Consider the following 55,221-nt stretch of genomic DNA (forward strand, 5'->3'; position numbering starts at 1 on the left):
TGCACAACCTCGCCCTCGCCGGATAGGCGAGCGGACCGCCACACGGCCAACCACGCCCGAGGCGACTCGTAGATCATTTACGGGACAAGCCTTAGTTCTGAGGAGCCGAATGACCCTGGGGCCTTCACGTTCCGAGGACGAGCGCATGTCCCGCTCAAACCGTATCAGTCGCACCCGCCGCAGCTCGGTTCAGAGGATGCAAGGCGGGCGACGTCATCCCGCGCGTCGAGGCCCCGGTGGTCGAACTGCGCACGGGCGCGGAGCGGGCGATCGAGCCGCCGGACGTGTGCCCGGGATGCCAGGGGGAGATCGACCGGTTGCAGGAGCGGTGGCGCTGCGTCCAGCCCGCCGACGACTGCGGGCGGATCGCCGCGATCCTGTACGCCGCCAGACGCGACCGGCTCCACATCGACGGCCTGGGCGAGCGGTACGTACGGGCCCTCGTCGAGGCCGGCGACGTACGCGACGTCGCGGACCTGTTCGCCCTGGACCTCGCGCGGCTCGCGCGGGCGGCGGGCAGCGAGAAGCGGGGCGCGAATCTGACCCCGCCGCCCCTTTTCCCCTGACCGCACCGGCCAGGGGCTCCGGAGGAGCGGGCCCGGCCCCCGCCGCGCGGGCTCAGCCCCTGCCGCGCCGGGGACCCGGTGCGGGTGGGGTGACCGCCAGCACCGGAGGGGCCGGCGAGGACCAGCGGTGGCCGCAGGGGTCGAAGACCAACGCCACCGGCCGGCCCGGGCGCTGGCGCCAGGAGATGCGCTCCGGCGCGCTCTCGCACACCGGACAGCGGGGCAACGGTCCCGGCTCCGGCAGGCACTCGGGTGCGGCCGCGAGCGGCGTGGAGTGCGTGTCACGCATGGAGGCTCCCTGGTCGTGCGGTTGGGCTGATCGCACTGTGCCATGGACGGGCCCTTGTCCGCACGGGCGAATCATCCAGTGTTTTCGCTGGTCAGAGGTGTGGTCACCAGGAGTATTCCGGTCGTCTTACGGGCACTTGGTGATCAACTGCTCACGCCTCCGGCCGCCACCAGGCCGGATGCGTACGCCGCGATCACCGCCTGGGAGGCGGACCGCCTCCTGACGCTCGGAGCGGACGCCGCCCGTACGCACGAAAACGCCGGCGGGCGCGGGACCCCGCAGGGTCCCGCGCCCGCCGGCGCTCGTACTGTTCTCGGCTCAGGCGAGCTTGTCGATCTCCGGGTGGTCGGCCAGCCAGGCGCGGACCGCCTCCTGCTCCTTGCCCTTGCCGGTCTCCTGGATCTTCGCCTCCAGGCCCGTGAGCTGCTCCTCGGTGAGCTTGAAGGAGCGCAGCCACTCGGCCACCTCGGGCTCGTCGGCGGCGAAGCCCTTGCGGGCGAGGGTGTGGATGCCGTCGCCCTTGCCCCAGGCGCCCTTCGGGTCCTCGAGCTTGGTCAGCTCGTAGGAGGAGTACGCCCAGTGCGGCGACCAGAGCACGGCCAGGACCGGCTCCTTCTTGTCGTAGGCCCGCTTGAGCTCGGCGAGCATGCCGGGGGTGGAGCCGTCGACGACCTGGTACTCGCCTTCGAGGCCGTACTCCCCCAGGACCTTGTCCTTCAGGATCGACATGGCGCCGGCGCTCGGCTCGATGCCGATGATCCGGCCCTTGAACTGTGCGGACTTGCCCTTGAGGTCGGCGAGCGAGCGCACGTCCTTCATGTACGAGGGCACGGACAGCTCCAGCGAGGTGGGGCCGTACCAGGACCCGAGGTCCTCCAGCTTGTTCCCGTACTTCTCCCAGTACTGGGCGTGCGTGACGGGCAGCCAGGCGTCGGTCTGGAAGTCGAGCTGGCCGCCGGCCAGGCCGGTGTACAGCGCGCCGGCCTCCAGCTGGCGGGCGTCGACCTTGAAGCCGCGGCGCTCCAGGAGCTCCTTCCACAGGAAGGTGGAGGCGATGCCCTCGTCCCAGGGGATGTAGCCGACGGAGACGGTCCGGCCCCTGCCGATGTCCGCGGCGCCGGCCGGGACGGTCTCGTCGTCCGCGGCGAAGGTGTTGAGGCCGCCCGCGACGAGGGCCAGTACGACGGCCCCGGAGACGGCGTAGGCGGGCTGGGGGCGGTGGTTCCAGACCTTGGCGGCGCCGGTCGCGGCGGACCGGGCCTTGGCGAGGGCGCGCCGGCCCAGCGGGGAGACGTGGCGGCCCAGCGCGCCGGTCATCCGGTCCAGGTACATGGCGAGGATGACGATGGAGATGCCCGCCTCGAAGCCGAGGCCGATGTCGACGTTGCCGATGGCGCGGTAGACGGCCCCGCCGAGTCCGCCGCCGCCGACCATGCCGGCGATGACGACCATGGACAGGCCCAGCATGATGACCTGGTTGATGCCCGCCATGATGGTGGGCAGCGCCAGCGGCAGCTGGACGCGGACCAGGGTGTCGCGCGGGGTGGTGCCGAAGGCGTCGGCGGCCTCGACCAGGTCGGAGTCGACCTGGCGGATGCCCAGCTCGGTCATCCGTACGCCCGGCGGCAGCGAGAAGATGATCGTCGCGATGATGCCGGGTACGACGCCCACCCCGAAGAAGATGATGCCGGGGATGAGGTAGACCATGGCCGGCATGGTCTGCATGAAGTCCAGGACGGGCCGCAGGACGGCGCTCACCCGGTCCGAGCGGGAGGCCCAGATGCCGAGCGGGATCGCGATCACCAGCGTGACGAGCGTGGCCACCAGGACCAGCGACAGCGTGGACATGGCGTCGGACCACAGGTCGACGGAATCGATGAGCGCGAGGCCCGTGAACGCGAGGAGGCCCGCGAGGAGCCCGCGCAGCCACCAGGCGGCGACGGCCAGGATGCCCGCGAACAGCAGCGGGTGGGGAGCGGAGAGCACGGCGTCGATGCCGTCGTAGAGGCCGGTGACGAGCGCGCTGACCGCGTCGAAGAGCCAGGTCAGGTGGCGCTGGAGGAAGTCGACACCGCTGTCGACCCAGGCGCCGAGGTGCAGACGGGGCATCAGGCCGCCACCTCCGCGCAGGCCATCGGCGGCCGTTGTTCGTCACCGATGAAGGCGATGAGCCGGTCCTGCGGTACGGAGCCCACGACGGCGCCGTCCCCGCCGGTGACGGCGACCGGGTGCGGGACCCGGGCACTGACGGCGCACAGGTCGGCGAGCGGGGTGTCGGCCGTGACGGTGGGGCAGCCACAGGCGTCGAGGTCGGCGCCGGCGACGTCCATGACGGCGTCGGCCGTCAGCACGCGCGAGCGGTCGACGTCCTGGATGAAGGAGGCGACGTACTCGTCGGCCGGGCGGATGAGGATGTCCTCCGCGGTGCCCTGCTGGACGATGCGCCCGTCGCGCATGACGGCGATGCCGTCGCCCAGGCGCATGGCCTCGTTGAGGTCGTGGGTGATGAAGACGATGGTCTTCTTCAGGCGTCGCTGGAGCTCCAGCAGCTGGTCCTGCATGTCGCGGCGGATCAGCGGGTCCAGGGCACTGAAGGACTCGTCCATCAGCAGCAGATCGGCGTCGGTCGCCAGGGCGCGGGCGAGGCCGACGCGCTGCTGCATGCCGCCGGAGAGCTCGTCGGGCCAGGACTTCTCCCAGCCTTCGAGCCCGCACAGGGCCAGGGCCTCGGCCGCGCGCCGCTCGCGCTCGGCGCGGTCGACTCCCTGTACTTCCAGCCCGTAGGCGGCGTTCTCCAGGACGTTGCGGTGTGGAAAGAGCGCGAAGTGCTGGAAGACCATGGAGATTTTCGTGGAACGCACGCGGCGCAGCTCGCTCGCGCTGAGCTCCGTGAGGTCCTGACCGTCGAAGAGGATGCGCCCCGCGGTGGGCTCGAGCAGTCCGTTCAGCATGCGCAGCAGCGTGGACTTGCCGGACCCCGACAGACCCATGACGACGAAGATCTGGCCGGGCTCGACGCTGAAGGAAGCGTCGATGACCGCGGCCGTCGTGCCGTCGGCGCGGAGCTCGTCGCGGCCGGAGCCGCTTTCGAGCGCGCGTACGGCGTCGGCGGGTCGTCTTCCGAACACCTTGTAGACGTGTTCGGCCTGGAGCGTGGACACATACACCTCACGGGTCGTACGGGGTACGGCGGGCGCCGGGCAGGCCGGCGGGCCGTGGAGCGGGACGGGATCGACCCGCGTGCGCCGCGCGCCCGGCGCGCTGCGCCAAGGACGTGGTTCCGCTCCGGCGGCCACCCTGCCCGGTATTCACACCGGCAAACGGTGAAGTGATTCACCTCACGTACGGGCGGGCGCGCCCCCGAAATCCGGCCACGGCAGGGGTTGGGCGGCGGTCTTCGGGTAAGCGGGGGCCATGAAACCGTTCAGCAAGGCGATGACGAAGCCCAGTTGGGGAAGCCGACTGCGCGCGGGGCGGACCGCCGGAGCGGGGGCCGCCGGGCCCGGGACGCTCGCACCGGATGTGACGCGGCCGACAGGCATGAAGCGGGTGGCGGACCCCTCGCAGGCCGCACCGCGAGAGGCGGCGGAGCCGCGAGTGGCGCGGGGGCCGGATGATCCGCGGGGCCCGGAGGAGTCGCGGGACGCGGAGGAGTCGCGGCGGGCGGTGAAGGAGCGGCTGGCGGGCGCGCGGGAGGCCGGGACCGCATCCGAGTACAAGGCACCGGCCCACCCGGTGGTGCGGGCGGCGGCGATGCTCGCGGCCCTGGCCGGGACGGTGGCCTTCAGCGTGGTCCTGGCGCGGCTGACCCTGGAGCCGTCACCGGCCTCGGTGGCCCTCACGTACAGCAACGTGCACCCGGGCCAGTCGATCCGCGCCTATCTGGACCACGGCACGGCCCGCGAGGCGGCGCGCCAGCTCGGCGGGAACCTGCTGCTGGGAGTGCCGTTCGGGGTGCTGCTGCCGGTACTGGTGCCGCAGGCCCGCGGACTGGCGCGGGTGGCGGTGTGCACGACGGTCGTGATGGTGCTCGTGGAGCTGGTGCAGGGGGCGCTCGTCACGGGGCGGGCCTTCGACATCGACGACGTGATCCTCAACACGGCGGGCGCGCTGCTCGGGTACCTGTTCCTCGGGCGGCGACTGGGCCGGGCCGTGCATCCGCGGCGGCGGCACTGGTGGCACCGCTTCACCCGGCGGTCTCCCGCCGGGTGAAGGGGCCCGCGGGCGCATCAGACCCGGTCGGCGCAGGCCATGCCTGCCGTCGGCCGGGCGTCCGTGTTCCGGTCCTCCAGCATCGAGGTGCGCAGGTGGGCCAGGAGCCGGGTCAGCAGGCGGGAGACCTGCATCTGGGAGATGCCGAGCGCGGCGCCGATCTGCGCCTGGGTCAGCTCCTCGCCGAAGCGCATCTGCAGCATCCGGCGCTCGCGGTCGGTGAGCTGCTCCAGCAGCGGCGCCAGGCTCTGGATGTCCTCGACCAGTTCCATGGCCGGCTCCTCCTCGCCCATCACGTCGGCGAGGGTGTGGCCCTCGGCGGGGCCGTCGCCGTGTTCGGCGTGCGGCGCGTCGAGCGAGCCGCTGGTGTGGCCGTTGGCGGCGACGAGGCCCTCTATGACCTCCTCGTCCGAGAGGCCGAGGTGACCGGCGAGGTCCGCGACCGTGGGCGCGCGGTCGAGCGTGGTCGTCAGCTCTTCCTTGGCCTTGGCTATGTCGATGCGCAGCTCCTGGAGGCGGCGCGGGACGCGCACGGCCCAGGAGGTGTCGCGGAAGTGCCGCTTGATCTCGCCGGTGATGTACGGCATGGCCAGCGTGGAGAACTCGTTCTCCCGGGCCGGGTCGAACCGGTCGATGGCCTTGATCAGACCGATCGTGCCCACCTGGACGATGTCCTCGATGTCCCCGCCGTCGGCGCGGTTGCGGAAGCGGCGCACGGCGTACTGCACGAGTGAGGCGTTCATCTCGATGAGCGTGTTGCGGACGTACTGGTACTCCGGGGTGCCCTCGGTCAGCTCGCGCAGGCGCAGGAAGAAGACCTTCGACAGTTCCCTCGCGTCACCCGGGGCCACTTCTCGGGGCTCCGCGATACGGGGCAGGCCCGCCGAGCGGGCGGCCTCGGCGCTGGGACGGGGGTGCGGAACGGAGGTCGTGGCGGGGGCTGAAGTACGGGCGGACGGGTAAGGGACCGGCATGGAGTTCGCTCCTTGGGCTGGTCGGCTTGCGGCGCGGGACCTTGACTGCCGTAGATGGTGGACCGCATCTGCTCACACGTCAAGAAATACCGGAAATGCATTTCACGTCTTGCGTCACCTGAATCATTTAACGCATCATGAAGGCATGGGGAGCACGTCTCAGCGACAAAATTGGACATTCCTGACGAATCACGCGCGCGTTCTGGTGGCCATCGCCCGGGACCCGGCGGTTCGGCTCAGGGATGTCGCCGCCATGTGCGGGCTGACCGAGCGCACGGTCCAGACGATCGTCACCGACCTGGAGGCGGACGGGTACCTGCGCCGCGTCCGCGACGGCCGGCGCAACCGGTACGAGATCTCCACCGGCGCCGTCTTCCGCCACCCCGCGGAGGCCGGTGTCCAAGTGGCCGGCCTGCTCGCCCTGCTGACCGGCGCGGCCGCCGACCCCGACGCCCCCGCCCTCGTCGCCGGCCTGGACGTCCGGGACGACGCCCCGGACGAGGACGACGGCACCCCGGAGGACAACGGCGCCCCCACGGCCCTCTCGGACCCCGCCCCGGACCGGGTGTCGCCGGTCGCGTGACCCGTGGGCAGGACCTATGGGCGTGATCTGTGGGAAACCTCACCCCTGGCCGAAGGCTCCCTGGCGTGCTGCGATCCGGCCGGTGCGGGCCGGTCGCCGGGGTACGACCCCCGTCGCGGCCCTACTGGCCGAGGCCGCACCCCGTACGGCCGAACCTACTCCCGCGCCCTGCCGGACGCACCCCGGTTCCACAGCCGACGACGCCCGGCAGCCGTTCGGTGCCCGCGCGCGCCCCGACGCCGAGGACATCGACCTCCCCGAACGCCGCCGGGTCCAGCCCCACCCCCTACGTCCGTTACTGCCGGGCAGCTCCTGGGAAGCTCCCTTCTCGTCCTCTTGACGATATGAGCGGGGCTCGTTATCGTCGCATTGACGAAATGAAGGGGGTCCGCCATGGCCGACATCACCCGGCGCTTCGGCTGGCGTCATCTGCGCTCCGCGCCCACCGTCCACATCCGCCACCACAAGCGCGGCCGGCTCGTCCACGACGGGCGGGGCCTCAGCTTCTGGTACCGGTCGCTGTCGGCGGCGCTCTCCGAAGTGCCGGTCGACGACCGGGAGCTGGCCATGGCGTTCCACGCCCGTACGTCCGACTTCCAGGACGTCGCCGTGCAGGCCACCGTCACCTACCGGATCAGCGACCCCGCCGAGGCCGCGGACCGGCTCGACTTCTCCGTCGACCCGGACACCGGGAGCTGGCGCGGCGCGCCCCTGGAGCAGATCGCCACCCTCCTCACCGAGACCGCGCAGCAGCACACGCTGGACGTACTGGCCCGGACCCCGCTGGCCGTCGCCCTGGTGGACGGCGTCGCCTCCGTGCGGGAGCGGGTCGCCGCCGGTCTCGCCGCCGAGCCCCGGCTCCCGGCCACCGGCATCGACGTGGTGGCCGTGCGGGTCGTGGCGATCCGCCCCGAGGCCGATGTGGAGCGCGCCCTGCGCACCCCGGCCCGCGAGCAGATCCAGCAGGAGGCGGACCGGGCCACCTATCAACGACGGGCCGTCGCCGTCGAGCGCGAGCGTGCCATTGCCGAGAACGAGCTGGCCAGTCAGATCGAACTGGCCCGGCGCGAGGAGCAGTTGGTCGAGCAGCGCGGCATCAACGCCCGCCGCGAGGCCGAGGAGAAGGCGACGGCGGACGGTGTGAGGACGGAGGCCGAGGCGGCCCGCAAGGTCCGCCTGGCCCGTGCGGATGCCGAGGCGGCGCGCGAGGCGGGCGCGGCGCGCGCCGAGGTTCAGGCTGCCTGGCTGCGCGTGCACGACGAGGCCGGCCCGGGCACGCTGCACGCCCTGGCGGCGACCCGGCTGGCGGAGAACCTGCCGCGGATCGAGAGCATCACGCTCTCTCCCGACGTCCTCACCGGGCTCCTCAGCAGGCTCGGACGTCCGGAAGGCGGCGCGGGCGCGTGAGCCTGGCCCCGCGGGCGGTGCTCGTGCACCGCAGGACCGAGTACGAGGAGCTGCTCGCCCGGCACGGGACGCACGGGCAGGCCGCGTTCTTCCTTTCCAGCCGGGGCCGGTCGATCGACGAGGTGGTCCGTCGCCACGACCGCACGCGGCAGGCGCTGCGCGAGGTGGCGGCGGCGGTGCCGCTCACCTGGCGCAGCTCCCGGGTGGAGCGGGCGGACCTGGACCGCTTCCTGTTCGCCCCGGAGGACGTGGTGGTCGTGGTCGGCCAGGACGGCCTGGTCGCCAACACCGCGAAGTACCTGCGCGGACAGCCGGTGGTCGGCATCGACAGCGATCCGGGGCGCAACCCGGGGGTCCTGGTCCGTCACCGCTGTGCCGACACGGCCGCGCTGCTGCGCGCGGCGACCGCCGTCGGGGGCCGGGCGGAGGAGCTGACCATGGTCGAGGCCGTCGCCGACGACACCCAGCGCCTGCTCGCGCTGAACGAGATCTATCTGGGCCCGGCCGGTCACCAGACGGCCCGTTACCGCCTGGGCTCCGACGGCGAGCAGGATCCGGGCGAGGCCCAGGCATCCTCCGGGGTGCTGGTGGGCACCGGCACGGGCGCCACCGGCTGGCTGCGTTCCCTGTGGCTGGAGCGCGGCAGCCCGGCGGGGCTGCCCGCACCCTGCGAGCGGCGGCTCCTGTGGTTCGTGCGCGAGGCCTGGCCCTCCCCCACGACCGGTACGACGAAGGTCGCCGGCGAGCTGGGGCGGGGTCAGGAGCTGCAGCTGACCGTGGAGTCGGACCGGATCGTGGTCTTCGGCGACGGGATGGAGGCCGACTCCCTGGAGCTGACCTGGGGCCAGAGCGTACGACTGGGCATCGCGGAGACGTCGCTGCGCCTGGTGACCTGAGCGCGGCGCCCGACCGGCTGTCACCACTGCGGACCCACCGCAGGACGACGCGCTACGGGTGCCCGCGGGAACGGCGCCCGGTCGACGGAAGGGTGCCCGGTGGGTCGCCGCACCTGCCCGTGCAGGATGGTCCGCAGGCATCACCCTACGGGAATCGCCCTAGGTGACCCGGAAGCCGGTGGCCGCGTGGTCGCGGCGGTCCCGGTGGAAGGTCAGGCGGTCCCAGGTCGGGAAGGACAGGTCGGTGACGGCGAGCAGTCGGCCGTCGGTGTCGTGCAGGGTGCGCCGGACGGTCAGGCCGCACACCGGGGACGCGCTCGGCGGGTGGGTGGAGCGGGTCATGGTGATGGTTTCGGCGACCCGTCCCTCCGCCTGGACCCGGTCGAGCCAGCCGTGCAGCGGTTCGAGGTCCTCGTCGCGGGCGTCGGCGACCCGGTCGCGGTAGCGGGCGAGTTCGGGGCTGGCGGCGGTCACCGCCGGGCTCAGGTACGTCGCCGCGTGCCGCAGGGTCTCCCCCGCCGTGCCGTGGTCGCGCTGGTGGTGGACCAGGGTGCGGGCTCCCCCTCCCATGCCGAGGAGTGCCGCGAGCGAGGGCGGCACGGTGACCAGGGTGAGCCAGCTGTGCGTGAAGGCCACGGCCGTCACGGACGCGGCCCCCGGAGCCGGAGGGCGGACGTCCGGCGGTCCGCCGGCTGCCGCTCCCCGTCCCGGCGCGGACGCGGAGTCCGCCGGCGGCTCCGGTTCCGCCGCGGGTCGGGTGCCGCGGCGCCCGGTGACGATGAGCCCGTCCGCGCGCAGCTGCTGGAGGGCTGCCCTGATGGTCTGCCGGTTGACCTGGTAGCGGGCGGCGAGGCTGCGCTCGGAGGGCAGCCTGCCGCCGGGGGTGTGCGCGGCGCGGTCGAGATCGTCGCGCAGGGCTGCGGCGATCCGCTGGTACTTGGGCATGGCGGCCGGGCCGCCGCCCCGCGAAGGGGAGGGCATGACTTCTCCTCTGACGGGTGGTCAAGGACTGCGCGGTCTGCCCGACCAACGTAGCATTGGTCTATACCTCTGGGTGAGAGGGGACCGGGATCGCGGTCCACGTTGGCCGATTCCGTACCCCCCGCCCCGTACGCCCACGCCCCGGGACCCCGCCGACGCGCGTCCGCCCTCCGCCGCCGCGCGTCCATCCTCCGGGGCCGCGCCCTACCCCCGCAGCGGGTTCGGCAGCGGCAGGTAGCTGGCGTCCGCCCCGTCCGCCCGCGTCCAGCGCAGCAGCAGGTTGGTCTTGGCCGGCAGGGAGGGACCGGCCAGCAGCTCCGCGATCTCGGGGAGCCCGCGCGTGGCGTCGTAGCGCAGGAACTCCTCCCGCACCGCGGGCCACACGTGCGGCGCGGTGGCCGGATGGTGCTCGGCCAGCGCCCCTGCGACCTCCATGAGGTGGTTGACCACCAAGCAGTACACCAGCCGCTGCCAGGCGGCCGCCCGCCCGAGGCCGGAGAGGAGCTTGACGCCCTCCGCGTCGCGGAAGAGGGCCTGCACCGGCATGCCCGACGCGTCCACCGCGACCACGGTGTTCTGCAGGTGGGCCTCCAGGACCACCCCGTGCCGGGCGAACAGCTCCAGCACCGGCGGCACCACCTGCCGCAGGTACGCCCGCCACCAGCCCTCCGGGTCCGCCGAGCCGGCGAGCGGGCTCCCGGGCCAGCCCTCCGCGAGCGCGGCCGCCGCCAGCGGGGTGGCCCCGGGCCGTACGTGCGCGTGCAGGCCGTCGCGGACCAGGACGGCGAGCTCCTCGAAGGCGAACCCGGCGGTCCGGTAGCCGCGGTCGGCCAGCCAGGCCGCCGTGGACCCGGTCCGGCGCAGCGCGGCGAAGCCCGCCTCGACCGCCGCGTCGGTTCCGCGCAACTGGAGCAGGTCGTGGCGCCACAGGCGGCGCACGTCGTTGGTGATGCGGACGTCGAGGCTGAACTTCACGAACAGGTCGGCGGCCGGAGCGGGTGCGTACACGGTGCGGATCGAGGCGGTGGGCCAGACCGGCCGCCGGCCCTCCCCCAGGCGCAGCAGCCGCCCGTCGGCGAAGGCCTCGCGCACCCCGGGCCGGGCGCCGACCAGTTCCAGCTGCCACGGGTGGGCCGGCAGCAGCCGGTAGCCGGCGGGCGGGCGCGGGCCGTCGAGCACGTCCGCGAGCGCGTCGATCGCCCCGGCCGCGGCCGGGCCGCCTTCTTCCACCGCCTGGTCATCGCGCACCCCCAGGAAGACCAGCGGGAAGCGGGCGTGGGCCTCCGGCGCGTACGGCAGCCAGCTCGCCACCGGCGCCCCGCCCCGGGACTTGGGGGCCGGATGGTGGGGGTGGCCCATGATCAGGGACTGCTCGGAGCGGACGAACGGGTCCGCGGAGGGCTCCGCCCGCGCCCGGGCCGCCAGCAGCGCGGCGACCGCGGCGCGGCTGTCGGCGATCTCGACCGGGAGTTCGCCGTTCGCGATCCCCGTGTACCGGCCCAGTTCGTCGGCGGTGAGTTTGACGAGGTCGGTGTGGCTGAGCGGACGCCAGCCGTCCGCCGTGCGCAGTTCGGGGCGTTCCGGCCGGCGGCCGCCCCGCACCCGCAGCAGCCGCCCGCTGCCCCGCAGCCGGTGGACGCCCGCCCCCCGGGGTTCGGCGGCCTCCCTGAGCAGGCAGTTCAGGAGCGGGGTGGTGGCGTACGCGTCGGCGGCGGCGTTGAGGTCCACTGGTTCCATTCGGTCCATCCGGTGCGCCGGAGGTTCGCGGGGCGTACCGGCGGCTGTGATCTTCAGTATCCGCGATGATGACTTGATCATCCTGTAGAGCGCCATTCCGACCCCCGGAGCCCCCTCGTGCACGTACCCGCCTCCCCGGCCGAAGAGGCCGTCGCCGTCGGGCTGGACGCCGTCCGCCCGGCGCTCGGCCCCGCGTACGCCGCCGCCCTCGGCGGAGCCCGGGCGGCCGTACTGACCCGGTTGTGGCGCGCGCTGGCCTTCGAGCCGCTGCCGTGGGTGGCGGCCCGGGAGCCGGGGCCGGGCTCGCTGACCGTCCTGCTCGCCGGGGGCTCCCGGCTGGAGGGACCGGCGCCGGACGCGTACGCGACCGGGTCGTACGTGGAGGAGCTGCTGCTCGACGGGAGGCCCTACCGGCAGGCCGCCCGGCTCGTCGGCGCCCTGGAGGTGCCGCACGGGGAGGGGTTCGCCGCCGAGCTGGACGGCAGTACGGCCTCCCTCGCGCTCTCCCGTGCCGGACAGCCGCCCGCCGGCTCCGACACGGCCGCGCCGACCACCCGGGAGTGGGAGCAGCGGGTGGTCGACGGGCACCCGTACCACCCGAACTGCCGCTCCCGGCCCGGGTTCTCGGTGGCCGAGGAGCTGGCGTACGCGCCGGAGCACCGGCCGGTGGTGGACCTCGGGCTGGTCGCCGTACGGGCCGAGGAGTGCCTGGTGACCGGGGACTGGCCGGACCGGCTGCGGGACGCGGGACGGATCCTGGTCCCGGTGCACCCGTGGCAGGCCGCGCACGTCCTGGGCAAGGAGCGGGTGGGGGCCGGGTTCGCGGCGCACCCTCTGATGGCCCTGCGCACCCTGGCGCCCGAGGCGGGCGGCCCGCACGTCAAGACGGCGCTGAGCACCCGGCTGACCTCCTCGGTGCGCGACATCTCCGGCTACTCCATCGAGACCGCCGCGGCCGTCTCCGCCTTCGCGCAGACCCTGTCCGAACGCCTCGACGGGCGGCTGCACATCACCCGCACCCTGGGCGCGGCGACCGCGCACAGCCCGGACCTGGCGGCCGTGCTCCGCGAGCCCCCGGAGGCGTACGCGGACGCCGCCGCCGGTGAACGGGTGCTTCCGGTCGCGGCCCTGGCGGCGTTCCCACCGGCGCGGTCGGCGGCCTGGCGGGCGGAGTTCGCCCGGCTCGCGCTGTCGGTGTGCCTGCGCGTCCTGGACCTCGGGGTGGCCCTGGAGGCCCACGGGCAGAACCTCCTCGTCGTCCTCTCCCCCACCGGCACCCCGGTGAGGCTGGTCTACCGGGACCTCGCCGACATCCGGATCAGCCCGGCCCGGCTGCGGCGGCACGGCCTTCCGGTGCCGCCGCTGTCCGGGCGGCTGGTCACCGACGACGTCGCCGTACTGCGGCGCAAACTCTTCGGCTCGCTGCTGACGGGGGCGCTCGGCGCCACGGCCGGCTCGGCCGGGGCCTTCGCCGAGGCCTTCGCGGAGGCGGCCGGCCTGCCCGCCACCGCCGACACCGGCGCCCTGCTGACCGGTCCGCTGCCCACCAAGGCGCTCACCTTGATGCGGCTGAGCCCGGGCGTGCCCGGCGACCAGTGGGCGCAGCTGCCCAATCCGCTGGCGGCCCGTCCGGCCGCACCGCGCTGAACGGCGCGGATCGCCCCGACCGGCCCGTCCTGTTCCGGCCCGTTCCGGTGCGCGGGCCCGGCACGATCCGTACGGGACGGGATAGTCTCCAGGGGCATGACAGCGACCTCGTACCTGAACACCGTCCGGGCGTCGTACGACGCCGTCGCCGTGGACTACGCGCGCCTGGTCGGCGCCGATCTCGCCCGTAGGCCGCTGGACCGGGCCGTGCTGGCCGCGTTCGCCGAGTCCGTGCGGGGAGACGGCGGCCGTGCGGTCGCCGATCTGGGGTGCGGTCCCGGCCGGATGACGGCGCATCTGGACGGGCTCGGGATACGGGCCTTCGGCGTCGACCTCTCCCCCGCGATGGTGGCGGTGGCGCGCCGGAGCTATCCGGGGCTGCGCTTCGAGGTGGGCTCGATGGCCGCCCTCGACGTGGCGGACGGCGTCCTCGGCGGGGTACTGGCCTGGTACTCGACGGTGCACACACCACCCTCGGAACTACCGCTGCTCTTCGCGGAGTTCGCCCGCGTGTTGGCTCCGGGCGGCCATGTGCTGGCCGCGTTCCAGGTGGGCGACCAGCGGGTCCGGCTGGACCACGCGTACGGCCATCCGGTCGAGCTCGACGTGTACCGGACCCCGCCGGACCTGATCGCCTCCCTGCTGGCCGGCGCGGGCCTGGCCGAGACCGCCCGCCTGATCCGGGAGCCCGTCGACGGCGAACCGTCACCGCAGGGCTTCCTGCTCGCCCGCAGGGCGGAGGGCGACGCTCCGCCGGAGTAGGCACGCGGGGAGGAGCGGCCGGCGCCCGGAGGAGCAGGCCCCGGTGCGGGTGCGGTGCCGGAGCCGGCGCGGGTGCGGGTGCCGGCGCCGCCGGGGACTCCGGCTCCGCTCCGGATATATGACGAGCCGAATCGTTTCGACTGTGCGCCGTTCGGGGGGCAGCCGGGGCGGCGTGGGCCCGCCTTCGCGCCGATCGGTCCGCGCGGTGGCAGGAAGGGGGCATGAGCCTCCATCGCCGCCGGGTCCTGGGAAGCGCCGCCGCGGCCGTCCTCGCGTCCGTCGGGGCGGCGGCCCGGGGGCCGGACTACGGCGCGCTGGCCCGCGGGCTCGACGGGCGGGTGGTGGTGCCGGGCGACCGGGACTACCCCGAGGCACGCCAGCTCTTCCAGCCCCGCTACGACGTCGTCGCACCCGCCGCGGTCGCGTACCCGGCGCACGCCGGCGACGTGGCCGTCTGCCTGGACTTCGCCCGCCGCTCCGCCGTGCCCGTGGTCCCGCGCGGCGGCGGCCACAGCTACGCCGGCTGGTCCACCCGCGCCGCGGGGCTGGTCGTCGACACCGGGGCCATGGCCGCGGTCTCCGTCGAGGGGAGCGGCGTACGCGTCGGCGCGGGCGCCCGGCTCGGGGACGTGAACGCCGTCCTCTCCGCGCGGGGGCTCGGCATCCCCACCGGGCTGTGCCCCTCGGTCGGCATCGCCGGGCTGACGCTCGGCGGCGGCCTGGGCCTGGCCTCCCGGACCCACGGCACCACGTCCGACCGGCTGACCGGAGCCCGGGTGGTCACCCCCGACGGCACCGTGCGCGAGGTCGGCCCCGGCCGGGACGACGGGCTGTACTGGGCCCTGCGGGGCGGCGGGGGCGGCAACTTCGGGGTGGTCACCGAGTTCCGCTTCGCCGCGCACCCGGTCGGCGACTGCGCCTTCGCCGAACTCCACTGGCCCGACGCGGACTCGGCCGCGCTCCTGCGCGGCTGGCAGCGCTGGCTCGGCGGGCTGCCGGACCCGTTCTGGAGCCAGGTGGAGTTCACGGTCGGCCCGGGGTCCGCGACTCCCCCGGCCGTACGGGTGGTGTGCCTCGACGGGCGCGGGGAGCTGGAGCGGCAGCTGACCCGGCTGTCCGACCTGGTCGGCCGCCCGGCGCGGGACAGCTGGGTCGTCGTCCGCGGCTACGGCGACACCGTACGGGCCATGTCGGGCTGCCTGGACCGGACTCCCGCGCAGTGCCGCCTCCCGGGCACGCTGCCCGGGAGGGACCCGCGGGGGCGGCTCGGCCGGGACTCGTACGCGGCCCGCTCCGACTTCTGGGCGGGCGCCGGGCTGACGGACGCGGCCGTCGCCACGGTCCTCGACGCCGTCCGGCGCCATCCCTCCGAGGTCCCCCCGGGCGGCACGGGGGTCGTGCAGTTCGACGGGGTGTGCGGGGGCGCCGTGAACCGGGTCGGACCCGCCGACACCGCCTTCGTGCACCGCGGGGCCGCCTTCCTCGCCCAGTACCTCGTCTACTGGCCGGACTCCGCCCCGGCCGCCGAGGCCGCCCGCCACCAGGCCTGGCTGGACGGGCTCTGGGAGGGGCTGCGCCCCTGGGCGAGCGGCCGCGCGTACCAGAACTACGCCGATCCGAAGCTCCCCGGCTGGCGCGAGGCCTACTACGGGCCGAACCTCCCCCGCCTGGAAGCCGTTCGCCGCGCCTACGACCCCGAGCGCCTCTTCCGCTTCCCCCAGGCCGTCTAGACGTGCCGTCCCGCCGCCCGGCACCGGGGCGCCCGGCGCGCCGCGCCCGCCCGGCCGCCGGGGACGCCCGAGCGGGTCCGGTGCCCGGTCGGCCCGCCGCCCCCCGGGGGAGCCGGGCCGATCGGGCACCGCGGGGCGTCCCCGGCCGCCGGGGCGGCGGAACGACCTCGACGACGCGGCCCGGCGGCCACCCGCCCGCTCCCTCCGTGCCCCTCCGTGCCCCTCCGTGCCCCTCCGCCTCCCTCCGTCCCGCCGGCGGCCCGGCCGGTGCCCGCCCTCATCGTCCGAGATCCCCTTCCCCCTGGAGCTGCGCATGCGACGTACGTTGATCCTGGCCGCCGCGGCCGCCGCGCTGTTGGTCTCCGCCGGGCCGCTGCCCGCCGCCGAGGCAGGGAGCCCCGGTACGGCGGCCGCCGGGCACTGGTCCGCCCGCGAGGCGTCGGCCTTCTGGACCGCCGAGCGGATGGCCTCGGCGGTGCCGCTGCCGGACCCGGCCCCCGGCACCGGCGCCCCGGTCAGGGAACCCGCCGCCGCGGAGCCGCCCGCGAGCCCGGCGCCGCGCCCGGAACCAGCTGCTCCGCCCGCCGTGGACGGGGACGGCCCGCCGGTCGCCGCCGAGCCATCGGTACCCGGCGCGCCGGCCCCGGCTCCGGTGGCGCCCCCCGCTGAGTCCGGGACCCCGCCGTCGCCCGCCCCGGTACCGGGGACGGCGCCCTCGTCCGCCCCGTCCGAACCGTCCGCCCCCTCCGAACCGCCGCCGCCCGTGGTGCCGAAGTCGCCCCTGAGCCCGGCCGTTCCGGAGCTGCCCGCCGCGGCCGGGCCGGGGGTCGGGCAGAACTTCGGCGGGCTCCCCGTCGTCGGCCGGATGTTCGTCATGAAGGCGGGTGGGGCGTACTTCTGCACCGCCAGCGTCGTCGCCTCCCCCGGCCGCAACCTGGTGCTCAGCGCCGCCCACTGCCTGCTCGGACCGGACTCCCGGCAGGTGGCCTTCGTACCCCGGTACACACGCGCCAAGCCCCGGCCGTACGGCCTGTTCCCCGTCCTGCGGGACGCGGGCAGGCGTCCCAAAATCTGGATCGACCCGCGCTACCGCTCCCAGGGGCCGAACCGCGCCGCCGCCCTCGACGTGGCCTTCGCCCAGGTGGGGCCGGACTCCCGCGGCCGCCGGGTACAGGACGTGGTCGGTGGCAACCGCCTCGTCACCGGCGGCGCCTACGCCCAGAGCCGGGTGTCGCTGATCGGGTACCCGGCCTCCGCCGCCCGACCGCGCCTGTGCGTCAACCGGACGACGAAGTTCACCAGCTCCGACCCGCGGATCCCCGGATCGTTCCTGCGCATCCACTGCACCGGCTACCCCGGCGGGACCAGCGGCGGACCGTTCCTGCTCCGCCTGGACGCCAAGCGCGGGACCGGTGACGTGATCGGGGTGATCGGCGGCTGGAAGACCGGCGGCGACACGGCCGACACGTCCTACAGCTCCTACTTCGGCGCGGACGTCAGGAGGTTGTACGCGAAGGCGGTTGCCGGGGCGAAGGCGGGGTGAGGCCCCGGACCCGGCGGGTCCGCCGCGGGTTGCCGACGGTCCTGGGGGCCACCGGGAGCCCGTCGGCGCTCAGCACGTCGGCCGGTGGCAGCCCGAGCCGGCGCCGCAGGTCGGCGAGGGCCGCGTGGACCGGCGCGAGCACGACCTCGGCGCCCGGACCGATGTGCGCGAGGGCGTGCGCGGTGGTCTCGATCGCCTCGGCGGCGTCCTCGGCGGCGGTCCGGCTCCAGCCCCCGGGCCCGTCGGCGCCCCGGGGTGCGACCGTGTCGTAGAGGTGGCAGGCGGCGTCGGCCGCGGCGTCGGCGCGTTCGCCGACGCCCGGCGCCGCGATGGTCGGCAGTTCCATGCCGGGTCAACGAGCGGGGCCCGCCGGGGGAACGAGCCCGGGCGCCGGGGCCCGCGACGGCCCGCTCCGGTCCCCCGGAAGCCGGCCGTCACGTGACGACGTGCAGCCACAGCGGCAGGAGCAGGAGCGAGGCCAGCGAGGTCTTGATGACGAGGGAGGCGCAGAGGTCGACGCCCACGTGGTAGCGCTGGGCGAAGATGAACAGGTTCTGCGGCGTGGGCATCGCGGCGATCAGGACCAGGTACGCGAGCCACGGCCCCCCGACCCCGAGCAGCGGCCCGCACACGGCCCAGGCCAGCAGGGGGAAGGCCAGACACTTGAAGCCGATGAGGGCCAGCTCCTCGCGCGTGGTGCCCCGCACGTCGAGGCCGAGGCCCCCGAGGTGGAGGCCGAGGGCGAACAGCGCCACCGGGGAGGCACTGTCCCCGACGAAGCCGGCCGCGTCCAAGGCCACCCCGGGCACCTGCACGGAGAGCAGGTTGAGCAGGATCCCCGCGTTGCAGGCCAGGACCAGCGGGGTCGCGAGCGAGGCGCCGACGGCGCGCACGAGGCGGCGTCCGGGGCCGCCGGCGGCGGGGCCGGGGCGGCCCAGTTCCATGAGGGAGATGACCACCAGGGACAGGACGCAGACCTGGAAGAGCAGGACGGGGAAGAGGGGGGCGGCCGTGCCGAACACGGTGATGAAGACGGGGACGGCGAAGTAGGCGGTGTTCACCTGCACCCCGGCCATGACGCGCAGCGCGACGGCGCGGGGCTCCCGTGTGCCGTGGGCGACCGCCGCCAGCGCGACGGCGGTCACCGCGAGCGCGGCCGCGGCCGCGTAGCCGCCGAGCGCCCGCCAGTCGAACAGGGCGGCCAGGTCGCTGCGGTAGATGTTGCCGAAGAGGTAGCAGGGGACGGCGAGGAGGAAGGCGTAGTCGGAGAAGGCCTTCGAGGCCTCGGCGGGCACGGCCTTGCGGCGGGCGAGCAGCACTCCGGCGCCGAAGGCCGCCATCACCGGCACCAGTTTCTCCAGTGCGGCTGCCCCGCCCATGCGTACCGGCTCCCCTTGATCGACCGTCGGCAGCCTACCCGCGCCGCCCGGGGCGCATAGGCTGGGCCGATCATGAGTGACGGAGCCCGCACCCGGCCGCGCGGCCGGCCCGGTGGAAGCACCCCCGCCCCGGTCGCCGACGCCCGTGTGCCCGGCGCACTGGCGCAGCTCGCCGTGGTCCTGCGCACGCCCGCGCGGGCGGCGGAGCCCCTGCTCGCGCGGGCGCCCAGGGCGTGGCAGCGGATGCTGCCCTTCGTCGTCGTCGGCCTGTTCACGCTCACGCTGCTGCCGGTGACGATCGCGGTGCTGACCAACGTGTACAAGGCGGGCGGCGGCTGGTCGGGCGCGCTCGGCGTGGCCCAGACCGTACCGCTGCTCCTCGCCGTGAACCGGCCGGTGCACGCGTGGGCGATGGTGCTGCTCGCGGACGTCTTCGGCGCGGTGCTGCTGATCCAGGCCGACGACCTGGCCGGGCGTGCCTGGCCCTGGACCCCGATGGTGATCGTCGGCTATCTGGCGCTGATGGCCTGCCTGGGGCTGCGCGAGTCCGTCCGGACCCTGGTCGGGGTGTGGCTGGCGACCGGGGCGATGGGCGCGCTGCTCGGCTTCTTCCGGCAGTCGGGGACCATGGACACGGCCGCGCTCCTCTTCGTGCTGAGCGGGGTGGTGCTGGCGCTGACGGGGGCGCTGCGCGGACTCGGGGACGCCCAGCAGCGGATCGCGGAGCAGGAGAGCATCAGCGAGGCGGAGCGGTCCCGGCGGACGCTGCTGGAGGAACGGGCGCGGATCGCCCGGGAGTTGCACGACGTGGTGGCGCACCACATGTCGGTGATCACGGTTCAGGCCGATTCCGCGCCCTACCGGGTGCCGGGCATGCCGGATCCGGTGCGGGAGGAGTTCGCCGCGATCGCGGCGAGCGCCCGCGAGTCACTGGGCGAGATGCGGCGGCTGCTGACGGTGCTGCGCGGGGACGGCGCCGGCGGCGCGGACGGGGAACGGGCCCCGCAGCCGGGCATCGACCGGCTCCAGCAGCTGGTGGAGGCGACCGTACGGGCGGGCCAGCCGGTGGAGTTGTCGCTCGCGGCGGGAGCCGCGGGGGCGGCGCCACCGGCCGTCGACCTCTCGGCGTACCGGATCGTGCAGGAGGCGCTCGCGAACGTGGTGCGGCACGCTCCGGGCGCGCCGACCACCGTGTCGGTGACCGTGGACGCGCAGGAGGTCCTCGTGCTCGTGGTGAACGGCCCGTCCCGCGACGCCGTGGTGGCGCTGGAGGGTTCGGGCACGGGCCACGGTCTGGTCGGGATGCGGGAACGCGTACGGTTGACGGGCGGGACGCTGGACACGGGTCCGCTGCCCGACGGCGGCTTCCGGGTCGCCGCCCGACTGCCGTTGGACCACCCGACCGAGGACACCAGTTGACCATCCGCGTGATCATCGTCGACGACCAGGCCATGGTGCGGGCGGGGTTCGCCGCGCTGCTGTCGGCTCAGGCCGACATCGACGTGGTGGGCGAGGCCCCCGACGGGCGGGAGGGGGTGCGGGTCTCCCGCTCCACCCATCCGGACGTGGTGCTGATGGACGTGCGGATGCCGGAGATGGACGGGCTGACGGCGGCCCGGGAGCTCCTGGATCCGCCGCGCGGCGTGGTGCACCGGCCGAAGGTGCTGATGCTGACCACCTTCGACATCGACGACTACGTGTACGAGGCGCTGCGCGCCGGCGCCTCCGGGTTCCTGTTGAAGGACGCCCCGCCGGCGGACCTGATCGCGGCGGTCCGGGTGGTGGCCTCGGGCGAGGCCCTGCTGGCGCCGTCGGTGACCCGGCGGCTGATCGCCGACTTCGTCCAGCAGCGGCCGGCTCCGCGGAAGGATCCGGCGCTGCGGCTGAACGGCCTGACTCCGCGTGAGACCGAGGTACTGGAACTCATCGCGCGCGGGCTCTCGAACCAGGAGATCGCCGGCCATCTGGTCCTCGCGGAGCAAACGGTCAAGACGCACATCGGCCGGGTGCTGGCCAAACTGGACCTGCGCGACCGGGCCCAGGCGGTGATCTTCGCGTACGAGGCGGGGCTGGTGCGGCCCGGCGACGCCGGCTGACCGACCTCCTTCGCACGCCCTAGCCCCAGTTCGTCCCCCGCCGCTGCCGCGGCCCGGCCGAGCGGGCCTGCCGCGACCGTCCGGGACGGCCGGTTCCGGCGGTCGTCTCCTCCACCCCCTACCGGGGTATGACACGCGGCTTGGCTCCACGGTCCGATGTGCCGCCGGGTACCTCCTTCCTACCTTCCTCCTCGTCACGAGGAGAGGAGAAGGGGCATGCGCCGCTTCGGAAGGACAGTGGTCACGGCCGCGCTGGCGGTGGTCGTTGTCGCGGGGACCGCCGGCTGGGCCTCCGGGGACAGCCAGCGGGCGGTCACGGGGCCGCCGCCCGGCACCGCGGCCTGGCGGGCCGACACGGTCGCCGGCCGTACGCCGCCCGATCCGGCGAGCGCGCCGCCGGCCGAGGTGGCCCGGTTCTTCGCCGGGCTGGACACCGCCGCGCTGCGCTACCTCGTACGAGCCCACCCGCTGGTGGCGGGCAACCTGGAGGGGGCGCCGCTCCCCCTGCGGTACGAGGCCAACCGGATCGCCGTCTCCGCCACGGGTGACGCGCGGTACGCCTCCCTGGCCGCGCCGGACCGGCAGGTCCTGGCCTTCGATCCGCGCGGGCGGGGCCAGGTCGCCGAGGTCTTCGGCGACCTGGAACACGCGGCGCACGTCTCGGTGGTCGTGCCCGGCGCGGACAACGGCGCCTCCACCCACGACGCCCGGCGCGCGCCCCACACCGGACCGGCCGGGATGGCCCGCACCCTGCGCGCGGCGGCCGGCGAGGGCACCGCGGTGATCGCCTGGACCGGGTACACCACGCCGGTCGGAGTGGGCCTGGACACGGCCGTGGGACGGCTGGCGGAGGCCGGGGCGGAGCGCCTGGCGCGGTTCACGGCGGGCCTCGACGCGGTCGGCGCGCCCGATCCGGTGCTGTTCTGCCACAGCTACGGCTCGGTCGTCTGCGGGCTGGCGGCCCGGCACACGGACGCCGCCGACGTCGTGGCCCTCGGGTCCCCCGGCATGCGCGCCGACACCTCGGCCGCGCTGCGCACCGGGGCCCGCGTCTGGGCGGCCCGGAGCCCCTCCGACTGGATCGCCGACATCCCGAACGTCGAGTTCGCCGGTCTCGGCCACGGCGCCGACCCGACGTCCGCGGCCTTCGGCGCCCGCCGCGTACCCGCCGCCGACGTGCGGGGCCACACCGGCTACTTCGCCCCCGGCACCCAGTCCCTGGCGGCGTTCGCCGCGATCGCGAACGGAGAGGTCCGATGAGTACGAGCACGCTCACGACGCTGCGGAAGGCCGCCGTCCGGATCGACGCGCGGACTCCCGCCCACCGCGACCGGGCGGTGGACGGGCTGCGCGCCCTGGCCCTGCTCGCCGTGCCGACCGGGCACTGGCTGCTCGGCGGGTTCACGCTCGACGCGGACGGCGGGCTGCACAACGCCAGCCCGCTCACCGCCTTCGGGGGCCTCGCCCCGGCGAGCTGGGTGCTCCAGATGCTCGGCATCTTCTTCCTCGTCGGGGGCTACGCCTCGGCCCTGTCGTACGGGCGCCGCCGGGGCTCGACCGGGGCATGGCTCAAGGGCCGGATGGTACGTCTGGGGCGGCCGGTGCTCGGGGTCACGGCGGTGTGGGCGCTGGCGGCGCCCGTGCTGTACGCGGCGGGGGTGCCGGAGGAGACCCTGCGGACCGGGGCCACGCTGGTGGTCCAGCCGCTGTGGTTCGTCGGCGTGTACGCGGTGGTCACCGCGCTGACCCCGTACTGCGTGCGGGCCGCGCGCCGGCTCGGCGGGTGGGCGGCGGCGCCGCTGCTCGCCTCGGTCGCGGTGGTGGACTTCCTGCGGTACGGGCCGCTCGCCGACGCGGTGCCGTCCTGGCTGGCGCTGGTGAACATCCTCCCGGGCTGGCTGTTCGCGTACCAGCTGGGCGTCTCCTGGGGCGAGGGGCGGATCGGGCGGCGCGGCGGCCGGCTGCTCCTGGCGGGCGGGGCACTGCTGTTCGCGGCGCTGCTGGTGGTCTTCCACTACCCGGCGTCCATGGTCGGCGTGCCGGGCGCGGCACGGACCAACTCACACCCGCCGTCGCTGCTGGTGCTCGCGCTGGCGGCGGCCCAGTCGGGGGCCGCGGTCCTGCTGCGCGACCGGATCGCGAAGCTGCTGGCGCGGCCGGCGCTGTGGGCTCCGGTGGTCGTGGTCAACCTGTGCGCGATGACCGTCCTGTGCTGGCACCAGACGGCGATGCTGGCCGCGGCCGTTCCCGGTTCGTTCGCGGGCGCGGTGGCGGGGCTGACCACGGCGCCGGACAGCCTGGGGTGGATCGCGGCACGGGTGGCGTGGATGCCGGTGTTCGCGGTGCTGCTGGTCGTCATCGCCCGGTACGCGCGCCGGTTCGAGGGTCCGCCGCGGGAGGGGCGCGGGGCGACCGTGCTGCGCCGGGCGGTGGCGGGGGTCCTGGCAGCGGGGTTCGCGGTGTTCGCCCTGGGCCTGGCGTAACGGCGCCGCAGGGCCCCCGGATACGGCGAGAGCGCCGCTCCCCTGAAGGAGCGGCGCTCTCGTCGTGTACGGGTGATCCGCCGTCAGGCGATCGAGGCCGCGACGATGGCGGCGACGGCGAGGTTGCAGCAGGCGGTGACCCAGACCGCCGGGTGGGGCTCGGGGTCGACGACGATGGCGCCGAGCTTGCCCGGGGTCACCAGGTCCAGCACCAGGAAGGCCACCGCCATCAGGACCAGGCCGAGGAGGCCGAAGGCCGCGGTCGACAGCAGGCCCTTGCCGAAGTCCTCGTACGTGGTCCAGATCGAGGTGAAGACGATGCCGCCGATGCCCAGGAGAGCGGAGCTGAGCAGGAGCGCCGCGTTGCGGTTGCGCTCCTCCCAGATCTGCTTCGGGAGCTTCCCGGGCGTCAGCACGTCGACGAGGACGATGCCGAGGATCAGCAGCACCAGGCCGAGGGCGCCGAAGGCGCTGGTGCGGCCTAGTCCGTTGATGATGTCGCTCATGGGGAAGCCTGTCTCCGCGTGGTTGGGAAGGATGTGCCGTGGGGAGGCTGGCCGAATCTATCGCACAGCCTTGCCCCGGACCATGGGGAGGTCGCCAGGTGGTACAGCTCAGGGCCGCGCGCCCGGCACCCGGCGGGCGGCGGTACGGCTGCCGGCGGGCCGGCCGGCCGCCGGCGAGAGCAGCGTTCTGAAATCGGAGCACGGGGTCGGCGGTTCGGGCACGACGGTGGTCACCCCCGCCCGGGTGCGAGCGGCGGGCGGCTGCCGCGCGTGCGCGGGACCGCGACGTCGACGACCGCGGGCCGCGAACACCCGTCACGGAAGCGGGAGTTGCCGATACGAAAGAACGTGCGGGCGCGGAATCCTTGACCTCGACTTTGGTTGAGGTTTTACGGTTCGACCCATGGACATGGAAGTCACCGCCTGGACCTCGCTCCACAGCGCGATCAACGCCGAGCAGGACCGCCGCCCGTTCTCCCGGGCGACCCTGCGCCGCATCGCCGCCTTCGCCCGCCCGCACCGCCGGGGCCTCCTCTTCTTCCTGCTGCTCAGCGTGGTCGGCGCGCTGCTGGCGGTGGCCACCCCGGTGCTCGCCAGCCAGGTCGTCGACAGCATCGTGGACGGCCGGGAGAACGGCACGGTCACCCGGCTCGCCCTCCTCATCGCGCTGATCGCGGTGGCCGAGGCGGGTCTGGGCCTGCTGACCCGCAGGCTCTCCGCCACCCTCGGCGAAAGCCTGATCCTGGACCTGCGGACCGCGGTCTTCGACCACGTGCAGCGGATGCCGGTCGCCTTCTTCACCCGGACCAGGACCGGCGCCCTGGTCAGCCGGCTCAACAACGACGTGATCGGCGCCCAGAGGGCGTTCAGCAACACCCTGTCGGGGGTGGTCGCCAACACGGTGACCCTGCTGCTGACGCTCGTCGTGATGCTGGGCATCTCGTGGCAGATCACCCTGCTGGCGCTGGTGCTGCTGCCGGTGTTCGTGCTGCCCGCCCGCCGGATGGGGGCGCGGATGGCCGCGATGCAGCGCGAGGCGTCGACGCTGAACGCCGCGATGGGCACCCAGATGACCGAGCGGTTCTCCGCCCCCGGCGCGACGCTGGTCAAGCTGTTCGGACGGCCCGCCGACGAGTCCGCCGAGTTCGCGGTTCGGGCGCGCAAGGTCCGGGACATCGGCGTCCGTACGGCGATGGCCCAGTCGGCGTTCATCACGGCCCTGACCCTCGTGTCCGCCCTGGCCCTCGCGCTCGTCTACGGGCTCGGCGGGTACTACGCCCTGCGCGGGAGCCTGGACGCGGGCGCGGTCGTCGCCCTCGCCCTGCTCCTGACCCGGCTGTACGCCCCGCTGACCTCGCTGGCCGGGGCCCGCGTCGAGGTGATGAGCGCGATGGTGAGCTTCGAGCGGGTCTTCGAGATCCTCGACCTGAAGCCGCTGATCGCCCAGAAGCCGGACGCCCGCCGGGTCCCGGAAGGTCCGGTGGCCGTCGAGTTCGACCGGGTCACCTTCGGCTACCCCGCCGCGGACAAGGTCTCCCTCGCCTCCCTGGAGGAGGTCGCCGCCCTCGACGCCCGCGGCGGCACCGAGGTGCTGCACGAGGTGTCCTTCCGCGCCGAGCCGGGCCAGATGATCGCCCTGGTCGGCTCGTCCGGCGCCGGCAAGTCGACCATCGCGCAGCTGCTGCCGCGGCTGTACGACGCCGACGCGGGAGCGGTCCGCCTGGGCGGGGTGGACGTACGGGACCTGACGGCCGACTCCATCCGCGAGACGCTCGGCATGGTCACGCAGGACGGGCACCTCTTCCACGAGTCTGTACGGGCGAACCTGCTGCTGGCCCGGCCGGAGGCGACGGAGGCCGAGGTGTGGGAGGCCCTGCGCCGCTCCCGGCTGGACGGGCTGGTCGCCTCGCTGCCGGACGGGCTGGACACCGTCGTCGGGGAGCGCGGGTACCGGCTGTCCGGCGGGGAGCGGCAGCGGCTGACCATCGCGCGGCTGCTGCTGGCCCGGCAGCGGGTGGTGATCCTCGACGAGGCCACGGCCCACCTGGACTCCACTTCGGAGGCCGCGGTGCAGGAGGCGCTGGGCGAGGCCCTGTCGGGGCGGACCGCGGTGGTGATCGCGCACCGGCTGTCGACCGTACAGGCGGCGGATCTGATCCTGGTCGTCGAGGACGGCCGGATCGTGGAACGCGGCACGCACGGCGAGCTGCTGGCCGCGGGCGGCCGGTACGAGGAGCTGTACCGCACCCAGTTCGCGGCGGCGCCCGCCGGTTCCGGCGGGGTGCCGGCGGCTCCGGGAGCATGAGGCCCCGCCGTCCCGGCCGGGGCGGGGGTGGAGGGTGCGGGGCGGCGGGGGGCGCGGGGCGGGGCAGGGGCCCGGCCGGGTGGCGGGCGGCGCCGATGCGGCGAACCGGCCGGTGCCCGCGTACGGTCGGCGTCATGCGCATTGTCATCGCAGGTGGACACGGACGGATCGCACTGAGGCTGGAACGCCTCCTCGCCGCGCGGGGGGACGAGGTCACGGGCATCATCCGGTCGGAGGAACAAGCGGACGACCTACGGGCGGCCGGCGCCGAACCCGTCGTACTGGACCTGGAGTCGGCCCCGGTCCGGTCGGTGGCCGCGGTCCTGCGGGGCGCCGACGCCGTGGTCTTCGCCGCGGGCGCCGGCCCCGGCAGCGGCCACGCGCGCAAGGACACCGTGGACCGCGGCGCCGCGGTCCTCTTCGCGAACGCGGCCGAGCGGGCCGGCGTACGCCGCTACCTCACCGTTTCCGCCATGGGCGCGGACGTGGAGCACGGGGGCGACGAGGTCTTCGACGCGTACCTGCGGGCCAAGGGCGCGGCCGACGACGACCTGCGGTTCCGCTCCGGCCTCGACTGGACGATCCTGCGCCCCGGCGCCCTCACCGACGCGGCGGGAACCGGACTGGTCCGCCTGGAGGCGAGCACCGGCCGCGGCGAAATCCCCCGCGACGACGTGGCGGCGGTCCTCGTCCGCCTGATCGACACGCCGGCGACGGCGGGCCTGGTCCTGGAGCTGACCAGCGGCACGACGCAGCTGCCCGCCGCGGTGGACGCCCTCGCGAGCCGTTCCCTGTAGAGCCCTTCTCCCGGGCGGGGGCCTGACCTGTGCCCCGGCCGGCGCCTTCCGGCCCTGCCGCGTCGCGTGCGGATCGGGTACGGCCTCGGCTCCCTGTCCACCGGCACGTTCGCCACCGTGCCGGGGCTCATCCTGCTCTGCAACCTGACCGACATCCTCGCGGTCCCGGCGGCCGTCGCCGGGGCGGCGGTCTTCCTGCCCAAGGCCTGGGACGTCCTGATCAACCGCCGCTCCGGCCGCGGCGGGTCCGACCACGCCTTCGGCGACACCCCTTCGGCGACACCTCCTACAGGGAGCGGGCCGCGCCGCCGTCGATGCGGATGGACTCGCCGTTGATGTAGGCGGCGTCCTGCGAGACGAGGAAGCGGGTGAGGTTGCCGATCTCCCGGACCGTGGCGTAGCGCCCGGCCGGGATCTTCGCGAGGAAGGCGGGGTCTTCGGGCCAGCTGTCGACGAAGCCGGGCATCACGCTGTTCATGCGGATGCCGCGGGCCGCGTACCGGTCGGCGTACAGCTTGGTGAACGAGGTCAGGGCGGCGCGGAGGCTGGAGTTGACGGGGATCGGGCCCATCGGCTCGAAGGCCGTGTAGGAGGAGAGGTTGACGAAGGCCCCGCCGCCGGCCGCCTCCATGTGCGGGGTCACGAGCCGCGCCATACGGACCACGCTGAGCAGCAGCATGTCCAGGCCGTCGTGCCAGTCCTCGTCGGTGACCTCGAGGAGTTCGTCGTTGCGGGCGTGTCCGGCGCCGTTGACCACGGCGTCGATGCGTCCGTGGCGGGCCAGGGTGGCCTCGACGAGACGGGCCAGGTCGGCGGGCTCGGTGAGGGAGCCGACGGTGGCCGTGCCGCCGAGCTCCGCGGCGAGGTCCTCGATGCCGGGGTCGATGTCGAGCAGCGAGACGCGATGTCCGGCGGCGGCCAGTTCGGTGGCGATGCCCCGGCCGATGCCGGAGCCGGCGGCGGTGACGATCGCGACGGGACCTTCGTCGGCGGGGGGAGTGGGGGTGGCGGTGGGGGTGCTCACGGCGGTGCCTGCTGCTTCCGTTCGGGATGCTGTACGAGATTCACCGTACAATCGTACGGAAGCTCGGGCAAACCGGGTGACCGGGGCCGGCGGGCACCGCGTGCGACGTACCATCGGACCCATGGCCACGTACCACCCCGTCCCCGAACAGCTCCTCGTCGAGGACGTGCTCGCCGCCCTCGGCAACCCCGTACGCCTCGGCATCGTCCGCGAGCTCGCCTCCTCCCCCGACGGGCGGACCTGCGGCAGCCTCCCCCTGGAGGTCACCAAGGCCACGGCCACCCACCACTGGCGGGTGCTGCGCGAGTCCGGGGTCACCCAGGAGCACAAGGTCGGCCGCTACAAGGCGGTGTCGCTGCGCCGCGAGGACCTCCAGCGCCGGTTCCCGGGCCTGCTGGACGCCGTCCTCGCCGCCACCCCGCCGACCGCGGGCTGAGGAGGAGCGATGCCAGGCCCGACCCGGATCGCCTCCCCGGGTTGACCTTCAAGCGGGATGAAAGTCGACACTCAGCGGCATGAACGACGCCTCACCCGACCTGATGAGCATCAGCGCGTTCGCCCGGCGGGTCGGACTCGCGCCGAGCGCCCTGCGCTTCTACGACGACTGCCGCGTGCTGCTCCCCGCCCACGTGGACGGCGCCACCGGCTACCGCTTCTACTCCCCCGCCCAGGAGGCCCGCGCCCGGCTGCTGCGCGGGCTCCGCGCGACCGGGCTGGCGCTGGCGGACGTGACCGCCGTACTGGACGGGCCCCCGGGCCGGGCCCGGGTGGTTCTCGAACGGCACCGGGCGGCGGCCCGGGAGCGCGGGCGCGCCGCCGACGCGGCCATCGCGGCGGTGCTCGACGGCCTTCCAGGGGGTCCGCGGAGCACCGAGTTCATCCTGGGCGGGGCCGAGCTGGCCAGTGCGGCCCGGCAGGTCACCCCGGCCGCCGGGCGTGATCCCGCGCACCCGGAACTGGGCGGTGTGCTGGTGGAGTTCGAGGAGGACGAGGTCCGCTTCGTGGCCACCGACCGGTACCGGCTCGCGCTGCGCACCCTCCGGCCGGCCGCGCTGACCGGACCCGCCGGCCGGGTGCTCGTGGACGCCGACGCCCTCCTCGGGCTCGGGGCGTGGGCCGCCCGGACGGCCGAGGTGACCCTGGTCGCCGGACCGGCCGGGGCCTCGCTGGCCGTGCGCCACCCCGGCGGCTCGCGCGAGGCGGCGGGCACGGCCGGGGAGTACCCCGCCTACCGGGACATGCTCGCCGCGCTACCCGCGGCCCGGCACCGCGTGATCGTGGACCGGGCCGCGCTCCTCGCCGCCCTGGAGGACTGCGGCGACTCCCCCGCCGTCGCCCTCGAACTGGGACGGGACCGGCTGCTGGTGGCGTGCCGCGCCCTGCCCGCCCTGCGCGCGGAGGCCGAACCCGTACGCCTCGGCTTCGACCCCGCGGTACTCGCGCCCGTCCTGGAGGCGAGCGTCGGCCCGGACGTGCTGCTGGAGGTCTCGGAGCCGACCCTGTCCGTTCTGGTGCGCTCCGCCGACCAGGGCAGCTTCACCGCGCTCGTGATGCCCGTCGCCGTACCCGACCGCCGAGCGTGAGGAAGACCACCCCGTGAACCCGGATCAGCAGACCGTCAGGCTGTGCGCCGAGGGCATGGCCGCCGAGGCCGAGGGGCGCGACGACGACGCCCGGGACCTCTTCCGGGAGGCCTGGGACCGCGCGGGCGACGACTACGAGGCCTGCGTCGCCGCGCACTATCTCGCCCGGCAGCAGCCCACGCCCGAAGCCGCGCTCCACTGGAACCTGACCTGCCTGGAACGGGCCGACCGGGTGGGCGACGCGCGCGTCGCGCGGGCTCCGGACGGGCTCCGGTACCGCGTAGGCGTCAGCCCTGCGCGGCAGCGGGGGCGGGTGCCTCGCCGAGCTCCCAGGCGTGGCGCTTGAACTCCCGCCGGAAGTCGCCGTGGTCCTCCCACTGACGGGCGATCCCGCGCAGCACGTCCCAGTGGAGCTCCACGGTCTGGTCGATGACGCGGCGCACGGCCGGCTCGGCCGTCGCGCGCGTCTCGATGAGGCCCTTCGTCACCGAGGCCTCCAGTACGGCGTTGCGCAGGGCGCGCAGCGCGCGGGAGGTGTCGTCCATGCCGAAGCCGTTCTCGCTGCCCGTCTCCGCTGCGAACAGCGGGGTGAGCCGCGCTTCGATGAACGCGGTGATCCGCTCGAAGTGCTGCACGTCCATCAGGGGGCTCCGCTCCTGCCGGTCCGCCACGGGCCCCGGCATCTTGATCGTCAGGTGTACGGCGTCATTATCCGGCAGCGGACGATGATCTCTTCGACGAGTCCCCGGGGGAAGGACCCTGCGCGATGAACGACAGCACGTTGCCCGCCGAACGGTTCGAGGAGCACCGCTCCCATCTCCGGGCGGTGGCCTACCGGATGCTCGGCTCGCTCGCCGAGGCCGAGGACGCCGTACAGGAGGCGTGGCTGCGGTTCGACCGCTCGGACACCGATGACGTCGAGAACCTCGGCGGATGGCTGACCACCGTCGTGGCGCGCGTGTGCCTGAACGTGCTCCGCGCCCGGTCCTCGCGCCGCGAGGACCCCCTCGACGCGTTCACGACGGAGTCGGCCGCCGGCCCGGAGGCACGGGTCGATCCGGAGCACGAGGCGCTGCTCGCCGATGCGGTGGGGCTGGCCCTGCTGGTGGTGCTCGACACCCTGACGCCGTCCGAGCGCGTCGCGTTCGTCCTGCACGACCTGTTCGCCGTGCCCTTCGACGACATCGCTCCGATGATCGAGAAGACCCCGGCGGCGACGCGGCAGCTGGCCGGCCGGGCGCGCCGCCGGGTGCGGGGGCGGACTCGGGACGCCGACGGCGACGGCGGCGGCGACCGGGCCCGGCAGCGGCTCGTGGTGGACGCGTTCCTGGCCGCCACGCGCGGCGGGGACTTCGACGCGCTGCTCTCCCTGCTCCACCCCGGTGTGGTGCTGCGGGCGGACCGGGCGGTCGGGCCGACGCCCGAACCGCTGCTGGTCACGGGCGCCGAGACCGTCGCCCGGGGCGCGATGGCCGCCATGCGGCGGGCCCGGACCACGGGGCCGGCGCTCGTCGACGGCTCGGCCGGCCTGGTGATGGCGCCGCTCGGCAAGCTGTTCCTTGTCCTGCGCTTCGCCCTCGCGGACGGTCGGATCACGGAGATCGACCTGGTCGCGGAGCCGGACCGGCTGAGCGCGCTGGAGATCGCCGTCCTCACCGACTGACCTCGCCGACAGGCGCCGGGCAGGGGACCCGGCGCCCGTGGCGCGCAGGCGCCGGCTGCATGCGGTGACGGTCCCGGTCCCGGCGGACCGGGAGTTACTCTGCACCGCATGGACGAGCTCGACGGTGTGGAGATCATCGCCTCCGCGGACGCCGCGGCGTTCGACGCGTGGCTGGCCGGTCACCACACCCGCGGGGCGGGGGTGTGGGTCAAGGTGGCCAAGAAGGGGTCCGGCATCGCGTCGGTGACCTCCGACGAGCTGGTCGACGTCGGCCTCTGCCACGGCTGGATCTCCGGCCAGCGGCGCACCCTCGACGACCGGCACTACCTGCAGAAGTACGTGCCGCGCCGGCCCAGGAGCCTGTGGTCGCAGGTGAACGTCGACAGGGTCGCCGCGCTCACGGCCGATGGGCGGATGCGCGAACCGGGGCTGGCCGAGGTCCGACGGGCCCAGGCGGACGGCCGCTGGGCGGCGGCCTACGCGTCACAGCAGACGGCGACGGTACCGCCCGACCTCGCGGCGGCGCTCGACGCCAGCCCGGAGGCCAGGAAGGCGTTCGACGCCCTCGACCGGACCGGGCAGTACCGGCTGATCCTTCCGCTGCTCCAGGCCCTCACGCCCGCCGCCCGGCAGGCCCGCCTCGACAAGGCGGTGGCCTCACTGACACGCGGCTGAGTCCGGCACGAGAACTCGCACTCCAACACCGTTTTCCACAGCGACGGTTCGGCCCCCCGGGTCTCTATGACGCCCGGGATCACGCTCGCACACTGGCGCCGTGACCGACCGCGTCAAGCACCTGCCGCCGGCGGCGATCCCCGCGCCCGGCCCCGCAACCTGGAACGTCCCCGACACCGAGCGCTGGCACCCGGCCCGCGTCCCGGCGGTCCTCGCGCCCGTACCCGGCAGCCGGGGCCTGGCCGTCCTGGCCCTCGCCTCGCTCCTGCCGCGCGCCTGGAGAACCCCGGAGCCCGCCGCCCTCGGTTCGGCCTGGTGGGCCTGCACGGAAGTCGCCCTGCTCATCGCGCTTCCGCTGCAATGCCGCTTCCTCCCCGTCCTCGCCCTGCTGTCGGCCCCCGTGATCGCGGTGCTCTCGTACGCGTCTCTCTCCTCGTCCCCCGCACCCGACGCGGGAGCCGCTTCGCGTACGGGCTGACGGTCGCCCTCTGCGTGTGCGCCGCGGCCGGAGTCGCCGGACGCCTGCTCTCCCGGCGCCTCCAGCGCGCGGCCGTGCTCCGCGCCGCCGACCCGGTCCGCCACGCCGTGCCGAGTCCGCTGCCCCTCATGCACGACGACGCGCCCACCGGCAGCTGACCGGTGATCACCCGCTGTCGTACGGATGGTCGCGGGTCCGTTGGGCGCGGTGCGCACCACTCGTGGCTCCACCCGATCGCGGTCCGCAGGGCCCGGTGCCGGAGCGGCCGGACGGGACGGGCTGACGGCTGGTCAGGAGCGGGGTGAGGTGCCGTGCGGCGTCGAGCGGGGCCCGTACGAGGGCCCGTACGGCGGGCACCAGGTGCTCGCAGCAGTCCAGTACGAGGAGCATCCGGCGGTCGCCGATCCACTCGCGGACGGCTTCGGCGAGGGTGCGGGGGGTGTGGTCGGCGAGGTCGAGCGCGTCGGCGACGGTGTCGAGGAGCAGCCGGTCGTCGGGCAGCGGCGAGAGGTCGGCCCAGTGGACCCCGTCGGGGAACGGCCCGTCGGGGCCGGCGAGTCCGCGCGCGCCGTCCAGCACCTCCCGCACAGGCGGGTCTTGCCGACACCGCCCGGTCCGGTCAGGGTGGTCAGCCGGCCTTCGGTCAAGGCCGCTTGCAGTGCGACCAGTTCACCGCCCCGCCCCACGAAGGTGGCGCCTGCGCCGTCATTCGCCCCGCCAAGTCCCAGCACGTGTCCAGTGTGGCCTACGGGGCGGGTGCGCGTCCTACGGAGCGAGGACGTCCAGTTCCTCCAGGGCGCCCACCGCGATCTGCCGGGTCAGTGCCTCGGCTCGTGCCGCGTCGCCCTCCCGGACGGCTTCCGCGACTTGGACGTGCAGGGTGACGGCGGCCGGGTCGGGGTCGTGGAACATCACCTCGTGCCGGGTGCGGCCGGTCAGCACCGCCGCGACGACGTCGCCGAGCCGGGCGAACATCTCGTTCCCGGAGGCGTTCAGGACGACGCGGTGGAAGGCGATGTCGTGGCGGAGATAGCCGTCGAGCTGGTGCCCGCGCGAGGTACGCACCATGCCGAGGGCCGCTTCGGTGAGTTCGGCGCACTGCTCCGGGGTGGCCAGGGTCGCCGCGAGCCCGGCGGCGACCGGCTCGACCGCGGAGCGCAGCACGGTGAGGGAGCGCAGCTGGCGGGGGCGGTCGGTGCCGGCCAGCCGCCAGACGATGACGCGGGGGTCGTACACGTTCCACTCGTCCGTGGGACGCACCGTGACGCCGACCCGGCGGCGGGACTCGACCAGCCGCATCGATTCCAGGACCCGGACGACCTCCCGCACGACGGTGCGGGAGGCGTCGAACCGCTCGGCGATCTCGTCGGTCCGCAGGACGCTGCCCGGCCGGTACTCCCCCGCCGTGATGGCGAGGCCGAGGGTGTCCAGCACACGGGAGTGGAGCCCCTGCCCGGGGCCGCCGTCGGTCGTCATGGGCGTAAGCGTAGGTGACGGCACGGAGCACGCCGATGAACGTCGGCGAACAAAAGATGCGACGTTTTCTACCTACTACTTGAATACGTACTACTTAATAGGCTTCAGTGGTGCCACACGAACCGATGTCGACGAGGACAGCGAGGTACGGCGTGAGCTCCCAGCGCGTCTTTGTGGTGATGGGCGTGGCCGGCACGGGCAAGACGACCGTGGGCCGGCTGCTCGCCGAGGCGCTCGCCCTCCCGTATGCGGAGGGCGACGCGTTCCACCCGGCGGCCAACGTCGCCAAGATGTCCGACGGCATCCCCTTGGAGGACGCGGACCGGTGGCCGTGGCTGGACGCCATCGGCGACTGGATCCGCACCCGGGACGGACGTGGCGGCGGGGTGGTCGCCGCCTCCTCGCTCAAACGCGCCTACCGCGACCGGCTGCGCGAGTCGGGCCCGCGGACGGTCTTCGTCCACCTCACCGGGGACCGGCCGCTGATCGAGGAGCGGATGGCGGCCCGCAAGGGCCACTTCATGCCGCCCGCCCTGCTGGACTCGCAGTTCGCCACCCTGGAACCCCTCCAGCCGGACGAGGCGGGCGTCGTCATCGACGTGTCCGGTTCGCCCGAGGACATCACCGCGCGGGCGCTGGCCGCCCTGCGCCGGCTCGGCCCGCCCGAGAACCCCAGCACACCCCAGAACTAAGGAATCGTCACCGTGACCGGTCTCAGCGTCGAGACACTGGCAGCGGCGGGCGGCGAACCGATCACCTCGGCCGGGAACACCCAGCTCGGGATCGCCGTACTCGCGGGCATCGCCGTCATCGTCCTGCTCATCACCCGCCTCAAGATGCACGCCTTTCTGGCCCTGACCCTGGGCTCACTGGCCCTCGGGGTCTTCGCGGGCGCCCCCCTGTCCAAGACCATCGCGAGCTTCACCGCCGGGCTGGGCGCCACGGTCGCCGGAGTCGGCGTACTGATCGCGCTCGGTGCGATCCTCGGCAAACTGCTGGCGGACTCCGGCGGCGCCGACGAGATCGTGGACACGATCCTCGCCCGGGCCAAGGGCCGGGCCATGCCGTGGGCGATGGTGCTGATCGCCTCGGTCATCGGGCTGCCGCTCTTCTTCGAGGTCGGCATCGTGCTGCTGATCCCGGTGGTCCTGCTCGTGGCCAAGCACGGCAACTACTCCCTCATGCGGATCGGCATCCCCGCGCTGGCGGGCCTGTCCGTGATGCACGGACTCATACCGCCCCACCCCGGGCCGCTGGTCGCCATCGACGCGCTCGACGCGAACCTGGGCGTCACCCTCGCGCTGGGTGTGGTCGTGGCGATCCCCACCGTGATCATCGCCGGGCCGCTGTTCTCCCGCTACGCGGCCCGGTGGGTCGACATCCCGGCGCCGGAGCACATGATCCCGCAGCGTCCCTCGGAGGAGCTGGAGCACCGGCCCCGGTTCGGCGCCACCGTCTTCACGGTGCTGCTGCCGGTGGCCCTGATGCTGGTCAAAGCGCTGGTCGACATCGTCGTGGACGACCCCGCCGACCCGGTCCAGCGGGTCACCGACGTCGCGGGTTCCCCGCTGATCGCCCTCCTCGCAGCGGTGCTGGTGGGCATGTCCACCCTGGGCCGCGCGGCCGGCTTCACCCGGGCGAGGCTCTCGACGACGGTGGAGAAGTCCCTGGCCCCGATCGCGGGCGTCCTGCTGATCGTGGGGGCGGGCGGCGGCTTCAAGCAGACCCTGATCGACGCCGGCGTCGGGCAGATGATCCTCGACCTGTCGAAGAGCTGGGCGATCCCCGCCCTGCTGCTGGCCTGGCTGATCGCGGTGGTTATCCGCCTCGCGACCGGGTCGGCGACGGTGGCCACCATTTCGGCGGCCGGCCTGGTCGCCCCGCTCGCCGCGGGGATGTCGACCACCGAGACCGCGCTCCTGGTCCTCGCGATCGGCTCGGGTTCGCTGTTCTTCAGCCACGTCAACGACGCGGGCTTCTGGCTGGTCAAGGAGTACTTCGGGATGACGGTCGGACAGACCCTGAAGACCTGGTCGGTGATGGAGACCCTCATCTCCGTGGTCGGGCTGGGCTTCGTCATGCTCCTGTCGCTCGTGCTGTGAGCCCTGCGCGTGACCGGGTCGTCGAACTCGCCCGGCGCGCCGGCGCGTCAGCGCGGCGCGCGGTCGGCGTCGAGCTGAGCGGCGGCGAGGGCCAGGCCGTTGGCCGCGGTGGCACAGCGATCGGCGAAGATGTTCACCTCGGCGCGCAGGGCCTCGGAGCGCAGACCCGGCCAGACCGCGACGGCCGGGGTGACGGTCGTGTGCAGCCGCCCGGCGTGCGCCCGCAGCGCGTCCGCGTGGGCCCTCAGGCCGGCGGCGGGGCCGGGCAGGTGCGGGGCCGCCGCCAGCGGCGGGCGCGCGGCGGGGCGCTGCGGCTCCCCCGCGTCCGGGCTGCGCGGCGGGGCGGGCCGGGCGGCGGGGCGGCCGGCGTACCGGTCGGGCCCGCCGCGGCCGTCGTCGTCCGCACGGTCGCGGCCCCGGTCGCACAGGGCCAGGAAGGCGGCGCCGAGTCCGAGGAGCGGGTCGGCGGTCACGGCCCGGCCGGTGGCCACCTGCCAGCCCGCGTGGTCGTTGAAGGGGTTCGCGTCGGTCAGCGCGTTCCAGGCGAGGACGTCGGCGAACGCCGGGGCCAGCAGCGCGTAGGCGGGCCCCGCTCCCCGGTCGCGCACGATCGCCCGGAAGAGGCGGACTGCCTCGCCCTGCCGGCCCGCGCCGGCCGCGGCGAGGACGCCCGCGGCCGCCGGGTCGCGGCGCAGTTCGGGACGGCCCGCGCTCGCGGCGCCGATGCGGATCCGCAGACCGCAGACGGCGACGCTCACCGCGAGGCTCTCCCGGCGCGCCAGCAGCCCTGCGTACCGGCCTGCTCCGGCGACGCCCCGGCCCCGGGGTGCCCAGCCGAGGCCCGCCGGATCGGTGAGGGTGCGCAGCAGGGTGCGCCAGGCCAGCCGGCGGCGGCCGCCCCGGGCGAGTGCGGTCGCGGGCAGCCGGGCGCCGAGGGCCAGCCCGGAGGCGTAGCGGGCGGCCTCGCCCACCGTGTCGGCGGTTTCGGCGAGTTCGCGGCACAGCCTGTCGAGCAGGACGACGTCCGGGGCGGTGGACGCGGAGGTCGCGGCGTCGGGCATGGGGTCCTCTGGGGTTCGGCAAGGGGTACGGGAGGGCGGGGCCTGGCCGGTGGTACGGCGTCAGCGGCGGGCCAGGGTGAGCCGGATCCCGTGCGGATCGAGCGTCTCGGGCAGCGGTCCGACGGGGTCCAGGACCGGTCTGGTGGCCTCGATCCGGTGGCTCCGCAGCAGTTCGGCGCAGAGCGCGGCGGTCACCATCAGGCCGAGCTGATCGCCGGGGCAGCGTCCGCCGCCGTGGCCGAACGGCGCCATCCGGATGTCCTGGTCGGCGCCCTGGTCCTTCCAGCGGCCCGGTACGAAGGCGTGCGCGGCCGGTACGTGTTCCGGGTCGCGCTGGTGAAAGGCGGCGGGCAGCAGCACGGCGGTGCCCGCGGGGTGGCGCACGCCGTGCCAGACGGTCTCGGTGCGGGTGACGCGGATCAGGTCGGGGACCACCGGGTACAGCCGCAGGGATTCCCGGACGCAGGCCCGCAACCACGGCAGTTCCCCCGGAGCCGCGGCGGCGGCGGCTTCCGTGGCGGCCCGGCGCTGCTCCGCGGGGTGCGCGCCGAGCAGCAGGAGGGTGCGCAGCAGCGTTTCCGGAAGGGCGTCCAGCGCGGCGAGCCACTGGTGTGCGCGGCCGAGGGCGCCGGGGTGGAGGGCGGCCCGGCCGATGAGGGTGTCGCGGTCGGCGAGGCGGGCGTACTCCCGGATGCGGTCGTCGGCCTTCGCCCGCAGCGAGCGGGCGGCGCCGCGGGTCCTGCCGGTACGGGGGCCCGGCCCCGCACCGGGTGCGGGACGGCCGCCTCCGGCGCGCAGCTGCCTGAGCCAGCCGGTGAGCTGTTCGTCCCCGGCGGCCGCGTGGCCCAGCACGATCCGGCGCGCGACCCGGTCCACGGTGTGCCGGGCGCGGGCGAGTTCGAGGGTCCCGGCGGCGGTCAGCTGCCGGGCCTCTTCGGCGAGGAGGGTGAGGAGCGCCTCGTACGAGGGGTGTACGGGGAATCCCGGGACCAGTGCCTCCGCGTCGATCCGGCGCCGCTCCGGGCGCAGTTCCCCGTGCCCGCAGTCGGCGCCGGCGGAGTCGGCGGCGTACGGGCCCCGGCACTTCTCGGGCGGCTCGGCCGCGAGGACGCTCGGGGGCTCGGCGTAGAAGCGGCCCAGGTCCCGCGGGTCGAGGAGGACGAGGACCGTCCGGCCGGCCCGGGTCCGCAGCAGCAGCGGCGCGTACCCGTGGCGCGTGCGCAGGGCGTGGAGGGTGCCGGCCGAGGCGCGGACCGTGTCGGCGCGGCGCGGCCGGGTGCCGACGAGGCCGCGGACGAGGGCGCCGAGGCCGTCGAGGGCGGCCTCTTGGACCGTGCGCATGCGTGTACCTCCGCGGCCGGAAGGGGACGGTCGGTGACGTCGGGATCACCGTACGTCGCCCACGCACGCACCGCGCCCCGAGCGAGGCGGCGGTGACGGCGCCCGGGCGTGCCCCCGTGACCGGCGCGAGCACGCCGCGCAGGACCCGCCCCCGTTCCTCAGCCGGTCGGTGGTGGGGTGAAGGCGGCTTCGCGGAAGGCGGTGCGGAAGGGGGTGGGGGCGGCCGGAAGGAGGAGTGCCCAGCGGCGGAGTCGGGGGGCGACCCACAGGGCGGGGGCGTCGGCCGCCGGAGCGTGGTGGGCCCAGACCCCCTGGGGCGCCGGGTGCCAGAGGAGGCCGCGGGCGGGGGTGAGTTCGCCGGTGCGGATGCGCAGGGACTCGGCGGTCCAGGCGGGGGCGATGCCCGGCCCGTCCGGGGCCAGGAGGTGGCACGGGAAGCGGACGAGGTCGGCGAGCGGGGCCCGGAGGCTGCCGTCGGCGAAGCGGGTGCGGGTCATGCCGAGGGGCTGCCAGACGCGGGTCGCGGCGAGCTCGGCGAGGGAGGTGCCCGCGAGGGTCTCGGCGAGCCGGGTGAGGGCGGCGGTCCCCTCGGGGTGGGTCAGCAGGTGGTGTGCGGTGGTGCCGGGGGCGGACGTCGTGTCCCCGTACGCGGTCAGGGGGGTGTGCAGGTGGAGCGAGCCGTCGGCGACCAGGCTGCCGAGGGCCGGCCACAGGGCCAGGACGGTGGCGAGCCCGTCGACGTCGAGGTCCCCCGGCTCCGCCCCGGCGCCGCCGCCGCCCGCCGTGCGCGCGGCGCCCGTGATGTCCTCGCCGCCCCGGCCGTCCGGGGGGACGGCGGTGTCCGCGCCGGGTCCGCCGGCCGGGCCGGTGGACGCCGCGTGGACGCCCTCGGGTCCGCCGACGGCCCATACCGCGCCGGGGTCGGCGGACTCCACGAGCGCGCGGATGTCCTCGGCCTGGTCGCTCAGGAGCGTCATGGTCGGTCACGCTAGCGAACGGGTCCCGGCCCGGTGTCGCGTCACGCCGGAGCCCTGGCCCCGCCACCCGAATGCCGGGCCGCGGGTGCGGGCGCGTACGGACGGGGGCGTACGGACGGGGGCGTACGGACGGGGGCGTACGGACGGGGGCGGGGTGCCGGTCGGCACCCCGCCCCCGTCCGACCCGTGCGGCTAGCTCTTGTCGGGGCGGTCCGTCACCCGGAGGGTGTTCAGCAGGGGCTTGCCGAACCCGCCGTGCGTGACGAAGCGGATGTTGAGGACCCCGTCGGTGACCGTGACCGTGTAGGTGCGGGTCAGGGCCGTGTAGGTGCCCGCCTCCAGCGAGATGTCGAGGGAGGGCAGGACCTGCGCGCCCTCGGCCAGAACGTCGAAGACGCGCTTGTTCGGCTTGGTGGAGGAGAGCTCGGCGAAGCCCAGCTCGACCGTGTAGGTCCCGTTCGGGACGTTGTCGAAGCGGTACTCGTACATGCCCTCACGGGCGTTGCGGTACAGCTTCTGGTCGGCCGTTCCGGCGATGGTGCGGCCGGTGGTCTGGACGGAGGCGTTGCCCTGGTAGCCGTAGGAGCCGGCGGTGTACTTGCGGTCCGGGGACCAGGGGTCGCCCAGGGCGTCCGTGCCCGCGTAGTCGGAGCCCGCGTCCAGGGCGACCTGGTAGCGCGGGACGATGACCTTGACCGGGACGGTGAGGACCGGGCTGCGGCCGCTCACCGAGGTGATCCGCAGGTCGGCGGTCAGGACCGTGCCCGGGGCCAGCCCGGCGGTGTCGACGGCGAGCGTGACCGGCGCCTTGCCGCCGGTCGGGAGGTTCCCGGTGGCGGGGGTCGCCGTCAGCCAGGCCGCGTCCTCGGCCACGCTGAACGCCGTGCCGAGGCCGGGGTTCGTCAGGTCGAGGGTCCGGGTGCGCTTCCGGTCGGTCGGCAGGACGACCTCCACGGCCGACTGGGACGCGGTCACGCGGCCCGTGCGCAGGGACTGCGTCACTGCTGTGACGTCGGCGGCCGTGACGTCCACCGCCGCGGTGACGGCCTCGTACTGGGGTGCGGTGACGGAGACGGAGGTCCGGCCCGACGGGCTCTGGACGACGTACCCGCCGTCCGCCGCCGTGGTCGCCGAGACCGCCGAGTCGCCCGCGGCGACGCTCACCGTGGCGCCCGCGATCCCGTTGCCGTCATTGGCGTCGAGCACCCGGCCCGCCACCACACCGCTCTTGGTGGTGCGGAAGGCGATGGAGAGGCCGTCCGTGATGACGGGGGTGTTGAAGGAGTACTTGAACGCGTCGGTTCCGGTCGCGTTCTCCACGCCGACGGTGGCCGTGGAGCCGCCCTTGATGCCGGTGCCGCCGGTGCCCTTGTAGGCGTAGGTGACGGTGCCGTCCTCGCCGATCGCCGCCGAGAAGGAGAACTTGTCGGCCTGCGCCGACCAGTGGGACACCTCGCGCCACTCGATCACGTAGCTCCGGTGCGGGGCGGTGCCGGTGACCGCGGTGAAGACGCCGGAGCCGCTGCCCGCCGCGCCGACGACCAGGTCGTCCCAGAACGGGTAGAGGGCCGCGTTGGGCGTGGCCGTGCTCGGGAGGTCCCCGTTGATGTCACCGGTGTTGTTGCCGCCGAAGCTGACGGTGCCGTTGGTGCCGATCCAGGCCTGCCCGTACGTCTTTCCGTACAGCGGCAGCGGGAACGGCAGGTCGACGCGCTCGGTGGTGTTGTCGCCGGTCAGGGCGAGCTGGCGGCTGCCGGGGGTGTACGGGCGCTCGCCGGCGGCGGCGCAGGCGTAGCCGTAGCCGTCGGTGCGTTCGGGCAGGCTGACGGCGACGGTCGTGTCGCCCGCGACGGTCACCTGCGCGGAGCCGCCGGTCACGCACCGCGAGGTGTGGGTGGCGTTCACGGTGTACGTGCCGTGCGGGAGGGTGACCTCGAAGCGGCCCTGCGCGTCGGTCGTCGCCGTCACCGGGGTGTCGGCGAGGGTGACGGTGGCGCCCGCGGCGGGGCCGGCGGCGGAGGAGACCGTGCCTGTGAGCTTGCCGGAGGCAGCCTGGATGAGGGTGAAGTCGCCGGTGGCGGTGGCGTTCTCGGTCACCGTCGCGGTGGCGCTCTGCTGTCCGTAGCCGAACTTGGAGGCCGTCAGGGCGTACTCGCCGACCGAGAGGGAGGCGAAGGCGTAGCTGCCGTCGGCGCCGGTGGTCGTCGTACGGTCGATCGGGCCGTCGGCGGTGACCTTCACGCCCGCGACGGGCTCGCCGCCGGAGCGGACGGTGCCGCCGAGCGCGCCGATCGCGCCGCGCGGGGCGGCGTTCACGGCGGCGAGGGCGTCGAGCTTGCCCTCGCCGAAGACGTTGTTGTCGGCGGCCGTGCCGGCGCACTGGCCGTTGTCGGTGTCCTGGGCGGTGCCGTCGAGGAGGGACTCGGTCTGCGCGATGTCCCCTTCGAGGGCGGGCGCGGCGGACCAGAGCAGGGCCACGGTGGCCGCGGTGTGCGGGGAGGCCATGGAGGTGCCGGAGAAGGCCTCGTAGCCGCCGCCGGGGACGGAGGAGCGGACGTTCACGCCGGGGGCGGCGATGTTCGGCTTGATGATGCCGCCGGGGCCCGCGCCGCGCGAGGAGAACGAGGCGATGGCGTTGTTGATGTCGAAGGCGCCGGAGCTGTAGGAGCTCGCGTAGTCACCGGGTGAGCCGCTGGTGGAGCAGCCGGGGCCGGCGTTGCCGTTGCTGAAGGCCGGGAAGATGCCGGCGGCGCGCCAGGTGTCGACGATCTGCTGGTACCAGTCGTCGTGCGCCGAACTGCCCCACGAGTTGTTCACGATGTGCGGGGCCAGGTCGGGCCGCGGGTTCTGGCCGTTGAGGTCGGTCGGGGCGACGATCCACTGGCCGGAGGCCAGCAGGGAGGCCTCGGAGCAGGAGTTCGTCTCGCAGCCCTTGGCGGCGATCCACTTGGCTCCCGGTGCCACGCCGATCTTGTTGGCGCCGCCGTCGTCGCCGACCATGGTGCCCATGGTGTGCGTGCCGTGGTCGTTGTTGTCGCAGGGGGCGGCGGTGGAGCAGACGCCGGCCGGGTCGAACCAGTTGTAGTTGTGGTCGTAGGTCCCGTCCGCGCTCTTGCCGCGGTACTGGTTGTTGACCGCCGGGTGGGTGTGGTCCACACCGCTGTCGATGTTGGCGACGACGATGCCCTCGCCGCGCACGCCGGCCTGGTCCCACACCTGGGGGGCCTTGATCCGGTCGATGTTCCACTCGACGGCGTCGGCCGCCGACTTCTCCCGCTCGCCGTCGGCGGGCTTGGGGAGGGCGACCTTGTCGTCGGCGTCGATCCGGGCGACCTCGGGACGCTGGGCGAGCGTTCCGGCGAGCTTCTCGCTGCCGACGACCCGGACGGCGTTGACGATCCAGTACGAGGTGTACTCGGCCTTGGCGCCGTCCAGGGCCTTGAGGACGTCGGCCTGGCTGCGGGCCGCGTGCGCCTTCTTGGTCCGCAGCACGGTCTCGGCCTTGGCGGCGCGGGTCTGCTGTTTACCCGCGGCGGTCAGGTCGGCGGCGCTGTCCAGGTAGACCCAGAACACGGCCTTGGCGGACTCGTCGAGCTGGGCGCGAAGCTTCGGCTCGATCTTGCGTTCGGCCGCGCTCGGGGTGGGTCCGGGTTCCGGCGCGGCCGCGGCGACGCCCGCGCCGACGGGTAAGAGCAGGACCGCGGTGAGAGCGGCGAGCGCCGCGCGCAAAGGCCGTCTGGCGAGTTGTGCCACGTGTTGTCTCCTCGTACGCCATGTGCGGGATGTGCGGGAAAGATGTGTGTGACGTGCGCGGATCATGGTGATCGAGGTGCCATGCTCATTACAAGAGGGCCTAATGAGCCGTCGTGGCCGCCGGTGCGCGCCGGGTGGCCCTTCCCTCCCGCGCGGGCCAGCCTGAAGGCATGACAGCGCCCGCCGACCCGCCCGTGGAACCGCCCGTCGGCCCGACGGCGGACCACCCCGCCGATCCGCCGGCCGAACCCCCCGGCGGCTCCCCCGCCGGACGGGCCGCCGGACCCTCCGAGCAGGTCCCCGGCGTCCGGCTGGCCTCCGCGCGCGGCCGGTGGATCCTGCTGACCACCGTGCTCGGTTCCGCCATGGCCCTGCTGGACTCCACGGTGGTGAACGTGGCGCTCCCCGCCATCGGCGAGGACCTCGGCGCCGACCTGGCCGTGCTGCAGTGGACGGTCAACGCCTACCTGCTGACCCTGGCGGGCCTGATCCTGGTCGGCGGGGCGCTCGGCGACCGCTTCGGGCGCAGGCGCGTCTTCGTGGTGGGCGTGGTGTGGTTCGCGGCGGCCTCCCTGCTCTGCGGGATCGCGCCGAACGCCGGGGTGCTGATCGCCGCCCGGGCGCTGCAGGGGATCGGCGGGGCCCTGCTCACCCCGGGCTCCCTCGCCCTGATCCAGGCCTCGATCCGGGCCGGCGACCGGGGCCGCGCGGTGGGCCTGTGGTCGGGACTCGGCGGGGTGGGCGCGGCAGTCGGGCCCTTCCTCGGCGGCTGGCTGGTGGACGGGCCCGGCTGGCGCTGGGTGTTCCTGCTGAACGTGCCGGTGGCCGCGCTGTGCGTCCCGGTGGCACTGCGGCACGTACCGGAGTCCCGGGACCCGCGGGCGCACGGGCGGTTCGACGTGGCGGGCGCGGTGCTGGCCGCGGCGGCGCTCGCGCTGCTGACCTACGCGCTGATCGAGGCGCGGTCCGGCAGCCCTCTGGTGCCGGTCGCCGCGGTCGGCGGGGTCCTGCTGGCCTGCGCGTTCGTCTACGTGGAACGCAAACGGGCGCACCCGATGGTGCCGCCGGAGATCTTCGCCTCCCGGCAGTTCACGGCCGTCAACCTGGTCACCCTGTGCGTGTACGCCGCCTTCGGCGGCTTCTTCTTCCTCGTCGTGCTCCAGCTCCAGGTCGTGGCGGGCTATTCGGCCCTGGCGTCCGGGGCCGCGCTGCTGCCCACCACCGTGCTGATGCTGCTGCTCTCCGCCCGGTCGGGGGAGCTCGGGGAGCGGATCGGGCCGCGGATCCCGCTCACGGTGGGGCCGCTGCTGTGCGCGGCCGGAATGCTGCTGATGCTGCGGGTGGGGCCGGACGCCTCGTACGTACGGGACGTGCTGCCCGCTCTGCTGGTGATGGGCACGGGCATGGTGACCCTGGTGGCTCCGCTGACGTCGACCGTGCTGGCCTCGGTGGACCCGGGGCGGGCCGGGCTGGCCAGCGGCATCAACAACGCCGCGGCCCGGGCGGCCGGGCTGCTCGCGGTCGCGGCGCTGCCGCTGCTGGCCGGGATGGGGCCCGAGGCGTACCGCTCGGCGGAACAGTTCGACGCCGCGTTCGACCGGGCGATGCCCTGGTGCGCGGGCATCCTGGTGGCCGGTTCCGTGCTGGCCTGGGCGACCGTACGGACACCCGCGCCCGGGACGCCGTACCCGCGGCCGCAGTGCCGTACGCAGTGCGCGGTCACCGCTCCGCCGCTCGAACCCCCGGGCGCGGCGGAGCGGTGAGCCCTACCAGCGGGAGGGCGGCGGCGGGGGCACGACCGGCGGGCGGTCGTCGCAGGTGAGCGTGTTCGGCAGCTCCCAGGCGGCGAGCCAGGGGCCGATGGTGCCGCCGCCGTCGTTGCCCCCGAGATCGGTGAGGGCGAACTCCGATCCGGTGGCCGGGAAGTTGAAGGAGCCGCAGTTGTTGACCCCCACCGCGCCGACGTTGCGGGCGTCGACGTTCTCGAACGTCGCGGAGCCGGCCGAGCGGGCGCTGACCACGGAGGTGCCGGTGCCGTCGACGCGGGTGTCCTTGAAGTGGACGTTCTCGATGCGGTGCGTGTCCTTCACCGGCCAGTCGGTGACCAGCATGATCGCGTTGTAGGTGGTGTCGAGGAAGGCGTTCCCGTCGGCCCGGACGTCGGCCCCGTCGATGCTGCGGTCCAGGGCGTAGAACCAGATCGCGCCGAGCCCGATGTTCCAGTTCAATTCGTACGTGCCCGCGCGGACGGTGGTGTTGTCCGCGATCCGCAGCGACCCGGTGAAGGGCTCGGCGCCGAACCGGGCGCCCACGTGCAGGGCGCGGCCCTCGCGGACGGGGTCGGCGACGAGGTTGGCGGAGAGGGTGGTGTCCGAGCCGCCGTAGACGGCGATGCCGTTGGCGAGGCTCGGGCTCTGCACGGTGTTGTGGTCGAAGGTGTTGCGGGCGTTCGCCGTCTTCTCCGACCACAGGGCGAGGCCGTCGTCGCCGGTGCCCCGGACGAAGTTGTCCCGGACCAGCGAGTCGGTGACGCCGGTGTGGAAGTTGAGGCCGTCGGCGATCTGGTCGGTGATCACGTTGCGCGTGACCCTGACGTTCCGCATGGGGCCGTCGACCCAGACGCCCACCTTGGTGTGGTGCAGGTACATGCGGTCCACGGTCGAGTCGCTCATCGCTCCGCCGATGGCATTGACCTGGTCGGTGTCGACGCGCTCGCGGACGTCGCCCTCGACGGCGAAGCGGGAGAGGTGCACGTCGCGGCTGCCGCCGGCCGAGGCGTCCTTGCCGTAGAAGCCGACGCCCTTGCCCTTGACGGTGGTGTACCAGCTGCCGGCGCCGGTGATCGTGACCCGGTCCACGATGACGTGGCGGTTCACCTGGAAGGTGCCGGGCGGCAGGTAGACGGGGAGCCGGTGGCGCTGCGCGAAGGCGATCGCCCGGTCGAAGGCCGCGGCGGAGTCGCGACGGCCGGTCGGGTCGGCGCCGAAGAGGAGCACGTTGGCGGCGACCGCCTCCACGTGCGGGGCGCCGACGAGCTGAGAGTCCAGCAGGTCGATCACGGTCCACGCGGCGGCGGACCCGGCGGGGACGGTGAGGCGCACCTTCTCCCCGGCGCGGTGGGTGCGGCCGAGCAGCAGGCGCTGCTCGTCGTACATGTGGTGGGGACGGAAGGGCTTGGTGATCACCGGGGCCGGGGTGGTGGCCGCCGGTACGCAGCCGCACTCGGTGATCCACCAGTCGGGGTGCAGCAGGTCGGCCCGCGGGTCGTTGGTGAAGGGGTACTGGTTGTACAGCCAGGAGAACTGCGAGGTCAGGGTCATGGTCCGGCGGTTCTGGCCGCCCACGGTGACGTCGAGCGGGGCGGTGATCCCGCCGCCCTGCGGCGCGTCGGGGAGGCTGTAGCGGACGGTGACGGCATCGGCCGCGGCCGGCAGGGTGAACTCCACGTACTGGCCGGGCGCCAGCTTCACCGCGGTGCGGCCGGACGCCTCGGCCGGGAGCGAGTACGCCGTGCGGTCCGGGCCGATGACCTTGCCGTCGGTGGCCGCGTTCTCCGCCTCCTGCTCGGCGAAGTCCACCCGGGCGCCGCGTCCTTCGACGAGCGCGGGGTCGAGTCCCGCCCGGGTGACGACGGGGGCCGCGGCGCGGGCGGTGTCCGGGCGGGCGAGCGCCGGGGCCGCGCCCAGCGCTCCGAGGCCGAGCGCGGACGCTGTGAGCACCGCCAGCACGGCGGCCGTTCTTCTTGGGGGCATGGCCGGGACAGTAGAGCGGCGCGCAGGAACACAGCAAGGGTCGTGCATTGAATATTCGCCCCGCTGTCGAGGATTTGCAGCTTATTGTGACGTGGTGAACCCCGGGCCGGTCCGCACGCCAAGGAGACGGCGGGGCAGGCCGTGCCCCGGCGTTGTCCGGCGACCGGCCGCTGCGGCTGCTCGGGGTGGCGACGGCCGCCGGTGCGGTGGTCTGCACGGCGCCGGGGCGGCCGGAATTCGCCTCCACCCGGTGCGTGTTCGCCGCGGTCGCATCCCTGCCGGCCCTGGGGCGGGTGCGCCGCCGGGAGCCCGCAGCCCCTGTTACGCGGTCGGCTTGAAGTGACGAAGTTACCAATAGGTATGTAGTGACTTCATACGCCTGTCGCAGTAGAACTCGTTCTCATTCAGCCGAGAGTGAGGAACGTCACATGAGTGATAGTGCCCTGCCCAGAAACGGCTCCAACGGCTTTTCCCGGCGCGGATTTCTTGCAAGAACAGGTTCTATTCTGGGCGCGGTTGCCCTTTCCGCCCAGGTCCTCCCCGCCCATGCGGCGCAAGCGGCGGCAGCCGGCGCCGCAATCGACAACGGGGCCCACGTCCCGGTCCTGGTGATCGGTACCGGATACGGCGGATCCGTCGCGGCCCTGCGCCTGGCGCAGGCCGGTGTCAACGTGCACATGGTCGAGATGGGCATGGCCTGGGACACCCCCGGGAGCGACGGCAAGATCTTCGCCCACACCACCAACCCGGACTACCGCTCCTACTGGCTGCGCACGAAGACGAAGGCGCCGCTCAGCAACTTCCTCGGGTTCCCGATCGACAAGAACGTGCCCAAGTACACGGGCATCCTCGACGCCGAGGAGATGGGCGGGATCATCGTCTACCAGGGCCGCGGCGTGGGCGGCGGCTCGCTCGTCAACGGCGGCATGGCCGTGACGCCCAAGCGGCAGAACTTCAGCTCCGTACTGCCCTCGGTGAACGCCGACGAGATGTACGACATCTACTACCCTCGCGCCAACGCCGGCCTCGGGGTGGACCTCATCGACCCGGCCTGGTTCGACACCGTCGACTGCTACCAGTACGCCCGCGTCGGCCGCAAGCACGCCCAGCGCTCGGGCTTCCCCTTCGTCTTCGTCCCCGACGTGTACGACTGGGACTACATGAAGCAGGAGGCGGCCGGCACCGTCCCCAAGTCCGCGGTGAGCGGCGAGATCCTCTACGGCAACAACTACGGCAAGAAGTCGCTCCAGCAGACGTACATCGCGTCCGCCGAGGCCACCGGAAGGGTCACCATCTCGCCCCTCCACCAGGTCACCTCGGTCGCCCCCGCCGCGGGCGGCGGCTACACCGTCTCCCTCAACCAGCTGACGACCGACGGCAGCGTCTCGGCCTCCAAGAGCGTCACCGCCGACCGGGTGTTCTTCGCGGCCGGCAGCGTCGGCACCAGCAAGCTGCTCGTCAAGCTGAAGGCCACCGGCGTCCTGCCCCACCTGAACAACGAGATCGGCAAGGGCTGGGGCGACAACGGCAACGTCATGTGCGGCCGCGCGAACCACATGTGGGACGCGACCGGCAAGGTCCAGGCCGCCATCCCCTGCGGCGGCATCGACAACTGGGACGCGGGCGGCGCCTTCGCCGAGGTCGCGCCGCTGCCGACCGGCATCGAGACGTACGCCTCCTTCTACCTGTCGATCACCAAGAACCCGCACCGCGCCGAATTCTCCTGGAACGCGGCGGCGGGCAAGGTCGACCTCAACTGGCAGACGGCCTGGAAGCAGGCGTCCATCGACATGGCCAAGACCATCTTCGACAAGATCAACAAGAAGGAGGGGACGATCTACCGCACCGACCTCTTCGGCCTCAACAAGATCTGGGGCGACCACCTCACCTACCACCCGCTGGGCGGCGCGGTCCTGAACAAGGCCACCGACAACTACGGTCGCCTGTACGGCTACACGGGCCTGTACGTGATCGACGGCGCACTGATCCCCGGCAACACCAGCGTCAACCCGTTCGTCACCATCACGGCGCTCGCCGAGCGGAACATCGAGAAGATCATCGCCACCGACCTGTAGCGGGACGGGCGGGCACGGAAGCCGGGGCCGGCCGGACACGCCGATCGGCCCCGAACCCATGTCAGTGGCCCGGCAGCATGCAGACGCTGTCGAGGCCGAGCACGTGGTTGAGCCGGCCGAAGGCCAGCCAGGACCCGATGCTCATGGTCAGCTCGACGATCTCGAGCTGACTGTAGGACCCCTTCATCCGGTCCCAGAACTCGTCGTCGAGCCCGTGGTGGTCGAGGGTGTAGCGCTCGGCGTACTCCGCCGCCAGACGGGTCCGCTCGTCGAAGCGGTCCGTGGTGCGCCACTCCGTCACGGCGTCGGAGAACTCCTCCTCGACCTTCTCGCCCTCGCGCTCGGTGCGCCAGTCCAGGCAGAAGACGCACCCGTTGATCTGCGCGACGCGCAGCCGGGCGGCCTCGAACTCGCGCAGACCCAGGGTGGTGTGGGCGTACACGGACAGGGAGAAGTTGGCCGCGGCCATGCCGATGCCGGGGACCATGTCGCCCCACACGTACTCGATCGGATGCTGGCCTTCGGGGATGTCGATCCTCATGGCTGTTTCCTTCCGAGTTTTCCGACGGCGGGGCGCATCGGGACGTCGAGGGCGTCGTAGAGGCCCGGTTCGGCCTCGGCGAGCCAGTCGATGGCGCCGACCAGGCGGCCGACGGCGGTGGCGTTCCCGCCGGCGGAGCGGTTCTCCCCCTCGTCGGTGGCCTCGATCGTGACCTCGATGCGGGGACGGCCCTCGATGACGACGCGGTGGGCGCCGTCGCCCCCGTCGGGCGGTGACGGCCAGTCCGGGGCGCACGAGGCGTGGATGCGGGTGACGTGCTCGATGACGATGCGGGGTTCGCCCTCGACGATGCCCTGCACCTCGAAGCGGACGGCGCCCTGCGTCCCGGCCTCGAACTCGCCCATGGTCCGGGTGGTGACGGTGGTGTCCAGCGCCCGCCGTTCCAACGTCTCGCGTATCTCGTCGAGTTCGACGCCGAGCGCCCGCGCCATCATCCGCACCTGCCCGCCCCACACCATCGTGGGGATCGAGGGCAGGAGCATCATGGGCTCGTAGTCCATGGGCTGGCCCATGCCGATGAGGTAGCGCACGGAGTCCTGCTGGTCGTACGTGGAGTAGTCGAAGATCTCCTGGCAGCGGATCACGTCGACGGTGGTGCCGAGCCCGCTGAGCAGCAGCGGCAGCACGTCGTTGCCCCAGCCGGGGTCGACGCCGGAGGCGAAGAGGGAGCCGCCGCCCTCGGCGACCGCGGCCAGCACCGGGTCCCGGAACTCGGCGGGGGCGCTGCGGTGGTCGTACAGCGGGTAGAGCGCGGGGCTGACGACGACGGCGCCGGAGCGGACCGCCCGGGTGATGTCGGCCAGCGCGTCGTCGGGGCGGACGTCCCCGGAGGCCGCGTAGACCACGGCCCGCGGGCCGGCGGCGAGGACGGCTTCGATGTCGTCGGTGGCCGCGACCCCCAACGGGTGGTCGAGTTGGCCGAGTTCGCCCGCGTCGCGGCCGACCTTGGCTGGATCGTGGACGATGACAGCGGTGAGTTTCAGTGCCGGATGGGCCTCGACGGCGCGGATGGCCAAACGGCCGACGTTGCCGGTACCCCAGACAACCGTGGAAATCATGCGCGGAGGGTAGCGACAGGACCTGCAGGTTCCTAGAGCCGCGAGCGGAAAGATGGGCCCGCCGTCACTGGTTCTCGGCCCCCAGGACGAAGAGGAGGTAGACGAAGAAGGCGAAGAGGTGGCCGACGAACAAGTAGGCGATGAGCCGGATCACCAAACCGCGCGGGAACTTCGACTCGATGCGGGCGCGGACGCCCGTCGGCGCGGACTCCTCCACGGCCCCCCGGGACGCCCCGGCGGGCTGCGCGGCCTCTGTCACGTGCGGCATGTTCTCTCCCTGGGACACGGGTACGGCTCCTCGGCTATCGGTCGTGCGTGGTCGCGCCGCCGAGACAGAGCCCGGCGAGGCTGCTCTGCAGCAGGGTGTGGACGAACAGCAGGTCGGCCCCGTCGGGGCCGGCCGCGGCGATGCGGTGCGGGGTGAGCGAGTCGAAGTGCGCGCTGTCCCCCGGTTCCAGCAGGTGCTCGGCCTCGCCGAGGTGCAGCCGCAGCCGCCCCTTCAGGACGTACAGCCACTCCTCGCCGGGATGCACGCGGACCAGGTCCTCCCTGCCGCGGGCGTACGGGACGTGCACGCGCAGCGCCTGCATCCCGCGCCCGGAGCCGCCCGCCTGCCAGTACGTCCACCCATCGGCCTCGCGGGCCCCCGGCGCACCGGCCCGTACGATGGGGTCGGCGACGGCGGGGGTCTCGCCGAGCAGTTCGGAGACGGTCGTGCCGTAGGTACGGGCGAGGCCGAGCAGGAGCGGCAGCGAGGGCTGGCGCCGGCCGGTCTCCAGGCGGGACAGGTGGGCCGGCGAGAGCCGGGCCCGGGCGGCGGCGGCTTCGAGGGTGAGTCCGGCGCGGCGGCGCAGCTCGCGCAGCTGCGGGGCCACGGTGGTCAGCTCGTCGGAGCCGCGGTCCGCTTCGGTGGTGGGACGGCCGGCGGTGTCGGGACGGCCGACGGTGGCGGCGCTGTCGAGCGGGTCGGCCGCGTCATCGGGGCCGGGTGCGGGACCGGGTGTCATGTACCGATTGAGCCAGAGAGTTGCCCTCCTGGCAATCGACCTTGCCTCTGAGGCAAATTCCCCCGACGGCCGCCGTCAACTGCCCGTCTCCTACCGTCCGACGACCGACCCCGACGGGCCGCCCCGGCAGCTCGTCCCGGGCGTCGCCCCGGGGGAAGCTCCGGGGGTGGCTTCGGCGTCAGCCCGCCGTGCCCTGCCCCAGCACCGTCTCCACCGTATCGGCCTGCTCCGCTGTCTTGTCCGGGCGGTGCCGCAGCACCCGTGCGAAGCGCAGCGCGACCCCGGCGGGGTAGCGCGGGGAGTGCTGGAGGCCGTCGTAGGCGATCTCCACCACCAGCTCGGGCCGCACCCGGACCGTGAACCCGTCGTCCGAGACGGCCAGCTCGCCCAGCGCGCCGGTCTGCCAGCGCAGCATCTCGTCGGTGAGCCCCTTGAAGGTCTTGCCGAGCATGGCGTACCCGCCGTCGGCGGCCCGCGCCCCCAGGTGCAGGTTCGACAGCAGGCCGGTGCGCCGTCCGTGGCCCCACTCGGCGGCGAGCACCACCAGGTCCAGGGTGTGCACCGGTTTCACCTTCAGCCAGTTCCGGCCGCGCCGGCCCGCGGCGTAGGCGGAGTCGAGGGCTTTGACCATCACCCCCTCGTGGCCCCGGAGCAGGGTCTGCCTCCAGAACTCCTCGGCCTCGGCGGCCTGCGCGGCAGGATCGTCGACGACGAGCCGCCGGACCCGGGCGGACTCGGGCACCAGGGCGGACAGGGCCTCGTGCCGCTCGCGCACCGGCAGGTCGAGCAGGACCGTGTCCCCGCAGACGAGGACGTCGAAGAAGCGGGCCTCCAGCGGGAGCGTCCGGCGGGCCGCCTCCACGTCGGTACGGGAACCCACGCGGCTCGCCACCTCCTGGAAGGGGACCGGGCGCCCGTCCGGCGCCCGGCCGATGACCTCGCCGTCGAGGATGAACCGCTCCCCCGGCAGCGACCGGGCCAGCTCGGCCACCTCCGGCAGCCGCCCGGTGATCTCGTCCAGGGAACGCGTGTACACCCGTACGCCGTCCCCGTCGCGGTGGACCTGTACCCGTACGCCGTCGAGCTTCTCCTCCACCGCGCAGGGGCCCAGCGCCTCCAGGGCCCCGGCCACCGACGCGGCGGTTGCGGCCAGCATCGGCTGGACGGGCTGCCCGACGCGGAGGGTGAAGCCGCCGAGTGCCTCCGCGCCCCCGGCCAGCACCGCCGCGGCCACCCGGGGCAGCGAGCCGTCCAGCATCACGGCCCGGCGCAGGCCGGCCGCCGGTACTCCGGCGGCGGCGGCCACGCCGTCCAGCGCCACGGCGTCGAGCGCGCCCTGGCGCACCTCGCCGGAGAGCAGGCTGCGCAGGAACGCCTGCTCGTCCCCGGTGGCCGCCCCCAGCAGGCCGTCGAGGACGCGGCGCCGCTCGGCCTGCGCCCCGGGGCCCGCGACGGCGGCCAGCGCGGTCACCGCCTCGTCGACCGCGCGGACGGTCAGCGTGGGGGCCGCGGCCGGTTCGACCTCCCGGGCCAGCACGCGCCAGCCGACGCCCGGACGGCCCTGCGGGAGCCGTCCGGCGAGGTAGGAGATCACCAGCGCCGCCTCCCCGGGCGGCGCGGCGCCGAAGACCTCCGCGAGGAGGGCGGACTTGCGGGAGCGGGCGGAGGTCTCGGCGACCTCCCGGGACACGCGCGCGACCTCGGCCAGCAGCATGCGGCCATCCTCCCGCCGGACGGCGCGCCCCGCAGGTCGGCCCCGGAATCCGGGCGCACCACCGACCGCGATTACGTCCGGCCCGGACGTGGAAGCGATCTCCGCATGACGGAAAGCGCGAGTCCCTACATCCCCTCGGCGCGGGTCAGCGTGGGCGGCGTACAGCCCGGCAACCCGCCGTTTCGCATCGTGGAGATCGACGGCGAGGTCGTCGGCACCGCGAGAGCCATGACGGACGTGCTCCTGGCCGCCGCGGCCCTCGGCATCACGATCCACGACCTGGACGACCCGGGCGAGGTCCGGTGGGTCGGCGGCGGGAAGTTCCACTGGCACACGGGCTGAGCAGACCGGGCGCACGCGGAGGGGTCCGGCCGCCCGCGCGCCGCCCGGCGTACCGCAGGCGCGGTACGCCGGGCGGCGCGCGTACTCCTCGGGAAGGGCGGGACATCCCCCTGCGGGCGCTCGGGCACGGGGCGGGCTGCGATTAGGGTTCCCACATGAAGCTCCGACTGCCCCGGCGCCGCCGCAGCCGCCTGATCGCGGGCGCGGCCGCGCTCGCCGTCGTCGCGGGAGCCGGTACGTGGACCGCCGCGGCCGCGGCCGGCGACGCGCCGGCCGTACACCGCGAGGACCGCGTACTGGACATGCCCGGCGCCGGCATCGACACCTCGTACTTCACCGCGGGCGGCGGGGAGGCCGGCGGGGGGAAACGGCCCGCCGTGCTCCTCGGGCACGGCTTCGGCGGCAGCAAGGACGACGTCCGGGCCCAGGCCGAGCAGCTGGCCCGCGACGGGTACGCCGTCCTGACCTGGTCGGCGCGCGGCTTCGGCCGCTCCGGCGGCCGGATCGGGCTCAACGACCCGGAGCACGAGGTCAAGGACGTCTCACGGCTCGTCGACTGGCTCGCGACCCGGCCCGAGGTGCGCCTCGACGCGGCCGGCGATCCGCGCGTCGGCGTGTCCGGGGCGTCCTACGGCGGGGCGGTCTCGCTGCTGGCCGCCGGGTACGACGCGCGGGTGGACGCGATCGCCCCCCAGATCACCTACTGGAACCTCGCCGACTCTCTCTTCCCCGGGGGCGTCTTCAAGAAGCTGTGGGCGGGAATCTTCTTCACCACCGGATCCGCCGAGGGCCTCCAGCAGTCCGGGCAGGCACCGGCCCAGGACGCACCGGCCCGGCAGGCGCCCTCTCAGCAGGCACCGACCGGGCAGGACGCGGCCCCGGGCGGAACCCAGGCGGCGGAACCTCCGGCCGCTCCCGGCTGCGGCCGGTTCCAGCCCGAGCTGTGCGCGATGTACGAGCGGGTCGCGGTGGCGGGCAAGCCCGACGCCGAGGCCCGCGCGCTGCTGGAGGGCCGCAGCCCCTCCACCGTCGGCGGCAAGATCAAGGTGCCCACCCTGATCGTGCAGGGCCAGGACGACTCCCTCTTCCCGTTGGACCAGGCCGATGCCATGGCCACGGCCATCGCGGCGAACGGCGCGCCCGTCGCGGTGGACTGGGCGGCCGGCGGCCACGACGGCGGGATGCGGGAGACCGGCCGGGCGAACGCCCGGGTGGCCGCCTGGTTCGACCGCTACCTGAAGGACGACGGCGGCGCGGACACCGGTCCGGCGTTCCGCGTCTCGCGCTCCGGCGGCATCGACTCCACCGACGGGCAGGTGACGCTGCGCGGCGCGGAGGGCGACCGCTACCCGGGTCTCGCCTCGGGCCCGGAGCGGTTCGCCCTGTCCGGGCGCGGGCAGAGCTTCGCCAATCCGGCGGGCGGCGCGCCGCCCGCGCTGTCCTCGCTGCCGGGCATCGGCGGTCAGCTCGCGGCCTTCGGGGCGGGCCTGTCCCTGGACTTCCCGGGTCAGAACGCGCGGTTCGAATCGGAGCCGCTGGCCGAGGACGTACGGATCACCGGAACCCCGACCGTCACCCTGAACGTGAGGTCGACGGCTGCCGACGGATCGGCCGTCCTGTTCGGCAAGGTGTACGACGTGGGGCCGGACGGACGGCAGCAGGTGCTGCCCAGCCGGCTCGTCGCA

The 55,221-nt window shown here is 74.4% G+C and carries 52 protein-coding genes and 1 pseudogene (1 of these 53 only partly in view); 30 read left to right on the plus strand and 23 right to left on the minus strand.

Annotation, left to right across the window (positions count from 1 at the left end; all coding sequences use genetic code 11):
* Nucleotides 1–236: 236 nt before the first annotated feature.
* On the plus strand, nt 237–566 hold the full coding sequence (locus tag ACFWTC_RS26745; protein ID WP_383933512.1) for a hypothetical protein: 330 nt from the start codon (nt 237–239) through the stop codon (nt 564–566).
* A gap of 52 nt (nt 567–618) precedes the next feature.
* Here ACFWTC_RS26745 and ACFWTC_RS26750 read toward each other — a convergent pair whose 3' ends face one another.
* From ACFWTC_RS26750 to ACFWTC_RS26760, 3 genes are all read right to left on the minus strand, one after another.
* A complete protein-coding gene (locus ACFWTC_RS26750; RefSeq protein WP_383933514.1) occupies nt 619–855 on the minus strand; it encodes a hypothetical protein in 237 nt (78 codons plus the stop codon).
* Nucleotides 856–1,173: 318 nt separating this feature from the next.
* Entirely contained in the window at nt 1,174–2,964 is a 1,791-nt protein-coding gene (locus tag ACFWTC_RS26755) for an ABC transporter permease/substrate binding protein (protein WP_383932302.1), read from the minus strand.
* Nucleotides 2,964–4,016 carry a glycine betaine/L-proline ABC transporter ATP-binding protein gene (locus ACFWTC_RS26760; protein ID WP_384074680.1) on the minus strand — a complete coding sequence of 351 codons (1,053 nt, stop codon included), beginning with the start codon at nt 4,014–4,016 and terminating at the stop codon, nt 2,964–2,966. Before ACFWTC_RS26760 ends, ACFWTC_RS26755 begins: the two co-directional genes overlap by 1 nt.
* A gap of 505 nt (nt 4,017–4,521) precedes the next feature.
* On the opposite strand from ACFWTC_RS26760, the gene ACFWTC_RS26765 reads away from it, so the two are divergent.
* Complete coding sequence (locus ACFWTC_RS26765; protein WP_384074682.1) at nt 4,522–5,067, plus strand: VanZ family protein; 546 nt, start codon at nt 4,522–4,524, stop codon at nt 5,065–5,067.
* A gap of 17 nt (nt 5,068–5,084) precedes the next feature.
* Here the strand turns inward: ACFWTC_RS26765 and ACFWTC_RS26770 are convergent, their stop codons facing one another.
* On the minus strand, nt 5,085–6,041 hold the full coding sequence (locus tag ACFWTC_RS26770; RefSeq protein ID WP_383932304.1) for a SigB/SigF/SigG family RNA polymerase sigma factor: 957 nt from the start codon (nt 6,039–6,041) through the stop codon (nt 5,085–5,087).
* A 145-nt stretch (nt 6,042–6,186) separates the two neighbouring features.
* Between ACFWTC_RS26770 and ACFWTC_RS26775 the strand changes: the two genes are divergently transcribed.
* The 3 genes from ACFWTC_RS26775 (at nt 6,187) to ACFWTC_RS26785 (ending at nt 8,927) form a co-directional block, all read left to right on the plus strand.
* The gene (locus tag ACFWTC_RS26775) at nt 6,187–6,624 is read left to right on the plus strand and encodes a MarR family transcriptional regulator (RefSeq protein WP_384074685.1); all 438 of its coding nucleotides are present in this window, start codon (nt 6,187–6,189) and stop codon (nt 6,622–6,624) included.
* A 393-nt stretch (nt 6,625–7,017) separates the two neighbouring features.
* Entirely contained in the window at nt 7,018–8,031 is a 1,014-nt protein-coding gene (locus tag ACFWTC_RS26780; protein ID WP_384074688.1) for an SPFH domain-containing protein, read from the plus strand.
* Nucleotides 8,028–8,927, plus strand: coding sequence for a hypothetical protein (locus tag ACFWTC_RS26785; protein ID WP_384074691.1), 900 nt, complete (start codon nt 8,028–8,030; stop codon nt 8,925–8,927). Before ACFWTC_RS26780 ends, ACFWTC_RS26785 begins: the two co-directional genes overlap by 4 nt.
* Before the next feature lie 159 nt (nt 8,928–9,086).
* Here ACFWTC_RS26785 and ACFWTC_RS26790 read toward each other — a convergent pair whose 3' ends face one another.
* Entirely contained in the window at nt 9,087–9,908 is an 822-nt protein-coding gene (locus tag ACFWTC_RS26790; RefSeq protein WP_384074694.1) for a GntR family transcriptional regulator, read from the minus strand.
* Nucleotides 9,909–10,112: 204 nt separating this feature from the next.
* Nucleotides 10,113–11,654 carry an IucA/IucC family protein gene (locus ACFWTC_RS26795; RefSeq protein ID WP_384074696.1) on the minus strand — a complete coding sequence of 514 codons (1,542 nt, stop codon included), beginning with the start codon at nt 11,652–11,654 and terminating at the stop codon, nt 10,113–10,115.
* Between the two features lie 108 nt (nt 11,655–11,762).
* Here ACFWTC_RS26795 and ACFWTC_RS26800 point away from each other — a divergent pair, with 108 nt between their 5' ends.
* The 4 genes from ACFWTC_RS26800 to ACFWTC_RS26815 all read left to right on the plus strand — a co-directional run bounded on the left by ACFWTC_RS26800 (nt 11,763) and on the right by ACFWTC_RS26815 (nt 17,327).
* Nucleotides 11,763–13,292 carry an IucA/IucC family protein gene (locus ACFWTC_RS26800; RefSeq protein WP_383932316.1) on the plus strand — a complete coding sequence of 510 codons (1,530 nt, stop codon included), beginning with the start codon at nt 11,763–11,765 and terminating at the stop codon, nt 13,290–13,292.
* A gap of 96 nt (nt 13,293–13,388) precedes the next feature.
* Nucleotides 13,389–14,054 carry a class I SAM-dependent DNA methyltransferase gene (locus tag ACFWTC_RS26805; protein ID WP_383932318.1) on the plus strand — a complete coding sequence of 222 codons (666 nt, stop codon included), beginning with the start codon at nt 13,389–13,391 and terminating at the stop codon, nt 14,052–14,054.
* Nucleotides 14,055–14,275: 221 nt separating this feature from the next.
* Nucleotides 14,276–15,784: an FAD-binding oxidoreductase gene (locus tag ACFWTC_RS26810; protein ID WP_384074699.1), complete on the plus strand. Its 1,509-nt coding sequence runs from the start codon at nt 14,276–14,278 to the stop codon at nt 15,782–15,784.
* Between the two features lie 313 nt (nt 15,785–16,097).
* A complete protein-coding gene (locus tag ACFWTC_RS26815; RefSeq protein WP_384074701.1) occupies nt 16,098–17,327 on the plus strand; it encodes a hypothetical protein in 1,230 nt (409 codons plus the stop codon).
* Here ACFWTC_RS26815 and ACFWTC_RS26820 read toward each other — a convergent pair.
* Together ACFWTC_RS26820 and ACFWTC_RS26825 are read right to left on the minus strand one after the other, a co-directional pair.
* Nucleotides 17,281–17,673: a hypothetical protein gene (locus tag ACFWTC_RS26820; protein WP_384074704.1), complete on the minus strand. Its 393-nt coding sequence runs from the start codon at nt 17,671–17,673 to the stop codon at nt 17,281–17,283. The genes ACFWTC_RS26815 and ACFWTC_RS26820 overlap by 47 nt on opposite strands.
* Before the next feature lie 88 nt (nt 17,674–17,761).
* Nucleotides 17,762–18,706: an AEC family transporter gene (locus ACFWTC_RS26825; RefSeq protein WP_384074707.1), complete on the minus strand. Its 945-nt coding sequence runs from the start codon at nt 18,704–18,706 to the stop codon at nt 17,762–17,764.
* Between the two features lie 72 nt (nt 18,707–18,778).
* Here ACFWTC_RS26825 and ACFWTC_RS26830 point away from each other — a divergent pair, with 72 nt between their 5' ends.
* From ACFWTC_RS26830 to ACFWTC_RS26845, 4 genes are all read left to right on the plus strand, one after another.
* Entirely contained in the window at nt 18,779–20,125 is a 1,347-nt protein-coding gene (locus ACFWTC_RS26830; RefSeq protein WP_383930530.1) for a sensor histidine kinase, read from the plus strand.
* Nucleotides 20,122–20,802 (plus strand): response regulator, encoded by a 681-nt coding sequence (locus ACFWTC_RS26835; protein WP_383908712.1) that lies wholly within the window; start codon nt 20,122–20,124, stop codon nt 20,800–20,802. Before ACFWTC_RS26830 ends, ACFWTC_RS26835 begins: the two co-directional genes overlap by 4 nt.
* 216 nt (nt 20,803–21,018) lie before the next feature.
* The gene (locus tag ACFWTC_RS26840; RefSeq protein ID WP_383930532.1) at nt 21,019–22,062 is read left to right on the plus strand and encodes an alpha/beta hydrolase; all 1,044 of its coding nucleotides are present in this window, start codon (nt 21,019–21,021) and stop codon (nt 22,060–22,062) included.
* A complete protein-coding gene (locus ACFWTC_RS26845) occupies nt 22,059–23,285 on the plus strand; it encodes an acyltransferase (RefSeq protein ID WP_383930535.1) in 1,227 nt (408 codons plus the stop codon). Before ACFWTC_RS26840 ends, ACFWTC_RS26845 begins: the two co-directional genes overlap by 4 nt.
* Before the next feature lie 83 nt (nt 23,286–23,368).
* On the opposite strand, the gene ACFWTC_RS26850 is transcribed toward ACFWTC_RS26845, so the two are convergent.
* Nucleotides 23,369–23,791 (minus strand): DUF350 domain-containing protein, encoded by a 423-nt coding sequence (locus ACFWTC_RS26850; RefSeq protein WP_383930538.1) that lies wholly within the window; start codon nt 23,789–23,791, stop codon nt 23,369–23,371.
* 403 nt (nt 23,792–24,194) lie between these two features.
* On the opposite strand from ACFWTC_RS26850, the gene ACFWTC_RS26855 reads away from it, so the two are divergent.
* From ACFWTC_RS26855 to ACFWTC_RS26865, 3 genes and pseudogenes are all read left to right on the plus strand, one after another.
* The gene (locus tag ACFWTC_RS26855; RefSeq protein ID WP_384074710.1) at nt 24,195–26,096 is read left to right on the plus strand and encodes an ABC transporter ATP-binding protein; all 1,902 of its coding nucleotides are present in this window, start codon (nt 24,195–24,197) and stop codon (nt 26,094–26,096) included.
* Nucleotides 26,097–26,230: 134 nt separating this feature from the next.
* Nucleotides 26,231–26,893: an SDR family oxidoreductase gene (locus tag ACFWTC_RS26860; RefSeq protein WP_383930544.1), complete on the plus strand. Its 663-nt coding sequence runs from the start codon at nt 26,231–26,233 to the stop codon at nt 26,891–26,893.
* A gap of 27 nt (nt 26,894–26,920) precedes the next feature.
* Nucleotides 26,921–27,118: pseudogene (locus ACFWTC_RS26865) on the plus strand (MFS transporter); the annotation flags it as partial.
* A 61-nt stretch (nt 27,119–27,179) separates the two neighbouring features.
* Here ACFWTC_RS26865 and ACFWTC_RS26870 read toward each other — a convergent pair.
* Nucleotides 27,180–27,917, minus strand: coding sequence for an SDR family oxidoreductase (locus ACFWTC_RS26870; protein ID WP_383930547.1), 738 nt, complete (start codon nt 27,915–27,917; stop codon nt 27,180–27,182).
* A gap of 121 nt (nt 27,918–28,038) precedes the next feature.
* Here ACFWTC_RS26870 and ACFWTC_RS26875 point away from each other — a divergent pair, with 121 nt between their 5' ends.
* The 3 genes from ACFWTC_RS26875 (at nt 28,039) to ACFWTC_RS26885 (ending at nt 29,846) form a co-directional block, all read left to right on the plus strand.
* Complete coding sequence (locus tag ACFWTC_RS26875; protein ID WP_383930550.1) at nt 28,039–28,353, plus strand: ArsR/SmtB family transcription factor; 315 nt, start codon at nt 28,039–28,041, stop codon at nt 28,351–28,353.
* 79 nt (nt 28,354–28,432) lie between these two features.
* Nucleotides 28,433–29,500, plus strand: coding sequence for a MerR family transcriptional regulator (locus ACFWTC_RS26880; RefSeq protein ID WP_384074712.1), 1,068 nt, complete (start codon nt 28,433–28,435; stop codon nt 29,498–29,500).
* A 13-nt stretch (nt 29,501–29,513) separates the two neighbouring features.
* Entirely contained in the window at nt 29,514–29,846 is a 333-nt protein-coding gene (locus ACFWTC_RS26885) for a hypothetical protein (RefSeq protein WP_383930556.1), read from the plus strand.
* Here ACFWTC_RS26885 and ACFWTC_RS26890 read toward each other — a convergent pair.
* Nucleotides 29,788–30,141 (minus strand): hypothetical protein, encoded by a 354-nt coding sequence (locus ACFWTC_RS26890; protein ID WP_383930559.1) that lies wholly within the window; start codon nt 30,139–30,141, stop codon nt 29,788–29,790. The genes ACFWTC_RS26885 and ACFWTC_RS26890 overlap by 59 nt on opposite strands.
* A gap of 125 nt (nt 30,142–30,266) precedes the next feature.
* On the opposite strand from ACFWTC_RS26890, the gene ACFWTC_RS26895 reads away from it, so the two are divergent.
* The 4 genes from ACFWTC_RS26895 (at nt 30,267) to ACFWTC_RS26910 (ending at nt 32,474) form a co-directional block, all read left to right on the plus strand.
* The gene (locus ACFWTC_RS26895; protein WP_384074715.1) at nt 30,267–31,163 is read left to right on the plus strand and encodes a sigma-70 family RNA polymerase sigma factor; all 897 of its coding nucleotides are present in this window, start codon (nt 30,267–30,269) and stop codon (nt 31,161–31,163) included.
* Nucleotides 31,164–31,271: 108 nt separating this feature from the next.
* On the plus strand, nt 31,272–31,838 hold the full coding sequence (locus ACFWTC_RS26900) for a YdeI family protein (RefSeq protein WP_384074718.1): 567 nt from the start codon (nt 31,272–31,274) through the stop codon (nt 31,836–31,838).
* A 100-nt stretch (nt 31,839–31,938) separates the two neighbouring features.
* Entirely contained in the window at nt 31,939–32,316 is a 378-nt protein-coding gene (locus tag ACFWTC_RS26905) for a hypothetical protein (RefSeq protein ID WP_383930568.1), read from the plus strand.
* Nucleotides 32,317–32,330: 14 nt separating this feature from the next.
* The gene (locus ACFWTC_RS26910; protein WP_383930571.1) at nt 32,331–32,474 is read left to right on the plus strand and encodes a hypothetical protein; all 144 of its coding nucleotides are present in this window, start codon (nt 32,331–32,333) and stop codon (nt 32,472–32,474) included.
* A 7-nt stretch (nt 32,475–32,481) separates the two neighbouring features.
* Here the strand turns inward: ACFWTC_RS26910 and ACFWTC_RS26915 are convergent, their stop codons facing one another.
* Nucleotides 32,482–32,904 (minus strand): hypothetical protein, encoded by a 423-nt coding sequence (locus tag ACFWTC_RS26915; protein WP_383930573.1) that lies wholly within the window; start codon nt 32,902–32,904, stop codon nt 32,482–32,484.
* 177 nt (nt 32,905–33,081) lie between these two features.
* On the minus strand, nt 33,082–33,792 hold the full coding sequence (locus tag ACFWTC_RS26920) for a FadR/GntR family transcriptional regulator (RefSeq protein WP_383930575.1): 711 nt from the start codon (nt 33,790–33,792) through the stop codon (nt 33,082–33,084).
* A 125-nt stretch (nt 33,793–33,917) separates the two neighbouring features.
* Between ACFWTC_RS26920 and ACFWTC_RS26925 the strand changes: the two genes are divergently transcribed.
* Both ACFWTC_RS26925 and ACFWTC_RS26930 read left to right on the plus strand, forming a co-directional pair.
* Nucleotides 33,918–34,484 (plus strand): gluconokinase, encoded by a 567-nt coding sequence (locus tag ACFWTC_RS26925; protein WP_384074749.1) that lies wholly within the window; start codon nt 33,918–33,920, stop codon nt 34,482–34,484.
* 12 nt (nt 34,485–34,496) lie between these two features.
* Nucleotides 34,497–35,894, plus strand: a complete 1,398-nt coding sequence (locus ACFWTC_RS26930; RefSeq protein ID WP_383930578.1) for a gluconate:H+ symporter — start codon at nt 34,497–34,499, stop codon at nt 35,892–35,894.
* A 47-nt stretch (nt 35,895–35,941) separates the two neighbouring features.
* Here ACFWTC_RS26930 and ACFWTC_RS26935 read toward each other — a convergent pair whose 3' ends face one another.
* The 4 genes from ACFWTC_RS26935 to ACFWTC_RS26950 all read right to left on the minus strand — a co-directional run bounded on the left by ACFWTC_RS26935 (nt 35,942) and on the right by ACFWTC_RS26950 (nt 43,026).
* Nucleotides 35,942–36,955 (minus strand): hypothetical protein, encoded by a 1,014-nt coding sequence (locus tag ACFWTC_RS26935; RefSeq protein ID WP_383930581.1) that lies wholly within the window; start codon nt 36,953–36,955, stop codon nt 35,942–35,944.
* Between the two features lie 60 nt (nt 36,956–37,015).
* Nucleotides 37,016–38,296, minus strand: coding sequence for a cytochrome P450 (locus tag ACFWTC_RS26940; RefSeq protein WP_383930584.1), 1,281 nt, complete (start codon nt 38,294–38,296; stop codon nt 37,016–37,018).
* A 158-nt stretch (nt 38,297–38,454) separates the two neighbouring features.
* On the minus strand, nt 38,455–39,273 hold the full coding sequence (locus ACFWTC_RS26945; RefSeq protein ID WP_383930587.1) for a hypothetical protein: 819 nt from the start codon (nt 39,271–39,273) through the stop codon (nt 38,455–38,457).
* Nucleotides 39,274–39,465: 192 nt separating this feature from the next.
* On the minus strand, nt 39,466–43,026 hold the full coding sequence (locus ACFWTC_RS26950; RefSeq protein ID WP_383932766.1) for a S8 family serine peptidase: 3,561 nt from the start codon (nt 43,024–43,026) through the stop codon (nt 39,466–39,468).
* Nucleotides 43,027–43,196: 170 nt separating this feature from the next.
* Between ACFWTC_RS26950 and ACFWTC_RS26955 the strand changes: the two genes are divergently transcribed.
* Nucleotides 43,197–44,789, plus strand: a complete 1,593-nt coding sequence (locus tag ACFWTC_RS26955) for an MFS transporter (protein ID WP_383932764.1) — start codon at nt 43,197–43,199, stop codon at nt 44,787–44,789.
* Nucleotides 44,790–44,792: 3 nt separating this feature from the next.
* Here the strand turns inward: ACFWTC_RS26955 and ACFWTC_RS26960 are convergent, their stop codons facing one another.
* Complete coding sequence (locus tag ACFWTC_RS26960) at nt 44,793–46,778, minus strand: glycosyl hydrolase family 28-related protein (protein ID WP_384074721.1); 1,986 nt, start codon at nt 46,776–46,778, stop codon at nt 44,793–44,795.
* 152 nt (nt 46,779–46,930) lie between these two features.
* On the opposite strand from ACFWTC_RS26960, the gene ACFWTC_RS26965 reads away from it, so the two are divergent.
* Together ACFWTC_RS26965 and ACFWTC_RS26970 are read left to right on the plus strand one after the other, a co-directional pair.
* On the plus strand, nt 46,931–47,116 hold the full coding sequence (locus ACFWTC_RS26965; RefSeq protein ID WP_383932761.1) for a DUF6629 family protein: 186 nt from the start codon (nt 46,931–46,933) through the stop codon (nt 47,114–47,116).
* Nucleotides 47,117–47,206: 90 nt separating this feature from the next.
* Nucleotides 47,207–48,853: a GMC oxidoreductase gene (locus ACFWTC_RS26970; protein ID WP_384074722.1), complete on the plus strand. Its 1,647-nt coding sequence runs from the start codon at nt 47,207–47,209 to the stop codon at nt 48,851–48,853.
* A 61-nt stretch (nt 48,854–48,914) separates the two neighbouring features.
* On the opposite strand, the gene ACFWTC_RS26975 is transcribed toward ACFWTC_RS26970, so the two are convergent.
* The 5 genes from ACFWTC_RS26975 to ACFWTC_RS26995 form a co-directional block, all read right to left on the minus strand.
* Nucleotides 48,915–49,394, minus strand: a complete 480-nt coding sequence (locus ACFWTC_RS26975; RefSeq protein ID WP_383932757.1) for a carboxymuconolactone decarboxylase family protein — start codon at nt 49,392–49,394, stop codon at nt 48,915–48,917.
* A complete protein-coding gene (locus ACFWTC_RS26980; protein ID WP_384074725.1) occupies nt 49,391–50,473 on the minus strand; it encodes a dihydrodipicolinate reductase in 1,083 nt (360 codons plus the stop codon). The genes ACFWTC_RS26975 and ACFWTC_RS26980 overlap by 4 nt, the downstream gene beginning before the upstream one ends.
* Before the next feature lie 64 nt (nt 50,474–50,537).
* A complete protein-coding gene (locus ACFWTC_RS26985) occupies nt 50,538–50,741 on the minus strand; it encodes a DUF6126 family protein (RefSeq protein ID WP_383933456.1) in 204 nt (67 codons plus the stop codon).
* Nucleotides 50,742–50,775: 34 nt separating this feature from the next.
* Nucleotides 50,776–51,480, minus strand: coding sequence for a helix-turn-helix domain-containing protein (locus tag ACFWTC_RS26990; protein ID WP_383933454.1), 705 nt, complete (start codon nt 51,478–51,480; stop codon nt 50,776–50,778).
* A 178-nt stretch (nt 51,481–51,658) separates the two neighbouring features.
* On the minus strand, nt 51,659–53,194 hold the full coding sequence (locus ACFWTC_RS26995) for an ATP-dependent DNA ligase (protein WP_383933452.1): 1,536 nt from the start codon (nt 53,192–53,194) through the stop codon (nt 51,659–51,661).
* 105 nt (nt 53,195–53,299) lie between these two features.
* On the opposite strand from ACFWTC_RS26995, the gene ACFWTC_RS27000 reads away from it, so the two are divergent.
* Complete coding sequence (locus ACFWTC_RS27000; protein WP_383933450.1) at nt 53,300–53,536, plus strand: hypothetical protein; 237 nt, start codon at nt 53,300–53,302, stop codon at nt 53,534–53,536.
* 155 nt (nt 53,537–53,691) lie between these two features.
* Nucleotides 53,692–55,221, plus strand: partial view of an alpha/beta fold hydrolase gene (locus ACFWTC_RS27005; protein ID WP_384074728.1) — the 5' portion only. Its footprint extends 1,266 nt past the window's final position; 1,530 of the gene's 2,796 nt are visible here — the first part of the coding sequence; its start codon is at nt 53,692–53,694; its stop codon lies beyond the right edge, outside the window.

This window comes from Streptomyces sp. NPDC058619, from assembly GCF_042717785.1.
Lineage (GTDB): Bacteria > Actinomycetota > Actinomycetes > Streptomycetales > Streptomycetaceae > Streptomyces.

Bases quoted from the DNA above. Each gene is read 5' to 3' on its own strand.
- ACFWTC_RS26750 (WP_383933514.1), bottom strand. From the start codon at position 855: ATGCGTGACACGCACTCCACGCCGCTCGCGGCCGCACCCGAGTGCCTG.
- ACFWTC_RS26755 (WP_383932302.1), bottom strand. From the start codon at position 2,964: ATGCCCCGTCTGCACCTCGGCGCCTGGGTCGACAGCGGTGTCGACTTC.
- ACFWTC_RS26770 (WP_383932304.1), bottom strand. From the start codon at position 6,041: ATGCCGGTCCCTTACCCGTCCGCCCGTACTTCAGCCCCCGCCACGACC.
- ACFWTC_RS26775 (WP_384074685.1), top strand. From the start codon at position 6,187: ATGGGGAGCACGTCTCAGCGACAAAATTGGACATTCCTGACGAATCAC.
- ACFWTC_RS26780 (WP_384074688.1), top strand. From the start codon at position 7,018: ATGGCCGACATCACCCGGCGCTTCGGCTGGCGTCATCTGCGCTCCGCG.
- ACFWTC_RS26790 (WP_384074694.1), bottom strand. From the start codon at position 9,908: ATGCCCTCCCCTTCGCGGGGCGGCGGCCCGGCCGCCATGCCCAAGTAC.
- ACFWTC_RS26795 (WP_384074696.1), bottom strand. From the start codon at position 11,654: ATGGACCGAATGGAACCAGTGGACCTCAACGCCGCCGCCGACGCGTAC.
- ACFWTC_RS26805 (WP_383932318.1), top strand. From the start codon at position 13,389: ATGACAGCGACCTCGTACCTGAACACCGTCCGGGCGTCGTACGACGCC.
- ACFWTC_RS26810 (WP_384074699.1), top strand. From the start codon at position 14,276: ATGAGCCTCCATCGCCGCCGGGTCCTGGGAAGCGCCGCCGCGGCCGTC.
- ACFWTC_RS26815 (WP_384074701.1), top strand. From the start codon at position 16,098: ATGCGACGTACGTTGATCCTGGCCGCCGCGGCCGCCGCGCTGTTGGTC.
- ACFWTC_RS26820 (WP_384074704.1), bottom strand. From the start codon at position 17,673: ATGGAACTGCCGACCATCGCGGCGCCGGGCGTCGGCGAACGCGCCGAC.
- ACFWTC_RS26825 (WP_384074707.1), bottom strand. From the start codon at position 18,706: ATGGGCGGGGCAGCCGCACTGGAGAAACTGGTGCCGGTGATGGCGGCC.
- ACFWTC_RS26830 (WP_383930530.1), top strand. From the start codon at position 18,779: ATGAGTGACGGAGCCCGCACCCGGCCGCGCGGCCGGCCCGGTGGAAGC.
- ACFWTC_RS26840 (WP_383930532.1), top strand. From the start codon at position 21,019: ATGCGCCGCTTCGGAAGGACAGTGGTCACGGCCGCGCTGGCGGTGGTC.
- ACFWTC_RS26845 (WP_383930535.1), top strand. From the start codon at position 22,059: ATGAGTACGAGCACGCTCACGACGCTGCGGAAGGCCGCCGTCCGGATC.
- ACFWTC_RS26850 (WP_383930538.1), bottom strand. From the start codon at position 23,791: ATGAGCGACATCATCAACGGACTAGGCCGCACCAGCGCCTTCGGCGCC.
- ACFWTC_RS26855 (WP_384074710.1), top strand. From the start codon at position 24,195: ATGGACATGGAAGTCACCGCCTGGACCTCGCTCCACAGCGCGATCAAC.
- ACFWTC_RS26860 (WP_383930544.1), top strand. From the start codon at position 26,231: ATGCGCATTGTCATCGCAGGTGGACACGGACGGATCGCACTGAGGCTG.
- ACFWTC_RS26875 (WP_383930550.1), top strand. From the start codon at position 28,039: ATGGCCACGTACCACCCCGTCCCCGAACAGCTCCTCGTCGAGGACGTG.
- ACFWTC_RS26880 (WP_384074712.1), top strand. From the start codon at position 28,433: ATGAACGACGCCTCACCCGACCTGATGAGCATCAGCGCGTTCGCCCGG.
- ACFWTC_RS26890 (WP_383930559.1), bottom strand. From the start codon at position 30,141: ATGGACGTGCAGCACTTCGAGCGGATCACCGCGTTCATCGAAGCGCGG.
- ACFWTC_RS26895 (WP_384074715.1), top strand. From the start codon at position 30,267: ATGAACGACAGCACGTTGCCCGCCGAACGGTTCGAGGAGCACCGCTCC.
- ACFWTC_RS26900 (WP_384074718.1), top strand. From the start codon at position 31,272: ATGGACGAGCTCGACGGTGTGGAGATCATCGCCTCCGCGGACGCCGCG.
- ACFWTC_RS26920 (WP_383930575.1), bottom strand. From the start codon at position 33,792: ATGACGACCGACGGCGGCCCCGGGCAGGGGCTCCACTCCCGTGTGCTG.
- ACFWTC_RS26925 (WP_384074749.1), top strand. From the start codon at position 33,918: ATGTCGACGAGGACAGCGAGGTACGGCGTGAGCTCCCAGCGCGTCTTT.
- ACFWTC_RS26935 (WP_383930581.1), bottom strand. From the start codon at position 36,955: ATGCCCGACGCCGCGACCTCCGCGTCCACCGCCCCGGACGTCGTCCTG.
- ACFWTC_RS26940 (WP_383930584.1), bottom strand. From the start codon at position 38,296: ATGCGCACGGTCCAAGAGGCCGCCCTCGACGGCCTCGGCGCCCTCGTC.
- ACFWTC_RS26945 (WP_383930587.1), bottom strand. From the start codon at position 39,273: ATGACGCTCCTGAGCGACCAGGCCGAGGACATCCGCGCGCTCGTGGAG.
- ACFWTC_RS26955 (WP_383932764.1), top strand. From the start codon at position 43,197: ATGACAGCGCCCGCCGACCCGCCCGTGGAACCGCCCGTCGGCCCGACG.
- ACFWTC_RS26960 (WP_384074721.1), bottom strand. From the start codon at position 46,778: ATGCCCCCAAGAAGAACGGCCGCCGTGCTGGCGGTGCTCACAGCGTCC.
- ACFWTC_RS26970 (WP_384074722.1), top strand. From the start codon at position 47,207: ATGAGTGATAGTGCCCTGCCCAGAAACGGCTCCAACGGCTTTTCCCGG.
- ACFWTC_RS26975 (WP_383932757.1), bottom strand. From the start codon at position 49,394: ATGAGGATCGACATCCCCGAAGGCCAGCATCCGATCGAGTACGTGTGG.
- ACFWTC_RS26980 (WP_384074725.1), bottom strand. From the start codon at position 50,473: ATGATTTCCACGGTTGTCTGGGGTACCGGCAACGTCGGCCGTTTGGCC.
- ACFWTC_RS26985 (WP_383933456.1), bottom strand. From the start codon at position 50,741: ATGCCGCACGTGACAGAGGCCGCGCAGCCCGCCGGGGCGTCCCGGGGG.
- ACFWTC_RS26990 (WP_383933454.1), bottom strand. From the start codon at position 51,480: ATGACACCCGGTCCCGCACCCGGCCCCGATGACGCGGCCGACCCGCTC.
- ACFWTC_RS26995 (WP_383933452.1), bottom strand. From the start codon at position 53,194: ATGCTGCTGGCCGAGGTCGCGCGCGTGTCCCGGGAGGTCGCCGAGACC.
- ACFWTC_RS27000 (WP_383933450.1), top strand. From the start codon at position 53,300: ATGACGGAAAGCGCGAGTCCCTACATCCCCTCGGCGCGGGTCAGCGTG.